We start from the raw sequence: 57,671 nt of genomic DNA on the forward strand, positions 1-57,671 counted from the left end.
GGTGAGGTAGCCGCCGCTGGTGTGGAGGATGCCTTTGGGTTTTCCGGTGGTGCCGGAGGTGTAGAGGATGAACAGGGGGTGTTCGGCGGGGAAGGGTTGCGCTTCGTGCGAAGGCGAAGCGGTGGAAACGGTTTCGTGCCACCACAGATCGCGGCCGTCGGTCCACGGGATCTCGGTGCCGACCCGGCGCACCACGAGCACGTGTTCCACCGACGACGGCACATCGCCCTTGGCGGCCAGCGCCTCGTCGACGGCCTCCTTCAGTGGGGCGGGCTTGCCACGCCGCCACTGCCCGTCGGTGGTGATGACCAACCGGGCTTCGGCGTCGTCGACGCGCTGACGCAACGCGCTCGGTGAGAATCCGGCGAACACCACCGAGTGGGTGAGGCCGAGGCGCGCGCACGCCAGCATCGCCACGATGGCCTCGGGGACCATCGGCATGTAGATCGCGACCCGGTCACCGGCGACGAGCCCCAGCTCGGTGAGGTAGTTCGCCGCCCGCGAGACTTCCTCGAGTAGTTCGCGGTAGGTGATGGCGCGTGCGTCGCCCGGTTCGCCTTCCCAGTGGATGGCTACCTGGTCGCCGTGGCCGTCGATGACGTGGCGGTCCACGCAGTTGTAGGCGACGTTGAGCTCGCCGTCGGCGAACCACCGTGCCACCGGGGCATCGGACCAGTCGAGTACCTGGCTGAAGGGTTTGTGCCAGTGCAGCCGGTTGGCCTGTTCGGTCCAGAAACCGTCGCGGTCGGTCTCGGCCCGCTCGTACAGTTCGGCGCCGGCGTTCGCGGCGGCGGCGAACTCCGCGCTCGGTGGATACGAATCCTGCGGTGCTGCCGGGGTTTCGGTCATGTCGTATCAGCCTCACATGCCTGGGTGCGGTCGGGTCGGTCGCCAGGGCGCCAGCCCTGCCGCCTCGACAGTAGTCAACCCGGGCCGCTCGCCGGGGCCATTGTGGCGGTGCGGTTTCGCGGACACCGCGGGTGGTCGCGGGCTATCGTTTTTAGATCAACCGTTCAGCTGGCGGACCCGAGAATTGTTCATTTGTTTCCCGCATTTCCCGGGAGATGGCCGTCAACGAATCGAACCGGGAGAGATCGTTGAGATTCCTCAGAGCGACCGCGCTGATCGCGGCGGGTCTGATGGCCACCGGCCTCAGTCTGACCGCGTGCTCCGCCGACAGCAGCGTCGATGCCGACATCGTCACCGTCAACGGCGCCGAACCACAGAATCCATTGGTGCCCACCAACACCAACGAGAATATGGGCGGCCGGGTTGTGGACCGTTTGTTCGCCGGGCTGAAGTATTACGACGCCACCGGTCAGGCTCATGACGAAATGGCGGAGAAGATCGAGACCACCGATCGCCGCTCCTACCGGATCACCATCAAACCCGACTGGAAATTCACCGACGGCACCACGGTGACCGCCAAATCATTTGTCGACGCCTGGAATTACGGTGCGCTCGGCACCAACGCGCAGTTGCAGAGCTACGCCTTCACTCCCATTGTCGGATTCGACGAGGTGAACGCCGAACAGCCGTCGGTGCAGACGATGTCGGGCCTGAAAGTCATCGACGATCGTACCTTCACCGTGGAACTGAAGTCGCCCTCGATCGATTTCGAGAGCGCCCTCGGTTATGCCCCGTTCTATCCGCTGCCCGAGTCGGCCTTCCAGGATATGAAGGCCTTCGGCACCAACCCGATCGGCAACGGGCCGTACGCGTTCGACTCGTGGGAACACAACGTCAAGATCGATCTGAAGCCCAACCCGGATTACCCCGGTGGCCGCCCGGCCAAGAACAAGGGTCTGCGGTTCGTGATGTACCAGTCCTACGAGACCGCCTACGCCGACCTGCAGGCCGGTAATCTCGACGCGCTCGACACCATTCCCGACAGCGCCCTCACCACCTTCCGCGACGACCTCGGCGACCGCGCGATCACCAAGCCGACCGCGCAGAACCAGCACATCGGCATCCAGAGCTCGGTACCGCATTTCGCCGGCGAGGAAGGCGTGCTGCGCCGCCGCGCCATTTCGATGGCGATCGACCGGCAGCAGATCAGCGACAAGATCTTCAACGGTCTGCGCAACCCGTCACGCGACTTCACCGCCTCCACCCTGCCCGGCTTCCGAGCCGATCTGCCGGGTGCGGAAGTGTTCGAGTTCGACCCGGCCGAGGCGAAGCGGGTGTGGGCCCAGGCCGATGCCATCGCGCCGTGGTCGGGTAGCTACGAGATCACCTACAACTCCGACGGCGGTCACCAGGCGTGGATCGAGGCCGTGGCCAACAGTGTGAAGAACACCCTCGGCATCGACGCGGCAGCCAAGCCGGTGCCGACGTTCAAGAATGTGCGTGACGCGGTGAACGCCAAGACCATCGGCACCGCGTTCCGGTACGGCTGGCAGGGCGACTATCCCACCATGATGCAGTTCCTGGGGTCGCAGTACTACAGCTATTCCGAGACCAACAATGTCGATTACAACAATCCGGAGGTCGACCGGCTCTTCGATGCCGCAATGGCCGCGCCTACCCAGGAGCGGTCCTATGAACTGATCGCGCAGGCGCAAACGATCATGATCAGGGAAATGGCCGATATCCCCGTGTTCGACTATGTCGCCGCGGCCGGGCGCTCCGATCGGGTCACCAAGGCCGAACTGGCCTGGAACGGCCTGTTCGACTTCGAGAACATCGAGAAATAGGGCACTCGGAGCTGGGCCGGGCCACGGCGGGTGGCTCGGCCCCGGTCGTTTTCGGAGGAACAATGGCTTGGTACATACTTCGGCGCCTGCTCCAGATGATCCCCGTTTTTCTGGGCGCGACGCTGCTCATCTACGGGATGGTCTTCCTGATTCCGGGCGATCCCATCAAGGCGCTGGCCGGGGAGAAGGCGCTGACGCCCGCCGCCGAGGCGGCACTGCGGGCCCGATACCACCTGGATCAGCCGTTCATCATGCAATACCTGCACTATCTAAAGGGGATAGTCACCCTCGATTTCGGCACTTCCTTCTCCGGTCGGCCGGTACGCGCCGAACTGGAGCGCGCATTCCCGATAACCATCAAATTGGCCTTTCTCGCGGTACTGATCGAAGGATTCTTCGGAATCCTGTTCGGGCTGCTCGCCGGATTGCGTAAAGGCAAGATATTCGATTCGACGATGTTGATCGCGAGTCTGGTGATCATCGCCGTGCCGGTGTTCGTCGTCGGTTATCTCGCGCAGTTTCTGCTTGGCGTGAAGTGGGGGATCGCGCCGGTGACCGTCAGCAGCCGAGCCGGCTTCGGTGAACTGCTCGTACCCGCCTTCGTCCTCGGTTCCCTGTCGTTCGCGTATGTGCTGCGGTTGACCCGGAACTCGGTGGCCGAGAACAGATCCGCCGACTTCGTCCGCACCGCCACCGCCAAGGGGCTGAGCCGTCGCCGGGTGGTGACCGTGCACATCCTGCGGAATTCCATGATCCCGGTGGTCACTTTTCTCGGCGCCGACTTCGGTGCGCTCATGGCCGGTGCCATCGTCACCGAGGGCATTTTCAACATCCCCGGTGTCGGCGGCACGCTCTACCAGGCGATCATCCGTGGCGAGGCGCCGACGGTGGTGTCGTTCGTGACGGTGCTCGTAGTGATCTTCCTGCTGATGAACCTGATCATCGACCTGCTCTATGCCGCGCTGGACCCGAGGATCCGCTATGCCTGACAACCAACAGCACTACGTGGCCCCCGCCGACGAGGTGGAGGTGCTCGACACCGACCGCGTGCTCGACGCGGGCACTCCCACCAGCATCTGGGGCGACGCCTGGCGCAGGCTGCGCCGCAATCCCATGTTCCTGGTCTCGGTGGTGCTGATCGCGCTGATCATGCTGGTGGTGGTGTGGCCGTCGCTGTTCACCGACCAGGACCCGCGCCACTGTCTCGGCGAGTTCGGCATGGACGGCCCGCGACCCGGTCACCCGTTCGGCTTCGACAAGCAGGGCTGCGACATCTACGCCCGCACGATCCACGGCGCCCGCGCTTCGGTCACCGTCGGCATCGGTTCGGCGGCACTGTTCTTACTGGTCGGCGGGACGCTCGGCGCACTCGCCGGCTTCTACGGCGGCCTGCTCGACACCATCGTCTCGCGCATCGCCGAGATCTTCTTCGCCATCCCGATGGTGCTGGCCGCGATCGTGCTGCTGCAACTGCTGCGGCCCGCCGGTGTGTGGACGGTGGTCGGAATCCTGGTGGCCTTCACCTGGCCGCAGGCCGCACGTATCGCCCGCGGTGCGGTGATCGAAGCCAAGAACAGCGAATACGTCACCGCGGCCGAGGCTCTGGGGGTCTCGCGGTTCGGCACGCTGGTGCGGCACGTGCTGCCGAACTCGGCGAGCCCGTTGATCGTGGTGGCGACCATCTGGCTCGGCGTTTTCATCGTCACCGAGGCCACGCTGTCGTACCTGGGCGTCGGCCTGCCACCCGACATCACGGCCTGGGGTGCCGACATCGCCCGGGCCAAAACCGAGATCCGCACCTCGCCGATCCTGTTCTACCCGGCGACCGCGCTGGCCATCACGGTGCTGAGCTTCATCATGCTCGGTGACGCGGTGCGCGACGCGCTGGACCCGAAGGAGCGCACCCGATGAAACCCCTGCTCGAGATCCGCGACCTCGACGTCGGCTTCATCGCCGACGGCAAGCCGGTGCCCGCCGTACGCGGGGTGAATCTCACCGTCTACCCCGGGCAGACCGTGGCCATCGTCGGCGAATCCGGTTCCGGCAAATCGACGACCGCGCACGCCATCATCGACCTGCTGCCCGGCACCGGCAAGGTGAGCGGCGGTTCCATCGTCTTCGACGGCACCGACCTGACGAAGGCGTCGGAGAAGGAGATCGTCGCCGTACGCGGCAACGGCATCGGCCTGGTGCCACAGGACCCGATGTCGAACCTGAACCCGGTGTGGAAGATCGGGTTCCAGATCCGGGAAACACTGGTGGCCAACGGGGTCGCCACCGGCGAGGCGGCCCGCAAACGATCGGTGGAGCTGCTGGCCGAGGCGGGCATGCCCGATGCCGAGCACCGTGTGAACCAGTACCCGCACGAGTTCTCCGGCGGGATGCGCCAGCGCGCGCTCATCGCGATCGGCCTGTCGTGCCGGCCGAAACTGCTGATCGCCGACGAACCCACTTCGGCACTCGATGTCACTGTGCAACGTCAGATCCTCGACCATCTGCAACAGCTCACCAGCGAACTGGGCACCGCGGTGCTGCTGATCACCCACGACCTCGGCCTCGCCGCCGAACGCGCCGAACACCTGGTGGTGATGTATCGCGGGCGGGTGGTGGAATCCGGGCCGGCGCAGCAGATCCTGCGCGATCCACAGCACGCGTACACCCAGAAGCTGGTGCGATCCGCGCCTTCGCTGGCGGCGCGGCGGATGTCGTCATCGCGTCAGCGGGTGGCCGTGCGGCCCCGGGCCGGTGCGCCGGCCGCCACCGATTCGCCCGACGCGCTGCTCGAGGTGCGAAATCTGAGCAAAGCCTTCAAGATCCGGGGCAAGCGGCCCTGGCAGTCCGCCGAATTCGTCGCTGTCGACGATGTGAGTTTCACCGTCGAAAGCGGCACCACCACCGCGATCGTCGGCGAGTCGGGCTCCGGCAAGTCGACCGTCGCGCAACTGGTGCTCGGTCTGCTCGCACCCACCGCGGGCACGGTGCGCTTCGACGGCCACGAGGTCGCGCGCATGGATCGCAAGGGCGCGTTCGCGTTCCGCCGCCGGGTGCAGCCGATCTTCCAGAACCCCTACGGCTCCCTCGACCCGATGTACTCGATCTTCCGAACCGTCGAGGAACCGCTGCGGGTGCACAAGATCGGCACCGCGGCCGAACGCGAAGCGGTGGTGCGCGACCTGCTCGACAAGGTGTCGCTGCCCGCCTCGGTGTTGCGGCGCTATCCCAACGAGCTGTCGGGCGGGCAGCGTCAGCGGGTGGCGATCGCGCGTGCGCTGGCGTTGTCGCCGGAACTGGTGGTCTGCGACGAAGCCGTCTCGGCGCTGGACGTGCTGGTGCAGGCCCAGATCCTCACCCTGCTCAACGACCTGCAAGCCGAGCTCGGGCTCACCTACCTGTTCATCACCCACGACCTGGCCGTCGTCCGCCAGATCGCGGACAATGTGCTGGTCATGCGCGCGGGCGAGGTGGTCGAGTCGGCCACCACGGACGAGGTGTTCGACGCACCGCGCGAGCAGTACACGCGGGCGTTGCTCGACGCGATTCCGGGGCGAGAACTACGCACCGGGTGAAGTAGGCGTGCACCGCGCCGAATAGTCCGCGAAAGCGCAGCTCACCGGCGTACGGTGGGTTCGTCCGAGGTGGTGCGGCGCAGATCGCAGGGGTAGGAGACGCCGATGGATCGAATCGATGCCGAGCGGCAGGCCGAGCTGGAAGCACGGCGTCGCCGGGCCCGTACACCGGCGGCCAAGCGGCTGGCCGAGACGCTCTGGCCCGACCGCGTGTGGCCGCGAGTGCGGGGATTGCACGTGGCCGTCGGTGACACGGTGTACGAACGGTAGCCTCGTATGTCGTGAGTGATCCGCTGCAGCCCCTGGTCGACCTGCCCGGCGTGCGCGAGGCCGCCGACAAGGCGCGCGACGCGCTCGCGGCGGTGCATCGGCACAAGTCCAACCGGCGCGGCTGGGCGACCACCGCCGCCGAAGCGGCCGTGCGCGCCGCACGTTCCTCGGCCGCGATCGAAGGCGCGAGCACCGACCTGCCGGCCGACGGTCAGGTCAGCGACCCGGTGCTGGCCGGCTCATTGCGGGTGGGCCAGGCGCTCGACGGCGACGCCCTGAACAACATGGTCGGCACCTGGGGCCGCGCCCCGCTGCAGGCACTGGCTCGCTTGCACCTGCTCGCCGCGGCCGACCTGGTCACCGACGAGCAGGAGCTCGGCAGGCCACGCGCGGTTCCCGGCGTCGCCGAACGCCTGGATCTGCTCGCGCAGGCGATCCACACCAGCAAGGCTCCCGCACCGGTGATCGCGGCGGTGGTGCACGGCGAACTGCTGTCGTTGCGACCCTTCGGCACCGCCGACGGCATTGTCGCGCGTGCGGCTTCGCGCCTGGTCGCGGTGGCCAGCGGCCTGGACCCGCACAGCCTGGGTGTTCCCGAAGTGTTCTGGCTGCGCCGCGGGCAGGCCTACCTCGATGCGGCCGCCGGGTTCGGGACCGGCACCGCCGAGGGCGTGGGTGGCTGGGTGCTGTTCTGCGCGGGCGCGCTGGAGGACGGGGCCCGTGAGGCCAACTCCATCGCCGACGCTGCGTCATAGGCGCACATCGAAACGGGCGGCGTTGCCGATTGCTCGACTTCGCCGCCCGCTAGCACGGAACACCCGGTTACCAAGCGTGCTGAGATGGGTTGTGTTCGGTGGCCTCGGCGATCATCCGAACCCCGCCGGTTCATCCCCGCAACCTGTGCGAGGCCTTCGCCGACGACTGCCCGGATTTCGCAGGCCCACAACTCTGCTGCCTTTCGCGGCGCGCTCCGCGTGGGTGCCTGGCGTCCGTGCTGGGAAGGGTGGGATGGGAGGCGAAACCTTCTCTTCCGGCTCCGTCTTGGCCTTCCGTTCTTCCCGTGACTCCATTCTTACACTGTGACCGTGCCCACATCAAGCGTTTCTCAGGCATTACCGAATAAGGCAGATTTCGGCGTGTCGGACGGCGTTTCGTGCTCGCGGGCCGCCATGCGCGCGCAGCTCAGCGACGTCTGCGCAGCAACCGATAGCTGATCGCGCCCGCGATGATCGCACTGAGTCCCACCGCCGCCGTGGCCGCCACGGTGGTGCCCGAGGGGGCCTGGAAGCGCGACCACAGCGACACCGGATTGGAGAAGATGAGCACGGGCCAGCCCCGCGTACCGGCCTCCCTGCGCAGTCCGCGGTCGGGGTTCACCGCGGTGGGGTGGCCGACCGCGCTCAGCATCGGCACGTCGGTCACCGAATCGGAGTAGGCGTAGCACTTCGACAGGTCGTAACCCTCTGCGGCGGCCAGCTTTTCGATCGCGGCGACCTTGCCCTCGCCATAGCAGTAGAACTCGATGTCGCCGGTGTACTTGCCGTCCTCGACGACCATCCGGGTCGCCTCGGTGTGCGAAGCGCCGAGCGCCGCGGCGATCGGTCCGACGATCTCCTCACCGGAGGCCGATACGATCACCACATCGTGGCCGCGGATCTTGTGGTCGGCGATCAGATCGGCGGCCTCGGCATAGATCAGCGGGTCGACGAGGTCGTGCAGAGTCTCGGCCACAATGGCTTTCACCTGCTCCACATCCCAGCCGGCGCACATGTTGGCGAGGTTTGCCCGCATTCTTTCCATCTGGTCGTGATCGGCCCCGGAAAGCAAGAACAAAAAGTGCGCGTAGCTGCTCTCGAGTACAGCTCTGCGGTTGAGCAGCCCCTGGGCGTAGAAGGGTTTGCTGAACACGAACGCGCTCGATTTCGCGATCACCGTTTTGTCGAGATCGAAGAACGCGGCGACGCGGCCGCCCGGCACCCCCGCTCGGCCCGCGTGGTCGAGTCTTGTGTCCGGAAGCGGAGTCTGGTCACGTTCGGCCGTCACGACAACAGGATATGCACCCCGCCCGCACACCGCCTATCTCCCCGCTCGAGCGGGGATTCCAGGTTTGCCCCGGGGACGCCGGAGACCACGAATCCCGCCGAATGCTACTTGCGCCCGTCGCGGGGGATGGGTGTAGTATTGCTGGCACCTGGACATGGTCCAGGCGCGTTCAGCCCGACCCCCCGGGGCTGAACCCGACGGCCCCAGCCTCCTCCCCCCCGGCTGGGGCCGTCCTCTATTTCCGGGACGGTTCAGTCCGAAAAGTTCTCCACAGCCCCGAGTTATCCACAATCGGCGCGCACGGGCTGTTCGCGATTCCCGCGCTCGGTGACGCTGAAGCCATGAACATCGCTCCCACGCGCAACCCCACCGGACCCCCGCGGGCGGCCACCGCGCCCGCCCTGGTGCTCGTCCGCGACGAGCGGTTGCGCGCGGAAGTGCGCCGGGTCGCCGCCGCCGCCGAACGCGTCACCGACGAACGGGTGATGCCGGTCGGCAGGCATGCGTGGTCCGGGGCCGGGATGGTCATCCTCGATACCGCCGCCGCCACCGCGGCCGGGGTCGCCGGCTGCCCACGGCGGGACGGGATCGTGCTGGTCACCGAGGGTGAGCCCACGGTGCCCGACTGGCAAGCCGCCACCGCCGTCGGTGCCGAACACGTGGTCGCCCTGCCGACCGGCGCCGTCACGCTGGTGGAAAAGTTCGCCGAGCACGCCGAATCCCGAACCGGAGAAGGGATCGTCATCGCGGTGGTCGGTGCCGGTGGCGGGGCGGGAGCGTCCACCCTCGCCGCCGCCACCGCACTGCGCGCGGCCGCTCGCCGGATACGCCGCGACACCGTGCTGATCGACGGCGCACCGCTGGACGGCGGCCTCGACCTGGTGCTGGGTATCGAGAACGTCGTCGGCCTGCGATGGCCCGACCTGGTCATCGAGGACGGGCGCGTGTCCGCCGCGGCGCTGCACAGTGCCCTGCCCGCCGCGTCACCCGGGCTCGCGGTGCTCTCCTGCGGACGAGCCCGAACTCGTCCCGACCACGGCTCCGGCCGGTCACCGACCGCACCCGCGCCGGCATCGGACCGCACCGCCCCCGCCCATCCCGCCACCGAGCTGGCTCCGGCAGCGGTCCGCGCCGTCATCGAATCCGGCAGGGCCGCAGGTGATCTCGTGGTCTGTGATGTGTCGAACGAACGCGGACCGGCCGCCGACGCGATACTCGACGCCGCCGATCTCGTCGTCCTCGTCGTCCCGGCCCGGCTGCGTTCCATCGCCGCGGCGGAAGTCGTCTCCGCGTACCTGGGCCATCGAAACCCGAACCGTGGCTTGGTCGTCCGTGGCCCCGCGCCTGGTGGGCTGCGTGGGGCGGAGGTGGCTGAAGTACTCGGACTGCCGCTCGTGGCCGCGGTGCGCGGACAGGCCGGCTTGGCGGCACGACTCGAGCGAGGCGGGCTGAGCATGCGCAGGCGGGGCCCACTGCGGGATGCGGCCGATGCGGTACTCGCGATGGTCGGGGCGGGGAAGCCGTGATCGCCACCGATCGCTGCCCGGCGACACGCGCCGATGCCGGGACGGAGGCAACATGACCACCTTCGTCACCGTCGACCTGCTGGAGAAGGTGCGCGAACGGCTCGCCGAGCACCCGGGCGCACCGGACGCGGCTCAGCTCGCCGCGGCGATCCGCGCCGAAGCCGGTGGTGTGCTCGCCGACAACGACCTGCTGCGGGCCCTGCGCCTGCTGCAAACCGAGATGACCGGTGCCGGGCTACTCGAACCGCTGTTGCACGACCCGCGTGTCGCCGACGTGCTGGTCACCGCACCGGACTCGGTGTGGATAGACCGTGGCGCCGGTCTGGAACGCACCGATGTCCGGTTCGCCGACGAGGCGGCCGTCCGCCGCCTCGCCCAACGGCTCGCTCTCGCCGCGGGCCGCAGACTCGACGACGCGCAACCCTGGGTCGACGGCAAGCTCACCGGAACCGAAGCAACCCTCGGCGACGCGTTCGGCGTCCGCCTGCACGCAGTTCTCGCCCCGGTCGCGCACGAGGGCACCTGCCTCTCGCTGCGCGTACTCCGCCCGGCGACTCAGGGTCTGGACGCCCTGGCGACCGCGGGCTCGATCCCGCCGCGGGCGCGCCGCCTACTGGCCGACATCGTCCGAGCCCGCCTCGCCTTCCTCGTCGTCGGCGGTACCGGTGCGGGCAAGACCACCCTGCTCTCGGCCCTGCTCGCCGCGGTCGACCCGGCTGAACGCATCATCTGTGTCGAGGACGCCGCCGAGCTAGCTCCCGTCCACCCGCACGTGGTGCGGTTGGTGGCTCGCACCGCCAATGTCGAAGGCGTCGGCGCGGTCACGGTGCGCGACCTCGTCCGGCAGGCCCTGCGCATGCGCCCCGACCGCATCGTCGTCGGAGAAGTCCGCGGCGCCGAGGTGGTAGACCTGCTCACCGCACTGAACACCGGCCACGACGGCGGTGCGGGCACGGTGCACGCCAACTCACCACAGGAAGTCCCCGCCCGACTGGAAGCCCTCGCTGCGCTGGGCGGCATGGACCGGGCCGCCCTGCACAGCCAACTGGCCGCCGCCGTGCAGGTGATCCTGCACGTCCATCGCCGCGCCGACGGCACCAGAGGTCTCCGGGAAATCGGCGTCCTCGAACGCGACACCAATGGCATCCACATCACCCCCGCCTGGCACTCCGACAACACACCCGCCCCCGGCGCAGCCGAACTGGAGCGCCTCCTCGCGGTGCGCCTCGGATGACCACTGATGGAAATGATGCGCGGTCCTGGGTGTTGGTGATCACGCGGGCGGTGACTGCTGGTGATGCCGAGTGCCGGCGACCGTATCGCAGCGTGTCAGCAGGTCCGGTGTGTCGTGACAACAACGCATTACGGCTGCTCAGGGTCAGCGGGCGAAGTCAGGGAACGTGTCGCGAAGCCGAGGAGGATGCTCGTGGGGAGTGGTTTGCTCTGTTGCGCTTTCGCCGTGCTGGTCCTGCCCGCAGCGGGCGGGCAGCGGCGGTTCGCGCGAATGTTCGGTGCGGTAGCGCGAAGTGCGCCGAGGCGGCTGCCTGTGTTGTGGTGTGCGGCGATTCTGTTGGGGTGCGCGGCATTCGGCGCCGGAGTGGGCACCGGTTGTGCCGCCCTCATACTCGGAGTCACGGTGGCGGTGCGAAATCGGCGTGGCAGCGGGGAACGCGAACGGCGCGAGGAATGCGCCCACCTGCTGGCCGGTCTCGAAGCCGTGGTGGGCGAGCTGCGAGTCGGCGCCCATCCGAGTGCGGCAGCCGAGGCGGCCGCGAGCGAGTCGCGGGGCGAAGCGGCACGAGTGCTGGCGATCAGCTCCGGTCGCAGCCGCTTCGGTGGTTCGGGGGCAGCGGGCTGGGTGCACCCGGAATCGGTCGTCGCCGAGGAACTTTCCCGGATCGCCGCCGCCTGGCGCGTGGCCGAGGAACACGGCCTGGCCCTGGCCGAACTACTGACCGCGGCCAGAATCGACCTGCTCGGCCGCATCCGATTCCGCGACCGCACCGAAGCCGCCCTCGCGGGCGCCCGTGCATCAGCCACCGTCCTCGCCGGACTCCCGCTCGTCGGTATCGGCCTGGGCCAGCTGATGGGCGCCGAGCCACTCGCAGTCCTGTTCGCCGCTCCCGCAGGCGAACTACTCCTACCTCTCGGTACGGGCTTGGCCTGCTGTGGATTGTTGTGGACAGATGTGATCACCCGTCAAGGCGCAGCTTGACGGCCGAAGCACGCGAACTCACCAACTCCGAGCTCTCCGCGATGTGCCCGGCGAAGACTCGCTGCACACGAGAAGTGCTGAGCGTCCACAGAAATGGCGCGCAGGGCAGCCGGGACCTCGGCCGTGATCGTGCTTGCCCGTCCTCGGCGGGCAGCCGTCGCACAGAGGTCTACGGCCTGCTCCAGAGTTCGATCGCGCCGGGTCGAGCGCGGATCTCGCCACCGCGATCGTGAGTGTGTGTGAGTAGTTGGAGCCCTGTGGAGGGGTGTGGATCTTTCGAACACTGAGCGAGAGGAGACGCTGTGCACGACATTGTCGGTGCGCCATCGCCGGCCGCACTGCTCGCGGTGGCGGTGGCAGTGGTGCTGTTGCCCGGCCGAGTCGCGGTGAGTCGGCGTATGCGGGTCTTCGGACCACCGCGGGTGGCGGCTCCCGCGCGGGCGACGGCGAAGGTCGATCCGCTCGGATCGGCCGCGGCCTTCGACCTGCTGGCCGCGTGCCTGCGAGCCGGACTGCCCATGGCCGGGGCTGCCCGAGCCAGCGCTCCTACCGCACCACCGGTGCTACAGTCCGCCCTGCTCAGAGCCGCTGACCTGCTGGCTCTGGGCGCCGACGCGGCAACCGCTTGGGAACGCGCCGCCGCGGACGCGGCTGGTTCCGCAGGTGCGGACGAGGTGGAATCGCTGGCGAGGATGGCGCGACGCTCGGCGCGTTCGGGTGCTTCGCTGGCCGCCGCGGTCGGTGAGCTGGCCACCCAGCGGCGGGAAGCGGTGGAGGACATCGCCGTCGCGCGTGCCGAACGCGCGGGGGTACTCATCGGTGGCCCACTGGGCCTGTGCTTTTTGCCGGCCTTCGTCTGCCTGGGCATCGTCCCGGTGGTGATCGGCCTCGCTGATCGGGTGCTCGGCAACGGCGGCCTGCTGTGACCGGCCTCGAGCGGGCCGGCGGATCTTCACCGCGCGGATCGGCCGCGTGGTGGGAAAAAGGAGGGGATCACGATGACGTTCGTTCGCACCGCATACCTGGAGGCCCGCACCCGGTGCACGCGCCTGCTGATCGACGACGACGGGATGAGCACCGCCGAATACTCCGCTGTATAGCTTTACATCCATGAGTTCGCAGGTAGCGCCGAGTAGGGCGCTGATAGTCACTCGGTTGTCTCGGATGACCGATGAGAGCACCAGCCCTGAGCGTCAGCTGGCTGAGTGCATGAAGCTATGTGCAGATCGAGGCTACGAGGTTGTCGGAGCCGCTGAAGACCTCGACGTGTCGGCAGGGAAAACCTCGCCCTTTGAGCGGCCAGAGCTCAAGCGGTGGCTAGCTCATGAGTTCTCACCCTCAACAGCACCAGGACCGGACAACCGGCACCCGTGCCCGTTCGACGTGATCGTGTTCTACCGCCTGGACCGCTTGGTACGAAGCGTTCCGCACTTGTGGTCGGTGATCGAGTGGGCCGAGACCCACGGTGTTGTCTTGGTGTCTGCCACAGAGAAGCACTTCGACCTGTCCGACAAGTTCGGCAGAGCGATCGTCTCGCTCATCGCCACGGTGGCTGAGCTCGAACTGGATGCGATCAGTGAACGCAACTCGAACGCGTTCCGGCACAACTTCTCTGCTGGCAAGTGGCGGGGTGGTGTGCCGCCATGGGGCTACCTCCCAGCCAAGAACGAGGAGGGCGAGTGGAGGCTGGCCCAAGACCCTGTGCAGGTGAAGCTGATCCGGGAGGTTGTTAACCGCGTGATGGCTGGTGTTCCGCTGCGTCAGATCGCTCACGACCTGACGGAACAGGGAGTGCTCACCCCAAAGGATCGGTTCGCCGAGTCCAGAGGGAGAGAGGTTAAGCACTTCCAGTGGCACTCAGGTCCGCTGAAACGGTCCCTGTCGTCTCAGACCTTGCTTGGTCACGCAATTACTCGTACACCCGAGACCGGACCGAACGGGCAGGTGAAGAAGGAACCCAACGGAAAGAAGGTCTACGGTCCCGAGACCATCGTGAGGGGCGACGATGGGACACCGGTCGTTCGCGCAGAGCCGATCCTGTCCCGTGGGGAGTTCGATCGCCTACAGGTCGAGTTGTCCGGCAGGGAGAACCGCAAGGAGCCGACGAAGCGATCCAGCGGCTTGCTTCTCCGAGTGATCTACTGCGGGGCGTGTGGACGCCCGGCCTACCGGCTCAAGGGCGGCAAAGGGCGTGCTACGCGGTACCGGTGTGCGTCAGCTCAGTACAAGGACCACTGCGGAAACCTGACCGTGACAAGCGAACCGATCGAGGACCTAGTGACGGCAGCGGTATTGAAGCTGCTCGGAGACTCTGAGCGCCAGGAACGCGAGTGGGACCCCGGGGAGGATCATGCTGCGGAGCTGACCGATGTAGACGAACAACTGGCAGACCTAGCAGAGGCTCTTGGCACTGGTTCGTTCAAGAGGGGAACGCCGGGACGCGTGAGGCTCGATCAACGCATTGCAGCACTGAGCACTCGACGTGAAGTGTTGGCAGCCATGCGATCCCGGCCCGGCGGGTGGACCCAGAAGGGTACGGGCGAGCTGTTCTCGGATTGGTGGGCGCGGCAGACGACGACCGAACAGAATGTCTACCTCCGCACAATGGGCGTACGTGTCCAGTTCCTCGAAGGCCCAGCAGAGGGCGCACACATGCAGGCACCTGGGAAACTGTTCATTGAACTTGGGAGCTTGTCGGACATGGTGGGCGGATTGAAGCCTGGGCCGACGGCAACGAGCGTGGCATCGGGCTTTGAGGTTATGGAACGCCTTGGAATCCAGGGTGTGGTCTTCTCGAGTGAGAAGCAGATGCCTACGCGTACAGATGATTCTGTGTGGTTCCAGCCTGAACCTGGCATGTGGTTGTTGATGTCCCCGAGGGCTGTAGCCGAAGCACATGAGGCACGTGAGTGGGACGAGCTTCGGCGTGAAGAGACAGCCGGAGACTATGACTGGGACGACGAGGACTGAGAGTGATACCCGAAGTGAATAAGCAAGTTTCGAGCGGTGCTGCCGCTCATCTGGACTTCTACCTGGATCGTGGCTGTGTTGTCGTGCCCTGCCTTCCAGGCAAGAAGCATGTAGTGAAGGGCGCTGGGGACTGGACCCCCGAGCGCTCAGTAGCCGACCGAGAGAGGCTGTCTCGTAACGCCGCTGTCCGGAACGGTACGGGCGGTCTCCTGGTGGTCGACATCGACGCAAAGCATGGTGGGTCGCTCGCTCTCATGGCGGAGCAGTTCCCCGGCAGCACCATGACCAGGACTATCCAGACCGTCTCACCCGGCCCCGATGGACTCGGGGCGCAGCTGATCTACTCACTGCCCGATGGGTTCAGGATTCGACAAAGCACCTTGGTCCGCAACGACCAAGGCGAACCGATGATCGAGGTCGCAGCCTTCGCGATGCTGCCGGGCTCTCGTGCCCGTGGCGCGGACAAGGTGCAGCGGTACTACGAGGTCGTCCGTAATATCTCGCCGCACCCAGCTACGCCAGAGTTGTTGGCGCTCGTTGAAGCGCGAACCGTTGTAGAGCATTCCGAGCCTGCACAAGTCAACGAGGATGCTGCCGACGCGCGTGCACGGTTCGATGTTCTCGTAGCTCGGGTCGCCGCGGCCGGGTCCGGTCAGCGAAATGAGGTCTTCACCCAGTGCGCCCTTCCGATCGTACGGTTGTGCGATGTACTCGATGAGGACCCAGAGGAAGTCCTGACGTCGGCGTACGAACAGTCAGGTGGAACTGACGACCGCTGGATTGCATCGGCAATACGATCCGCAGTCAATGGAGCGGCTGGGGGACCGCTCGGACGTCTGGAACTCGGAGGGTGGGCGGCAAGACGCTTGGCGAAGATCGAGACCTGGGCCAGATTCTCCCCGTGGGTCGGCCAGGCAGGTGCCTCTGATAGGCGGGTGCTCCTCGCTCTGGTCGCGGCCTGCGTTGAGCAAGGGAACACCGAAACGACTCTTGGCAAGCGGAGACTCGCTCTCATGGCTGGGATTTCCGAGGAAGCCGTAGAGGATTCGCTGAAGCGGCTGACCGCTCAAGGACGCTTGGAGACGTTCAAGACAGACACATGGCATACCCGTCGTCCTGTGCCTCCGCCAGACGACAACACACACACGTTCCCCCCATATGTAAGGGGAACTATCACTACTACTCCTGATATTGATGATCTAGTGAGGGGCCTGGAGCCCCTTCACATGGTTTGGAGTATTCCCAAGACCGCCAAGGGTCTTGGGGTGGATGGTCGTCATGGGCATCTGTATGACCTCGTGTGCGCTGGGCTGACAACAGCCAAGGCGCTAGGTGACTATGTCGGCTCTCGTCCAGACTCGCTCAACCGGCCGCTTGCCCGGCTGGTTGAGGTCGGCTTGTTGGTGAAGACCGGCCGGGAGTTCGCACCGGCTGACCACGCTAGGAAGCTTGCCGACAAGCTCGCCGTTGAGCTAGGGGGAGTCGAGGTCTGTGCCCGCCGTGAGAACAAGTACCTAGACGATGACCTCAAGTGGGTTGAGGTCCAACGGCGGCAACGTGAACCCACCCAACAGCCGATCGAGGCCCAAGAGTCGATCGTGGACTTGTTGGAGTCGTCATACGAACAGGAATTGTCGGACCAGGAGAAGGCCGAGATTCTGCAAGAGCTGGCGGAAGAGGCTGAGGAAGATCGCAGGCGCTGGGAGGACGAGCAAGAGCTGATGCGTCAGTTGGGAATCTGATGTAGGACCCCAGGGGGTTACCCCTCCCCCTCGGGGATTGGCACCTCTCTGTCATATGGTCCACACGCACACGCGGGGAGGGGGCCGGGGGCCCGTCGATTCGCTCTTGCGCGTTGGGGTGGCTCATTCGGGCCACAGAATCGCTGCGACCAAGACGACGATCGGAACCGTAAACGCAACAACCCATCCGGCGATGATCATTTGTCTCGGCTCTCTGCTGCGGTCAACCAATCCGCGATGTTCTCCAAGGTCCCGTGACAGACGACTCGGAACGGGTTCGAGAGCTGCCATCCATACGGCGGTTCTTCGGCCCTCCGGATGCCCATCGAACGATTGGCTGCACGCTCGTTCAGTGCGTCCAGCTGGGCTTGTACCGCCTTACTCATGATGCTCGCCGCTTCGGTTCCCACCGGGCGAGTGCTTCGAGCAACCTCTGGATCACCTCGGGCGGGGCGACCTCTATGGGGTCGAGCCGTGTCGGCTTCGGTATGCGTTGTGGGAGCACTGCGGGCCTCCTGGTGGCGCTCGTTGGCTTCCACCCCCGGCGGGGACTCTTAGTTCACCCGCCGGGAGCGTTGAGACGAACTTACGAACCAACGAACCAGTACCGATACCAACTTGGCAGAACTTGCCCGTATTGGCGGCTAACTGCACCATAGATGCTCGAAACCAGCGACACTGGGCATTGCACATGCCAAACAATGCCAAGCTATTAGACGGGGGTTCATGTCATGTTGAAACTGAGGTTCTTGGGCAATGGTGGTTCGGGCACGGGTGAGTGCCCAGCGTTGTACGCGACAGATCAAGACACCTACGCAGTACAAGGCTGGACAACCAGCCGGACCGACACGGTTGAGATCCCGCACTTGCTGTTGGGCTTCGCTGAGCCCGATACCTACGTTGGTGCTCAACTCGCTGACACCGGAAGGGGAACATTCACCCTCATGGGTCGGCCTGTCACCGACCCTGAGACCCTGGCTCAGGTGACAAAGCTTGCCGACAACGAGTCGGTGATCGAGGTTCCCAAGAACGCGCGGAGGTTCTACGGCAATGCTGCTGCGGCTCAATGATGAACCAGACCTCTGGGAGTCTCTGTTCGCGGAGTGCGAGCACGAGGCGTTCCACCTGGAGACCCTGGACGCATACTCTGTGGCATCCGAGTCTGAGCCATTGCGGAGGTTCCTCGCGGGTGAACCAGCAGACAACACATGGTTTGATCCGTGGCGTTCGCTAGTCAGGCATACCACCGGACGCGGAGTGGCGATTCGTCGTGTTCGCGTGCTCACCGAGCCAGTGAGTGACTACCACCGATGGATTCTGACGCTGAATCTCGAGAGCATCGAGGCTGGCGAAGACATTAGGTACTTGCCTCGACACAACGCAGGAGAGCCGCCCCTCACCGAGGACTTCTGGTTACTCGATGGTTCTCGCGTGGCTTTCCACGCCCGCGACACGGCTACTCGTGGTCGCGGTGTCGTGATCACCGAAGACCCTGGCCTGGTTGGGTACTGCGTGGAACAGCGAAACCGAGTGTGGAAGCTTGCAACACCTTTCAGCGAGTACGTGGAACACATCGCGTGACCTCACCTCGCCAAGCTCGCGAGGAACTGGGTAGACGCCTTCGTGAGATTCGTAGGGATGCTGAGCTGACCGGCCGCCGGTTGGCTCAGCTCTCCGGGTGGCATGAGTCCAAGGTCTCGAAAATCGAGAACGGCACCAGGCCGCCCAACGAGGCGGACCTCCGCGCCTACGCCGCGCATACCGGCACCGCGGATCAGTTGCCGGACCTGATCGCCACTCTGCGAGGCATCGAAGCCGCGTACATCGAGTGGAGACGACTGCTCGCTACAGGCACTCGACGCCGACAAGAACGATCTGTGACGCTCGCGGAAGAAACCCGGCTACAACGGGTGTACGAGCCTCAGATCATCCCCGGAATCTTCCAGACTCCTGAGTACGCCGAACAGATCCTCAGGCGTGCAGTTCGGTTCTACGGCATCCCCGACGATGTAGACGCCGGGGTGTCGAAACGTATCGAGCGTCAACAGTGGCTGTACCGGGGAGACCGTAGGTTTCACGTTCTGGTGACCGAGCAGGCTATCTACAACCCGGTTGGTGGTCCGGGGGTCCATCGCGGGCAGCTAGACCGCTTGTTGTCGGTCTCGGGGCTTCCTCGCGTGATCCTCGGAATCATCCCTGCAACGGCTCCAATGCCGATGCAATCAACCAACTTCGTGATGTTCGATTCCCGGTTGGTGCTGGTCGAGACCCCTACCGCTGAGTTGTCGATTACTCAGCCGAGGGAGATCGAGACCTACTCTCGGTTGTTCGCCGAACTGGCTGAGTCTTCGGTAACTGGGGACTCCGCACGTCACGTGATTCGTCGCGCGATCGACACGCGGTCTGGCTAACCACGAACTACCCTGCTCTAAGCGATCAGAATTCGCGGCCTACCTCCAAGGTGGGTAGGGCCAATTTCGTTCGCCAGAATCGAGCTGGGGCCCCCTTCTTGATGCCCCTGTGGCTAGGTTTCTGGTTGTGCGTCTGCCGCCAGATACCGGTAGACAGTCGCTCGGGAGCATCCCAACATCTTCGCGATGTCAGGAGCGGTGATCCCCTTGGCTCTGAGGTCCCGCGCCTTCGCTGCATCGACATCGCCCACCTTCCGGGGGCGACCACCCTTGCGTCCGTTGGCTGCTGCCACCGCAAGCCCTGCCCTGGTTCGCTCGATCATGGTGTCCCGCTCGAGCTGAGCGAATGCAGCCATCACGGTGAGCATCGCCTTTCCCATGGGTCCGTCGGTGTGGAGCCCCTCGGTGACGCTGCGGAATCCGATACCACGCTCAGTCAGTTTCTCGATGAGCTGGAGAACGTGAATCGTGTTGCGTCCCAAACGATCAAGCTTCCAGACCACAAGTACGTCACCGTCACGGAGATGGTCCAAGCACCGATCCAGTTCGGGGCGCTGAGACTTCACCCCGGACACGCCATGGTCGGTGAAGACCCGGTTGCATCCAGCAGCGCCAAGCGCATCGAGTTGAAGCTGGGGGTCTTGGTCGGCGGTGCTGACCCTGGCGTAGCCGATGAGTGCCATCTTGATCCTGTCTCAAAATCCCGTCCTGCTGACGGTTTTGAGACTAGAGGTTATGAGACGGGTTTTCAAGACAGTTGAGCAGTCGAGTTCCCCTGGACGGACGATCGCCATCAGAGACCCGGTCTCAGTCTCAACAAGGGATCGTTTATGAGATGACATCCGCGCATCTAGCGGAGACGGTTGGCGGACGCCCCGGCTGCCGGAGTGGAGCGATCAGAGGGACCGGCAATATAGGTATGATTTGCATCACGAACCTGTCGGTTGGTTTAACGAGGGTCGCTTGTGGGTTCTAACCCACATGCGCAGGAGAAATTCGGTAAACGGCCTGCTCAAAAGTGGCAGGCCACTTCGCCCTGGAGGGTGGATAATCCATGCCAGAACCCCTCTAATGTGCTACTATTGCGTCGATCGCCCCCGATGGGGCTCCTTTTGTGATGCCCACGGAGCTACGCTGAGTGCGTGCAATCAATCTCGGGATTCATCCTTGCTCTGCCTGTCTTCAGCGCGTGGTTGTACTACGACGGACCAGTCCGATTCGTTGCCGATGTGACGGCCTGCCTGGAAGCTGTCAACCAGTGAACGCTGTAATCGTTGTCGCGGTGTCGTCCGTCGCGGGAACCGTATCGCTCTCCGCTGCCGTCGTGGCTGTGAGTGCAATCGCGTTGAGGGACGTGCCGCCGAAGTTTCGCCCGGAAGTCATCCGCGCGGTGGCTGAGCTCTTTCGTCGACCAAGGAAGGGCACTGAATAGGTACCACCGTTGGTGCGCTGGCAGCCCTACGAATTTGACTTCATAGGGCTGAGTAGGCATCGCATTGCTCGCGCAACCGTCAGGGAGTTGGCTGCGGGATGTCGTTCTGCAACATCCAAAGGTCCTGAGCCTGCTGTCGCGTGATGATCGAACGTTTGGTAGCAAGCTCGATCACGGCGAGGAGGACGTCTGCGGCGCGGTCCTGCTTGCCCTTCTCGATTGCTGCGTCGTAGTCGCGTTGAACTTCGGGCATCAGATCTGCCGCCCTCACGTACCCGACATGGCCGTATTTGAGGTGCGTTCCCGGCACCGGGACGACCTTGCCGATAAGGTCCTCGCTTCGACTGTCGGTAAGCCTCACCTGCACGTTGACGCTCCCGAACCCTGTCACGTTGCCGCGTGAGTTCTCGCCGACATATGTCTTGTTGGCAATCCCCCCGTAGTAGAGGGTGACGGGGTCGCCCACCTCCAGATCGCGGCCGTCGTGGTCTCGGTTGACTGGCATTGCACTCTCCTCCCGTGTGCAGACCTCCGCTGCTCGCACGAGAGTAATCGAGCTTCCTTCGTTGCCACACAGGCAATTTGGATCCAGATGGACTCCGCTGTAGGCGCGTGCCGACAGCTGGCATGGTGCAGTTCGCTTTGCCCGCTCGACCGGTTCAGGCTCCCCGAGCGAAGTCAGACGACGACCACCCCCCAGGGGGTTACCCCCCGCCCCCTACCTCTGGATCGGTAGGTAATGCGGGTGCCAGGTTCTGTACGGGTTTAGAGATTCACACCCATGCGATCGTCAAGGGCAAAGTGACTGCCCTGGTCGAACCCATCACTCGGCAGACCAGCGCGGACCTGCCTCCGGGGAGCGTCGTTAGGTCCAGAGGTCGGAAGTAGTAGGCGTTCTCCTCCGACGCGAAGCCATCTGGAAGCCTGAACTCGCTGATGAGGTAGCTGTCCACCAGCGCGTCACCGAAGAACAGGGGATCGGGAGCGCTGTTCAGTGATGGCTGAGTGCTGTTCGTGAGGGAGACCTGCATGGTTGGGGAGGGCTTCCCTTCGTCCTCGGAATCGCGATGAAACAGCATGACAAGGAAGCGCAGGTGTGGCTTGCCCTGCTCAAGCGTGAGATTGCTGATTACTCCACCACGTACGACCAGCTTGCCGTCCACCGTCTCAGCGTGGTCCGACAAGAGCGCCCCGGTGATAACCATGGTCCCGCCTCTCGCTGGGTGAGGCGAGGCTAGGCGGGAACTGGGTTGTTGATGTGACTACCCAGCGCGTTTAGCCTCATCTGACCTTCGTGATCATAGCCCGCCTGCATCACGCGATGATGCTGCAGGATGTAAAACTCGACAATCGAGTACGCCATCGGCACCATTGCCGCGGCGGCCTTCGGTGCGGTGCTCTACGGGGTGGTGACCGGCGACAGCATTGTCAACGCGCTGACCCAGATCATCGACAAGGCGCTCAACACGAGCGTGTGAACCGCCGGTGGGCAGGCAGTTTCGCCGGGGATGAGGGCGCGGTGACGGTCGAGGCCGCCATCGCTCTCGCGGCCCTGGTCTGTGCGGTAGCGCTGTGTGTCGGCGCGCTACTGGCCGCGTCGACACAGGTGCGCTGTGTCGACGCGGCCCGCGAGACCGCGAGATTGGCTGCCCGTGGCGACACCGCGCACGCTGTCGCGGCGGGCAGAACTGTCGCACCGCCCGGCGCAATCGTCGAGTTCCGCGCCGACGGCGATCGGGTGGTCGCCACCGTCGCGGCGGGAACGCCACTGCTGCCGGGCCTGCGACTGCGGGCCGAAGCCGTCGCGGTCACCGAGCCGGGAGTCGCACCGTGACCCGGACCGCACGGTGCTTGCCCGAGACGCCCCCAACCGTCCTCATCGTGGGAGCCCGCCCCGTTGATGAGCGTCGATGCCACCGCGTGCGGACGGCGCACGTCGTCGGCGGTGGGGTGCCCGGCCGAGTAGGAAGGTGGCGCGGTGGTCAGCTTTCGGCCGTCGCGGCTGGGAGGCGGATGCCCGGCGGGCTTTTGCGGGCGGAGAAGGGCGGGGCGACGGCGTTTGCCTGCGTGGCGTTGGCGGGTCTGATCTGTCTGACTCTGCTGGTCGGCCAGGTGGGCGCGGTGGTGGTTGCCCGGCATCGGGCACAGGCGGCAGCCGACCTCGGTGCGCTGGCCGCGGCAGGCGCGCTGGCCGAAGGTGCCGAGGTGGGTTGTGCGCAGGCCGGGGAGGTCGCGCGGCGAATGGGCGCGCGGGTGTCGCGGTGTGTGGCCGAGCAGTGGGATGTGGTGGTCACGGTGGAGGCGAATGTGGCGCTCGGTGTGTTCGGCGTACGAACGGTCGGTGGCGCGGCCAGGGCTGGACCGGTCGATCCGGACGGTTGATCGACAAGTGTTCGCACTGGTCGCCGGTTGTTTCGGATGGGCACATTCCGCAATTACCTGTAACAGCTTTATCGTCTATTTCCCGCGCATTGTTTGGCAGGTGGTGAACAAAATGAAAATAAGGACTTCGAGTGCAGGCCGGGGAGCATGGGCAATGCGCCAGTTAACCTAAAAGTCGTCCTCTTTATTCGTGACACACATGCCCGACGGCTTATCTGTGCTGGTCAACGGAAAACCGGACAAATGACCAGTGAACCGTGGGCGAGGTGGCGGGCTGGTCTCACTCGCAAGACAATAGCGTCACGCTATGTCTCACACCGTCGTGCGGGCCCGTAATTCGCCGAGCACGGCGCCGAGCAGCCGTTCCGCGGCGTGCTTGTCGAGCGGATTGTTGCCGTTGCCACATTTGGGTGACTGCACGCACGACGGGCAGCCGTCCTGGCACGCGCAGGTGCGGATAACGCTGAGCGTGGCCGACAACCAGTCCGTGAGCCGGGCGAAACCGCGTTCGGCGAAACCCGCTCCGCCGGGCTGACCGTCGTAGACGAACACAGTCGGCGCGCCCGTATCGGGATGCTCGGCGATGGAGACACCGCCGATATCCCAGCGGTCGCAGCCCGCCACCAGGGGCAACATGCCGATCGCGGCGTGCTCGGCCGCGTGCAGCGCGCCGGGCAGCTCGTCTTCGGAGATCCTCGCGGCGGCGAGCAGGGCGGGCGTGACGGTATACAGGACAGCCTTGGTGTGCAGCGTGTGTGCGGGTAGGTCCAGTTCCACCTGGTCGAGCACCTCGCCGGTGACGAGCGTACGAAGGTAACCGACGACCTGATTGGTCACCGCCACCTGCGCGGATGCGGCCATCACCGCCCCGAAGAAGCGCTGCTCGGACATGGCGTCGACAGTGATCGAGGTGACCTGGCGAGCGCTGGTGGTGAAGCCGGGGTCCACCTCGTTGACGAAGGCCACACCGCCGTCGAGGTCGAGTTCGTCCACCAGGTAGGTCTCGCCCTGATGCAGGTAGACCGCGCCGTCGTGCAGGGTCGCGGGTGCTCGACCGGCGTCGGCGGTACCGAGTAGCCGTCCGGTCTCGGCGTCGACGATCGCGATCGGGGCACCCAGCCCGCCACGGACGTCGACATCGTCGTGCGGATGTGTCCGGGCGGTGACATGCCAGCGCGCCGGTGCCCCACGAATGCCGGGCCGTCGCCGGATCAGACCTTGTTCGGCCAGGTCGGCGAGCACTTCTCCGGCCTGCAGCTCGCTCACCTCGTCATCGGTGAGCGGGAGCTCGAGTGCGGCGCACAGCAGCTGTGGGCCGAGGATGTAGGGGTTGTGCGGGTCGGTGATGGTGGCCTCGATCGGCCGGTCGAGCAGTGCTTCGGGGTGGTGCACCAGGTAGGTGTCGAGTGGATCGTCGGTGGCCACCAGCACCACCAGCGAGCCCTGTAGTCGTCGGCCGGCGCGTCCGGCCTGCTGCCAGAAGGAGGCGACGGTGCCGGGGAAACCGGCGATGACCACGGCATCGAGGCCCGCGATATCGACCCCGAGTTCGAGCGCATTGGTGCTGGCCGCGCCGAGCAGCGTGCCCTGCGACAGTGACTGTTCCAGGTCGCGACGGTCCTCGGCGAGATACCCGGCGCGGTAAGCGGCAACTCGTTCCTGCAGTTCAGGTGCGGTTTCGGCGAGTACGCGGCGGGCATCGAGCGCGATCAGCTCGGCACCGCGGCGCGAGCGCACGAAGGTCAGCGTTCGGGCGCCCTCGGCGACCAGGCCGGCCATGATCTTGGCGGCCTCACCGGTCGCGGTGCGCCGTACGGGCGCACCGTTTTCGCCGGTCAGGGTCTTGTTCAGCGGTGGCTCCCAGAGTGCGACGGTGCGCGCGCCGCGCGGTGATGCGTCAGCGGTGACGGCGGTGACCGGCGCCCCGATCAGCCTGCTCGCCGACGCGGCCGGTTCGGCGCTGGTGGCCGAGCACAGGACGAATACCGGGTCGGCACCGTAGAAGCGCGCCAGCCGGCGCAATCTGCGCAGCACCAGCGCCACATGCGAGCCGAAGACGCCTCGGTAGGCATGGCACTCGTCGACCACCACGTACCGCAGGTTGCGCAGTACCCGCGCCCAGCGCTGGTGCGAGCGCAGGATCCCCACGTGCAGCATGTCGGGATTGGTGAAGATCCAGCGCGCGTTGGCCCGCACCCACTGCCTGACCTCGGCGGGAGTGTCACCGTCGTAGCTCGCCGGATGGGTTTCGCGCAAGGCGTTGTCGTGGATCAGCCCACCGACTGCGCGCAACTGGTCGGCGCCGAGTGCCTTGGTGGGTGACAGGTAGAGCGCGGTGGCGCGTGGGTCCTCGTGCAGCGCCGTGAGCACCGGTAGCTGGTATCCGAGTGACTTCCCGGACGCGGTGCCGGTGCTCACCACGACGTGCTCGCCGCCCGCTGCGAGTTCGGCTGTGCGGGTCTGGTGTTCCCACGGAAACTCGATCCCGTCTGCGCTCAGGGCTGTGACCAGCGCCGATGGCACCCATTCTGGCCACGCGGTGGTGCGGGCCCGCTGAGCGGGTAGCTCCGCGACATGGGTCAGCGGATCGCCGCCGGCCGCCGCGTCCAGCAGGACACGATTGAGCAACGATCGACCGTAGCTCTCGCTCGGAAGGAGCTCGCGGACCTCGGTCCGGTCGGTCGGATTCATCTCCTCATCCTCTCGCGCGGCGCCGAAACTGTGAAACGTGTGTGTACGCGAACCGCAACCTGCGATTTCGTAACCCAATAGCGACCTGGGTCACACCAGGTTTGCTGGAAGCTCGCCCGGTTATCGCGAAGCAAACAGACTGAAAGTACGGATTCACCCAATGGTCCCAGTACCAGCGCATTCGCAAGATCAAGAATTTTGCAAATTGTCGGTAACTCGACTGTTGAATTGCTCGAAGACATGGTTCACTGGGTCTCGGTCGCAAGCTTCTGTGTTCGAGGTACGGATCCAAAGTCCAACCATCAGCAGGATCGATGTTGCGAACGCGGTACTACAGGCTTTCCTTGCAGGGGGATCTACGGTACAGCGGTCGGAACGGGCCCGGTGGACGAACCCAGTTGTCCGCCGTTCCGGTATGAAAGAGAAGGAACAGAATGGCACAGGGAACTGTGAAGTGGTTCAACGCGGAGAAGGGCTTCGGCTTCATCGCACCCGAAGATGGCTCCGCCGACGTCTTCGTCCACTACTCGGAGATCCAGGGGTCGGGCTTCCGTACCCTCGAGGAAAACCAGAAGGTCGAGTTCGAGGTCGGCCAGGGCACCAAGGGCCCGCAGGCCACCGGCGTTCGCGCGCTCTCCTGAGTCGCGAAACACAACAGCGCTCGTCCCCCACCCCCGCACGCGGAGGTGGGGGACGAGCTGTTTCCGGGTACGATCGCCCGGAAGGACGTACTCGAGCCGGACTCGAGGACCCGCGGCGCCAGCCGCCGTAGGCACAGCCACCCCGGTGCGCAGGGTATAAACGTCACTGGTGGCGATGTTCAACCGTCGCGCCGTCTGCCGCAGCCGCGTACCGAGCGGACTTCCCGACGCGCGGATCTATGAAGGAAGGTGTTCGCCGGTGGCAACACGAGACCGCAGTTCAGCCGACCAGGGGCGTCCCCTGCGTCGTCTCGTGATCGTCGAGTCCCCGACGAAGGCCCGCAAGATCGCGCCGTATCTGGGCGCCAACTACACCGTCGAAGCATCGGTGGGCCACATCCGTGACCTCCCGCGCGGTGCCGCCGATGTTCCCGCCAAATACAAGGGGCAGCCCTGGGCGCGCCTCGGTGTCGACGTCGACCACGACTTCGAGCCGATCTATGTGGTGAACCCGGACAAGAAGGCCAAGGTCGCCGAGCTCAAGGGCCTGCTGGCCGACGCCGACGAGCTCTACCTCGCCACCGACCCCGACCGCGAGGGCGAGGCCATCGCCTGGCACCTGCTCGAGACACTCAAGCCGAAGGTCCCGGTGCGCCGGATGGTCTTCCACGAGATCACCGAGCCCGCGATCCTGGCCGCCGCGGCCGACACTCGCGAGCTCGACAGCGACCTGGTCGACGCGCAGGAAACCCGCCGCATCCTGGACCGCCTCTACGGCTACGAAGTCAGTCCGGTGCTGTGGAAGAAGGTCATGCCGCGGCTGTCGGCCGGTCGCGTGCAGTCGGTCGCCACCCGGGTGATCGTGCAGCGCGAGCGTGAGCGCATCGCGTTCCGCTCCGCCGAGTACTGGGACATCGCGGCCAAGCTCGACGCCGGTGTCGACGAGAAGTCCGACTCCACCAATCCGCGCACCTTCGGTGCCCGGCTGGTGCAGGTCGAGGGCGCTCGCGTCGCGTCGGGCCGGGATTTCGGTTCCGACGGTCAGCTCAAGTCGGCCTCCGGTGTGGTGGTCCTCGACGAGGCGTACGCACGCCGGCTGGCCGACTCGCTCGACGGTGTCGACCTGGTGGTCAGCTCAGCCGAGGCAAAGCCCTACTCGCGCAAGCCGTATCCGCCGTTCATGACCTCGACGTTGCAGCAGGAAGCGGGCCGCAAGCTGCGGTTCACCTCCGAGCGCACGATGCGGGTGGCGCAGCGGTTGTACGAGAACGGCTACATCACCTACATGCGTACCGACTCCACGACGCTGTCGGAGTCGGCGATCGCCGCGGCCCGCTCGCAGGCCACCCAGCTCTACGGCTCGGAGTACGTCTCGCCGACGCCGCGTCAGTACACCCGCAAGGTCAAGAACGCGCAGGAAGCGCACGAGGCGATCCGCCCGTCCGGTGACACCTTCATGACACCGGGTCAGCTCGCTGCCAAGGTCGACCAGGACGAGTTCCGGCTCTACGAACTGATCTGGCAGCGCACCGTCGCCTCGCAGATGGCCGACGCGCGCGGCACCACGCTCACGCTGCGCATCACCGGCACCGCCCGCTCCGGTGAGGAATGCGTGTTCTCCTCCTCGGGTCGCACCATCACCTTCGCCGGTTTCCTGAAGGCCTATGTCGAAAGCGTCGACGAAGAGGCGGGCGGCCAGTCCGACGACGCCGAGTCGCGCCTGCCCGCCCTCGAGGAAGGGCAGGGCGTCACCGCGGTCGAGCTCAACCCCGACGGGCACAGCACCAACCCGCCGGCCCGCTACACCGAAGCCTCGCTGATCAAGACCCTCGAGGAACTCGGCATCGGCAGGCCGTCGACGTACTCCTCGATCATCAAGACGATTCTCGATCGCGGGTACGTGTACAAACGTGGCAGCGCGCTGGTGCCGTCGTGGGTCGCGTTCGCGGTGGTCGGTCTGCTCGAGGCGTACTTCGGCCGGCTCGTCGACTTCGACTTCACCGCCGCGATGGAAGACGATCTCGACGCGATCGCCGGTGGTCGTGAGCAGCGCGGAAACTGGTTGTCCAGCTTCTACTTCGGCGGCGATCACGGCGCCGAGGGTTCGGTGGCGCGCTCGGGTGGCCTCAAGAAGATGGTCTCCGTGCAGCTCGACGACATCGACGCGCGCGAAGTGAACTCGATCAAGATGTTCGTCGACGACGAGGGCCGCGACGTCGTGGTCCGGGTCGGCCGCTTCGGGCCGTACCTGGAGCGGATGGTCACCAATCCTGATGACCCCGAAGGTGATCCGACTTCGCAACGGGCGAATCTGCCCGACGATCTGCCGCCCGACGAGTTGACGCCGGAGGTGGCCGAGAAGCTGTTCTCGACACCGCAGGAGGGTCGTTCACTCGGCGTCGACCCGGTGTCGGGGCACGAAATCGTCGCCAAGGAAGGGCGTTTCGGCCCGTACGTCACCGAGGTGCTGCCCGCACCGCCCGCAGCCGACAAGGCCGCGGCGCCGGCGAAGAAGACCAAGAAGGCCGCCGAGGTCAAGCCGCGCACCGGTTCGCTGTTCAAGTCGATGGACCTGGCCACGATCACCCTCGACGACGCGCTGATGCTGCTGTCGTTGCCGCGGGTGGTCGGCACCGACCCCGCTTCGGGTGAGGAGATCACCGCGCAGAACGGGCGCTACGGTCCCTACCTGAAGAAGGGCACCGACTCGCGTTCACTGGCGACCGAGGACCAGTTGTTCACCGTCACGCTGGAGGAGGCGCTGAAGCTCTACGCCGAACCCAAGCGGCGCGGACGGCAGGCGGCGAGCGCGGCACCGCTGCGCGAACTGGGTAAGGATTCGGCCACCGACAAGCCGATGGTGATCAAGGACGGCCGCTTCGGCCCCTATGTCACCGACGGCGAGACCAATGCCAGCCTGCGCAAGGGCGACGAGGTCGAGTCGATCACCGACGAACGTGCCTCCGAACTGCTCGCCGATCGCCGTGCGCGTGGTCCGGTGAAGAAGGCCGCCAAGAAGACAGTGAAGAAGGCGGCCAAGAAGGCGCCGGCGAAGAAGGCTGCGGCGAAGTCGACGGCGACCAAGACCGCCACCAAGACGGCTACCAAGACCGCTACCAAGACTGCGGCCAAGAAGACCGCGGCGAAGAAGACGGCCGCCAAGAAGGCCCCGGCGAAGAAGGCGGCAAAACCCGCTGTCACGGAAGAAGACTGAGACTCGGCGCTGATCCATCGGACCTATGGCAGGGTCCCTGCGTTCGAGCGAGCGGAATGCGACGCGCTGGGTTGCGGTATCGGTAAGTGACAGCCGAAGCGCAGCTGGAGCGGAATGCGACGCGCTGGGCCGCTGTAGTGGTGCGTGACAGTCGAAGCGCAGCAGGAGCGCGTGCACGCGCGGCCCTCGACCGTCTGGCGGCAGTGTCGTAGGGCGCGACTAGGGTGTGTTCCGTGGCAGGTGTCTTCGATCGACTGGTCGGCCAGGACGTGGTCGAGACCGAGCTGACCGCTGCCGCCACGGCGGCGCGAGCCGGTGTCGTCACCGGGGCGATGACGCATTCGTGGTTGTTCACCGGCCCGCCCGGTTCGGGGCGGTCGGTGGCGGCGCTGTGTTTCGCCGCGGCGCTGCAGTGCACCGATCCCGATGTCGTCGGCTGCGGCAGCTGTCACGCCTGCACCACCACGATGGCAGGCACGCACGGTGACGTGCGCCGGATCATCCCCGAAGGTCTGAGCATCAGCACCAAGGAGATGCGCGCCATCGTGCAGATCGCCTCACGGCGGCCGAGTACCGGCCGCTGGCAGATCGTGGTGGTCGAGGACGCCGACCGGCTCACCGAGGGCGCGGCGAACGCCCTGCTCAAGGTGGTCGAGGAGCCGCCGGACCGCACCGTGTTCCTGCTGTGCGCGCCGTCGGTCGACCCCGAAGACATCTCGGTCACCCTGCGCTCGCGGTGCAGGCATGTGCACCTGGTGACACCGACCGTCCCCGCTATCGCGCAGGTGTTGCGCGAGCGCGACCACCTCGACGCGAAGACCGCCGAGTGGGCGGCGTCGGTGAGTGGCGGTCACGTGGGCCGGGCCCGTCGCCTGGCCACCGACGACGACGCCCGCACACGCCGCCGCCGCGCCTTGGCCCTGGTCGGTGCCACCGAACGGCCGGGCGCGGCCTATGCCGCCGCCGACGAACTGGTGAAGTCGGCCGACGACGAAGCCAAACAGATGAGTTCCGAACGCGACGACCGCGAACGCGACGAACTCGCCACCGCCCTCGGCGCGGGCGGCACCGGCAAGGGCGCCGGCTCGGCCACCCGCGGTTCGGCGGGTGTGCTCAAGGATCTCGAACGCCGCCAGAAGTCCCGCGCCACCCGCACCGGCCGCGACGCTCTCGACCGCGCCCTCATCGACGTCGCGGGCCTGTACCGCGACGCCCTGGCCCTGCGTTTCGCCGGCCGCGCCGCCACCATCACCCTCACCCACCCCGACATGGCCGACGAGATCCGCGACCTCGCCACCGACGTCACCCCCGAAGGCCTGCTCCGCAGCATCGACGCCGTCCTGGCCTGCCGCGAAGCCCTGGACCTCAACGTCAAACCCCGCTTCGCGGTAGCCGCCATGGTCGCCACCCTCATCAACGCCCGCTCCTGACCACGCGTTTTCGCGTTCCGCCCTTCCCGAGATAGACTCGCACCGCCGAAAGGTACGCCGCCTTAGCTCAGTCGGTAGAGCGCTTCACTCGTAATGAAAAGGTCGCGAGTTCGATTCTCGCAGGCGGCTCCACTCGGAAAGCGGTCCTAACCAGCCGCTTTCCGATCTTTCGCTTGCTCTGAGACGGTGCAGAACCGTTCTTGTCACGCTCTTCGCCACAAGAGTCTCTCGAGTGCCCGCCGCTCACACCGCCACATCGTCATAGCGACTCCGCCCCTGAGCGAAGTGAGCGCGCCTAGTCGCTGGGGGTGTGGAGGTGTCCGCCGAGGAGGGTCCATACTGTTTCGCGTTCTTCGGCGAGGTCGATGGGGGTGCCTGCGAGGGTGGTGAGCAGGGGTTGTAGGGGCCAGGTGGCGAGGTGGGCGTAGCGGGCGGAGTAGATGCCCACGTCGGTGAGGCCGTAGGTGTCGGTGTGGTCGAAGAGGGCGTAGGTGATGAGCTGGTAGAGGTCGGTGCCGGTGAGGGAGTCGGCGCGCAGGCCGGTGCGTTGGTGCTTCGGGCCGAGGTGGGTTTTCAGGTCGATCAGGGTGCCCGCGCTGATCAGGTCGGCGTCGGCGTTGCACAGGACCGAGGCGTCGAAGGTGGGGCCGGGGTAGCTGGGGGGATGTAGGTGGGGGAGTAGGTGTTCTTCGGCGAGGACGCGTAGTTCCCAGAGTTGGCGGATGGCGTCGGCGGGGGTGAGGGCCAGTAGGTGGTCGGGGGTGAAGCGGCCGGTTCTGAGCAGGTTGTCCAGGGCTGATTCGCGGAGCAGGCCGCGGCGGTAGACATCGGTGCACATGGCCAGGGCCCAGCAGGCGCGGCTGAGCTGGTCGGTGTCGGCGGGGGTCACGGCGACCTGGGCGGTTTCGATCACCGATTCGATGACGGCGCATTCGCGGGGGTGTCCGAAGAAGCCGAGTAGCGGCAGCAGCGGGGCGTGGTCGGGGACCAGCAGGAATCGGACGGTGAAATCGAAGGCGGCGCCCAGGGTGGCGGGGTTGGCGCCGCCGGTGTCGACCGAGAGTGGTCCGGCGCCGCGCCGGTACTCGGCTTGCACGCTTCGCGTGTTCGGATACCGCTGGTGCAGGTACTCGCGCAGGGGAGAGGTCTTGTCGCGCAGTGCGGCGGACAGGTTGGTGTAGACGTACACAAGCCTCCGATCCGGGCCGGTGGTGCGTGCTGTCGATAGTGCCATGGGCAGCGGCTCGTGTTGCATAAATTTCTTTGCACAGATTTGTGTGCAAAGAGTAATGTGCATATATGGCAGACGAGGTACCACCCAGGGAGATCACCGATCCCGCCGCTCTCCGGGCGCTGGCCCATCCCCTGCGTCAGCGGATCCTGCGCGCGCTCGCCGAGTCCGGGCCGGCGACCGCCACGGCGCTGGGCGCGCAGCTGGGGCACAACACCGGGGCGACCAGCTACCACCTGCGCCGGCTCGCCGAACACAGCTTCATCGAAGAGGCACCGGAGCTGGCCAAGGGCAAGGAACGGTGGTGGCGTTCGCCGCGCAAGGATCTGCGCTACCGGATGGATCGGGAGCAGTCACCGGAAATGCGCGAGCTGATGGAAGGGCTTGTCGCCCAGCACATCACCGAAGACGTCGAGCTGTTCCAGCGTTTCCGGGCCGAGCGTGCCGAGCTGGGGGAGTGGGCCGACATGATGCCCTTCTCCCGCGGTGATATCTACGCGACGCCCACCGAACTCGAAGAATTCTTCGAGGAGTACATGACGCTGCTGAAGCGTTTTCAGCAGTCCCACCAGCAGGACCGGCCCGGTGCCCGGCGGGTGCTCACGCGCTTCCTCGCCTTCCCCGCGCCTGGCCCGAGCGCCGGAGAATAGGACCGAGTCGTGTTCCGACGAATCATTCTGCTGACCATCATGATCGCCGCTGTCACGGGTGCTCCCGTGGCGTCCGCACAGCACACCACCACTGTGGACATCACCTTCACCCGCACGGACGGCACGACCACGAACGGCACGGTCCACGCCCCGGTCGACGCGACCGGAAGGCCCGGTGTGGTGCTGGTCCACGGATCGGGTGACGGCACCGGCGAGCACTACGACCTGGTCGCGGCGGCTTTCGCGCGCGCGGGCATCGTCGCGTTGCGTTATGACAAACGCACCGAGGGATATACGCCGGCGCACCGCGACTACTCACTCCTGGCCGACGACGCACTGGCAGGACTCGCGGCGCTCCGTGATCGGGCCGAAGTCGACCCGGCGCGAGTCGGTTTGTGGGGTCTGTCCGAGGGCGGATGGGTGGCGCCGCTGGCCGCCTCGCGATCCGCCGACGCGAGTTTCCTGATCACGGTCGGCGCGAACTCGGTGGCGCCCGCCGTGCAGCAAACCTGGGCGAACGAGACCCGGTTCGGCACCGCGGGCGTACGCGGCTCGATGGTCGACGTGCTGGCCCGCAACGGTATCCGGCAACTGGTGGCCGCCGGTCAGTTCGCGCAGGCCGACTACGACCCGATTCCGGTGCTGGAGCGAATCACACAGCCGGTTCTCGCGATCTGGGGCGATCAGGACCGTCTCACCCCGCCCGGTGACAGCCTGCGTGACTTCCAGGCCACCTTCGACCGGGTCGGCAAGACCGATTACACGCTGCGCATCCTGCCGAATGCCCAGCACGGCGGACAGCCCACCACCGACGGCTTCGACAAGCTTCCCGGCTTGGTGCCGGAATATGGCGAGCTCATGGGCGAATGGGTGAACGGCCTGCCCGCCTCGGCCACGCCACCGTCGGCGGATCAGCCGCCAGCGCAGGGCCATTCGGCACAGCCGCCGGCTCCCGCGCGCTGGTGGGAATCGACCGCGGTGCAGCTGTCCCTGTTGTTCGGCGTGCTGCTGACGATGGCCGGCTACGCGGTGACGGGCATGGTGAAATCCTGGCGGCTCGTGGATCGAGGCCCGGCGCGTGTGCTGCTGGGCACGACGACGGTCGGCATCGTGGGCACCGTCATCATGCTCGGCTATGTCTTGACCACCCGTGCGACCTCGTTCGGGCCCCTGCTGTTCGGCCGGACGCTGCCGTGGCTGGCGTTGCAGCTGATCGCTGTCGCCGCGGTGCTCGCCCTGGGTGTCGTGCTCGCTCGCGCCCGCCACACCTTGTCGGGCGCGTCCGCGGGCGCGCGGGCGCGCTGGGTGCTGTTGGTCTGTGGCGGCACAGGTTTCCTCCTGTGGGCGCTCTATTGGGGGCTGCTGCTCCCGTGACGGCAGAGGCCCTCGACCGGATTCCGGTCGAGGGCCTCGCTCGCGGTTACTCCTGAGTCGATCGCCGTTGACCGAGCTCAGGAGAACTGGCTCGGGTCAGCGTGCTGCGGCGTTGCGGCGGGTGGCCCGAGAGTTCAGGGAAGTGCGCATGATCCGGTGCACGACGGTGTCGAAGGCTTCGGTGTCTTCGATATTGCTGAGGTGCCCGTGCGGCAGCACCCGGAAACTGGCCAGGTGACTCCCGCGACGCAGGATGTCGACCATCGGGCGCGCCATGCGCGGCGGGAGCAGCCGGTCCTGGGCGCTGGCGATCACCGTGGTGGGCACGGTGAGGTTGGCGGTGCCTTCGGTCAGGTCCATGTCGGCCATCGCCGCGGCGTGCCTGGCCCGAGCCAGCGGACGGCACGACCGGATGATGCCGATCGCGAAGTCGATCTCCTCGGCGGTGGCTTCGGGGGTGAGGATGCGGTAGCGGAACACCTGCTCGGTGAGCCAGCCACCGGGGATCGGGACCGGCGTGAACAGCACCGACTCACTGACCGGCTGCGGCATCCGCACCGGTGCGCCGAGGAAGGTGACCGGGTAGGTGGCCAGCGTGAGCTGCTTGTTGAGCAGCGGCAGGAGATCGGTTTCGGCCCGGATGTCGGAATTGGCGGTGTTGGCCAGCAGTACGGCCGCGGCCCGCTCGGTGACCTGCTCGGGGTGATGCTTGGCCCAGGCCTGAATGGTGAGTCCACCCATGCTGTGACCGGCCAGTACGGCCTGCTCGCCGGGACGCAACGTGGCGTCCAGGACGGTGGCGAGGTCGTCGGCGAGGGTGTGCTCGCTGGGTGCGGTGGTGCCGAGGGTGGATTCACCGTGGCCGCGCTGGTCGTAGGCCACCACGCGGTATTCGCCGGCGAAGGCGCTGATCTGCGGGTTCCAGTATTCGATGCTGCAGGCCCAACCGTGGATGAGGACCAGGGTGGGCGCGGTATCGGGGCCGTAGACGTGGACTCGGAGCTCGGCGCCGTCGGCGGTGGTCACCGGGATCACCTGGTGCGCGGCTTCCGGGGCGTTCAGCTTCGCTGTCGCGAAACTGCGGGTACGCAGTCCGGCACGGAACTGGGCGGTCAGGGCGCCGGTCTCGAGGTGAGAGACCATGGATCGCGCTGCCGCGAGCGTCATCATCGACTTCGCAAGCATGTCGGCACTCCTTTGTGTCGTAGGCCACCGTACAGTGCGAGCTCGCGTGCTAGCTAGTGTTAGCGGGTCACAGTGTCCCATTTGTTGTCGACTGGGTCACGCGACGCGCTCATACTGTGAAATCGCCTGAAGTCGCCGGAAAATTACAGATCCGCGCACCTGGTGTGCTGGCGGTGACCACCGCCCGCCGCTACCGTGGGGGGGTGGATAACGCGCATGTCACGACCGGCTTTCCCGGCGCAGGACCGCAGCGGGAACCCGCGCCGCAGACCGCGCAGCCCACCTGGCAGCGGTTGACGCCACCACTGCTGACCGCGGGCCTGGGCGTCGGCGTGCTGGCCCTGCTGCGCTTTCGCGACCCCCACGTAGCAGGCTCCTACGGTCTCTGCCCGGTCGACGCGCTGTTCGGTGTGTACTGCCCCGGTTGTGGCGGTATGCGCGCCGTGCACAACCTCACCGACGGCCGGATCCTCGATTCGCTGCACAGCAACGTGCTGGCCCTGCCGCTGATCATCGCGTTCGTGGCGTTCGTCGTCGACTGGTTCCTGCGTGCCCGCCGCGGGCAGAACCCGCGGCTGCCGGGACTGGGCCGTGCCACGGTGTGGACTTTCTTCGGCTTGCTCGCCGTCTACACCGTCGTGCGCAACACCCCGTGGGGAACCTGGCTCACACCCGTCTGAAGGTGGTGCGCGCGCCGAGCAGCGGGCACTCTGGAGTCATGCGCGATTCACTGAAGGATCGAGTCCGGCAGAAATTGTTGCGCCAGCTGGCCGAGGACGGGCCCGATCCCGAACAGGACGACGCCCGCCACATCTCGGTGGCCGACGACCTCGAGGCGCTCGAAATGGTGCCGACCGACGACCCGCTCGTCGAGGAACTGGCTCAGCGTTATCTGGTGTTCTGATGACCCTGCCCGCCCAGCGGCGGTAGTTGCGGTAGCTCCGCGGTGCCCAGCCAGAGCGCGAACAGCCCGCGCAGTGGCGCCACGCTGTAGTGACCCGCGAGGTCGACGAATTCTTCGGTGGTGACCGAGGAGTGCCGGTAGCGCGCCGTCCATTCCCGCAGGAGTTCGAAGAACAGGCGGTCGCGCAGCTCCAGGCGCAGCGCGTGCAGAGTCAGCGCGCCCCGCTTGTAGACGCGGTCGTCGAACATGTCCTCGGGACCGGGATCGCCGACGATGATGTCCTGCGGCTGGCGGGCCAGATTCGCGCGGGCGGCACGGGCCAGCTGGTCGGCGCTGGGGCCGCCCGCGGCTTCGGACCAGATCCATTCGGCGTAGCAGGCGAAACCCTCGTGCAGCCAGATGTCGCGCCAGTGCTTCAGGGTGAGGCTGTTGCCGAACCACTGGTGGGCCAGCTCGTGGGCCACGAGCCGTTCCGCGCCGCGCCTGCCGTCGCAGTGGTTGGCGCCGAAGATGGAGATGCCCTGCGCTTCGATCGGGATGTCGAGGTCGTCGTCGGTGACCACCACGCTGTAGTGCTCGAACGGGTAGGGCCCGAACCGTTCGGCGAACAGCGCCATCATCTCGGGTTGCCGGGCGAAATCGTGGTCGAAGTTCGCGCGCAACCGCGCCGGAACGACGGCATGCATCGGCACCGGTTCGCCGGGCGAGCCGACGCGGTACTTGCGGTAGTGGCCGATCTGGACCGTCGCCAGATAGGTCGCCATCGGCTCGGGCGCCTCGTACACCCAGGTGGTCTGGCTGGCCTTGGCCTGTTTGCGAACGAGGGTGCCGTTGGCCATGGCGTAGTACGGGCTGTCGGTGGTGATCGAGATCCGGTACGACGCTTTGGCACTGGGGTGGTCGTCGCACGGGAACCAGGAGGCCGCGCCGTTGGGCTGGCTGGCGACCAGCGAACCCTCGGTGAGTTCCTCCCAGCCGACCTCACCCCACTGCCCGCGCACGGGTTTCGGTGTGCCCGAGTACTGGACGGTTATCTCGAGGACCCCGCCCGCCGGGATCTTCTGCTGCGGGGTGATTGCCAGCTTGCCGTGCTGATGGACGAATTTCGCTGCCTTCGACCCGTTGACGAGTACCTTCGACACCGCCAGTGACTGGGACAGATCCAGCGTCACCCAGAGGCGCACCTCGGTGGTCACGGCGATGACCACAGCCCGCCCGGTGAGCCGGTTGCTGGCCGGTTTGTAACTGAGCTCGAGCTCGTAGCGCGACACCCGGTAGCCCCGGTTGCCGTTCTGCGGCAGATAGTCGTCGATCGGGTCCTCGTAGAACTTGCTCCGCATCAGGCGGGACCGGCCCAGGGCGAGATGGGGTTGCCCCACCAACGCGTCGACGGCGGGACCACGTCGCCGCGCATCACCAGCGAGGCGGGTCCGATGGTGGCGCCGGCCCCGATGTGGGCGGCGGGCAGGGCGACACAGTGCGGTCCGAGGGTGGCGCCCGCGTCCAGGGTCACCGTGTCCATCGCCATGATGCGGTCGTGGAACAGGTGGGTCTGCACCACACAACCGCGTTCCACGGTCGCACCGTCACCGAGTGTCACCAGGTCCGCCTCCGGTAGCCAATAGGACTCGCACCATACCCCGCGACCGATCTTGGCACCGAGGCCGCGCAGCCACAGATTCATCACCGGAGTACCCGTTGCCGCGCGGGCGAACCAGGGTGCCGCGACAGTCTCCACGAAGGCGTCCGATACCTCGTTGCGCCACACGAACGAGCTCCACAGCGGGTGCTCGATCGCGCGAATCCGCCCCACCAGCAACCATTTCGCGGCGATCGCGCACGCCCCCGCGACCGCGCCCGCCACCATCAGCACCAGCCCGGACACCAGCGCGGCGACCAGGTAGCCGGCGTGGTCGGCGATCAGCGCGAGGACGAACAGCACGCCCAGCCCGATCGCGAAGGTCACCATCACCGGCACCAACCGGCAGGTCTCGACGAAGGCGCGCGCCAGCTTCAACCGCAGCGGCGGATCGAACGTGCGTGAGGTGTCGCTGGATTCGGCCGCGCGACGCAACCGCACCGGTGGACTACCCAGCCACGACGACCCCGCCTTGGCCTTGCTCGGCGCGGCCGAGAGCACCGCGACCAGACCGTTCTTGGGTACTCGGCGTCCCGGCGCGGTCATGCCGGAGTTGCCGAGGAAGGCGCGTTTGCCGACCTTCGACTCGCCGATGCGCAGCCAACCGCCGCCGAGTTCGTAACTGCCGATCATGGTGTCGTCGGCCAGGAACGCGCCGTCGGCGACCACGGTGAACTTGGGTAGCAGCAGCACCGTCGACGCCTCGACGTTCTTGCCGATCTTGGCACCGAGCAGGCGCAACCAGACCGGGGTGAGCAGGCTGGCGTAGAGCGGGAACAAGAATGTGCGGGCCGAATCGAGCAGTCGTTCGGTGGCCCACACCTGCCAGCCGGTGCGGCTGCGCACCGGGTGATAGCCCTCGCGCAGGCCGATGCCGAGCAGGCGCACCGCGAGCACGGTGGCGGCGGCGTAGACGGCCAAGCTCAGCAGAGTGGCCACCGGCAGGATGGCGAAACCGCGCAGGGCGGCCGCGCCGATGGTGGTCTGCTCGCGGATGCACCAGGCGATGAAGGTGCCGCCCACGGCCAGGCCGAACACCGGCATCGCGGCCAGCACCATCGATGACAGACCGAACACCAGCAGCCAGTGCCTGGCGCGTTCGGGGGCGTGGTCGGGCCAGCGCCGCGGTGCCTTACCGGTTTTCGCGGCCGGTGAGCCCGCCCATTCCTGTTCGCCCTTGACCTTGCCCGACACCGCCGAGCCGGGCGCGACCTCGGCTCGTTTACCGATCTTGGTGCCGGGCAGCAGGATCGAACGGGCGCCGATCACCGCACCGTCACCGATGGTGATGCCGCCGATGTGCACGCGGTCGCCGTCGACCCAGTACCCCGACAGATCGACCTCGGGTTCCACACTGGCGCCGTCGCCGAGCTCGAGCATGCCGGTGACCGGCGGCAGGCTGTGCAGGTCGACGCCCTTGCCGATCTTCGCGCCGAGCGCGCGGGCGAAGGGCACCATCAGCGGTGCGCCGGAGAGGTTCTCGGCGCCGCTGGCCTCCGAGAGCCGCACCGCGGCCCACAATCGCAGGTGCACTCCGGAGCCGCGGGCGTAGGTGCCGGGGCGGACACCGGCGAGCAGGACGCGCGCGCCGGCCACACACAGCGTCATCCGGCCCAGTGGCGAGATGAACAGTACGAAGGCCAGTGCGATCCACCACCACGACAGCCGCGGCAGCCAGGGCAGTGAACCCGACCAGCCCGCGATGGCCGACACCATCGCCAACCAGGTGACCCATTGCAGGCCGGTGAGCGTGGTGAGCGGCACGGTGGCCAGCACCTGGGTGAGCTGTGCGCGCCGCGGGGTCGGCTCGACGACCCGGGTGTCCACGGCCGCGACCGGGGCGCTGCCGTCGAGCAACTCGACCAGCGAGCCCAGGCGCGGATGGTCGTAGAGATCGGCGACGGTCACGTGCGGATACCGTTCGCGCAGCGCGCCCACCAGTTGCGCCGCCGCCAGCGACCCGCCGCCCACATCGAAGAAATCGGTGTCGAGACCGGTGACCTCGGCGCCGAGGATGGCATCCCACAGTCCGGCCACCCAGGCGGCGGTGCCGCGCAGGCCGTGCTCGGCCGTGTCGTCGGAGCTGGGCAACGGCCAGGGCAGGGCGTCGCGGTCGACCTTGCCCGACGTGCGGGTCGGCAGATCGGCGACCACCGCGAGGCGGGGCACCAGTGGCGCCGGAAGTTGTTCGGCCAGTATCGCTCTGGCCTTCTTCGCATCGAAGTCGGGTCCGGCGCCGGTGAGGTAGCCGACGAGTATCTTGTTGCCGGCCTTGGTGGTCCGGATCGCGGCCGCCGCCCCGCTGACACCGGGCAGATGTTGCAGCGCGTTGTCGATCTCGCCGAGTTCGATCCGGCGGCCACCGATCTTGATCTGGTCGTCGGCACGGCCGAGGAAGATCAGTCCCTCGGGATCGTTGCGCACCAGATCGCCACTGCGATAAGCGCGTTCCCAGCCGAGCGAGGGCAGCGGCGCGTACTTCTCCGCGTCCTTGGCCGGGTCCAAGTAGCGGGCCAGGCCGACGCCACCGATCACGAGCTCCCCGGTCTCGCCCACCGGAACCGGGTTGCCCTGCGGGTCGACGACGGTGAGATCCCAGCCGTCCAGCGGCAGGCCGATGCGGATCGGCATCGTGCCGTCGAGCAGCGCGGCGCAGGCCACCACGGTCGCTTCGGTGGGGCCGTAGGTGTTCCACACCTCGCGTTCGGCGCCACCGGCGAGCCGTTCGGCCAGCTCCGGGGGCACCGCTTCGCCACCGAAGATCAACAGCCGCACCGAGTCCAGGGCCTCGGCGGGCCAGGTCGCGGCCAGTGTCGGCACGGTGGACACGATGCTGATCTCGCGGCGCATCAACCACGGGCCCAGGTCGGCGCCGGTGCGCACCAGGTCACGCGGGGCGGGCACCAGGCAGGCGCCGTGCCGCCAGGCCAGCCACATCTCCTCGCAGGAAGCGTCGAATGCCACCGACAGCCCGGCCAGCACCCGGTCGCCGGGGCCGATCGGGGCGCCGGGCAGGAACAGCCGGGCCTCGGCGTCGACGAAGGCGGCGGCGTTGCGGTGCGTCACCGCAACACCTTTCGGCGTGCCGGTGGAACCGGAGGTGAAGATTATCCAGGCGTCGTCGTCCGGGCTGGGCAGGGTGTCCCAGTCGGAGATGTGGCCGGTGGCGGTGGTGGCCGACTCGATGCCCGCGGCGGTGGCCATCGCGCTCACCCTGGCCTCCCCGAAGACCAGGCGGGCGCGTTCCTCGGGGTCGTCGGCGTCGACGGGCACGTACGCGGCGCCGCAGTAGAGCACCGCCAGAATCGTCACGTACAGCGCCGCGCTGCCCGAGGGCATCCGCACGCCCACCCGGTCGCCCGGTCGCACCCCCGCGTCGGTGAGTTCGGTCATCCTGGCCTCGATCGCGGTGATCAGCTCCAGGTAGGTGAGCACCACCGTGCCGTCGTCGATGGCCGGTGCGTCGGGGTGGGCGAGGGCGGTGCTGGTCAGGATGTCGACCAGGGTGCGCGGCGCGGCGGCCAGATCGGCGCGCAGCAGCGGATCGCGCGGCCGGTCGGCCGGGACCTCAGTGTGTGGCTCGAGCATCGCGCTCAGTCCACCTCTCATCGGTTGACCCCCATCGGTGTCTGTTGTTTCACGGTCGGGTTACCGGAGGGCAAACGGGATGGTCACCAGATGCCAACGGTACTCGGGAGTTGGTGGGGCCGACGGCATCCGCGCGCGCGGGCGTCGGCGCTCGTCACGGGAGCTCGCCGAGGGCGGTGAGCGTGAGCCGGTGCAGGGTGGCGCGTTCGCCTGCGTCGAGGCGGTCCAGTACGCGGGCGGTGGCCTCCGCGATCAGCTTGTCGGTGCGCTTGCACTGTTTGCGTCCGGCCTCGGTGATCCGCAGCCGGTACTTGCGGCGGTCCTTGCCGTCGCGGGTGCGTTCGACCAGGCCCGCGCTTTCCAGCGCGTCGATCAGGCGGACCACTTCACTGCGGTCGATGCCGAGCGCGTCGCCCACTTTCTTCTGCGTCAGGTCGGCGTTCTCGGCGATGAAGGTGAGCACCCAGTGATCGCGCAACGGCAGGTCGATCTCGGCGTGCAGGGCCTTGGTGAGCCGCCCGAGCGCGTACACCGGATAGCGCGGAAGGCCGCGCACGGAGTTCGGGTTCGTGGACATGGCGGCCACTCTAACAAATAGTAGAGAAGCTCAATCATTTGGTGGTGCCATCATGGTGTCGGCAGATGGTCAGGGACGCCACGCGATGAGGGCAATTCAGGGGCAATCGCGAAACGGGTGGTTGACACGCGCCCGGGTCGTCTGCCAACCTCGGTGCAGGTCACGAGTGCCAGCGTTCAGCCCCGGCTTGCTGGTCGGCAACCCTCCTCCGCGGTGGGGTGCTCCGGGTGACGACCAGGCCGGCGTCCGTTGGGGACGCGGCAAGCGCGGACTCACCCCTTTGCGGAACGAGTCCCAGAGCCGACGGGATTTCGTCATGACTGCAGTACTCGACCCCACCTGCGCCCTCGCCACCGTGTCCGGTGCCGACCTGCGCGTCCCGCTGGTGCAAGGCGGCACCAGTGGCTACGTCAACTTCGACCACGCGGCGAGCGCGCCCGCTTTGAAGCAGGTCACCGACCGGATCTCGGCCCTGCTGCCGTACTACGCCAGCGTGCATCGCGGCGCGGGGTACGCCTCCCGGATCAGCACCGAATGCTACGAAGCATCGCGCGGCGCGGTGTCGCGGTTCCTCGACGCCGACGACGACCAGGTGGTGGTGTTCACCCGCAACACCACCGATTCGCTGAACCTGCTGGCCGGCTGCGTGCCGGGGGAGACGGTGGTGCTCGATATCGAGCACCACGCCAACTTCCTGCCCTGGACCGCACACGGCAGGCGGGTGGTGCGGGCCGCCGACACTGTCGAAGAGACCGTTCAGCGTCTGGTCGCCGAGTTGTGCAGCAAGCCGGCCGCGCTGCTCGCGGTGACCGGAGCTTCCAACGTCACCGGCGAGGTACTGCCGTTGGAGCGCCTGGCCACCATCGCCCACCTGTGCGGTGCGCGGCTGCTCGTCGACGCCGCCCAGCTGGCCCCGCACCGGCGGATCTCGTTGCGCGAGACCGGTATCGACTACCTCGCCTTCTCCGGGCACAAGCTGTACGCGCCGTTCGGTTCGGGCGTGCTCGTCGGCCGCCGCGACTGGCTCGACGACGGTGCGCCCTACCTGGCCGGTGGTGGCGCGGTACGCGAAGTCGGTGTGGCACAGGTGGAATGGGCCGTCGCGCCGCAACGCCACGAAGCCGGTTCGCCGAATGTGCTCGGCGCGGCCGCCATCGCCGCCGCCTGCGACGCCCTCGGCGCCATCGATCCCGCCGACCTCGTCGCGCACGAGAGTTTTCTGGCCGACCGGCTGCGTAACGGGTTGAGCGCCATCCCCGGTGTCGAACTGGTCCGCATCTGGTCCGACAGCCCCGACTGCGTGGGCATCGTCGCGTTCACCGTCGCCGGTTACGCCCCCGGCCAGGTCGCCGCCTACCTCTCCGCCGAACACGCCATCGGCCTGCGCGACGGCCGCTTCTGCGCACACCCCCTGCTGGCGAGCCTCGGCCTGGACGCCGCCCTCCGCGCCAGCATCGGCCTCGGCACCACCCTCGCCGACACGGACCGCCTGCTCACCGCCGTCTCCACCCTCGTCACCCACGGTCCCACCTGGACCTACACCCGCACCGACGGCCACTGGAATCCCACTCCCGAAACCCGCCCCTTAACCCCCGATTCCCCCGCGGGCGCAGCCCCCTGCCTACTCGGCTGAGCTCCGCTGATCGCTACTCGTCGTAATGTCCGCCAACGGCGGTGACGACGATCTCGGAATCGGTGACGTAATAGATCATCCGATGTTCTCTGTTGATCCGGCGAGACCAGTTCCCGGAGAGGTGGTGTTTCAGTGGCTCGGGCTTGCCGATGCCCCCGAATGGGTCGGCAAGCGCGGCGGCGATGACCTTGTTGGCCGCCTTCAGTACTGTCCGATCTCTGGTGAGCCACGATGTGTACGTCTCCCAGCCGTACGGGCTGAAGGTGAGTTTCCGTTCAGGCACCGGGATCGATCAGCTCGTGGGCCTCGAAGTTGCCTTCGCGGGCATCTCGGGCGGACTCGAGCAGTCTGACGCCTCCGTGGGTGGCGAGAACATACAGCGTTTCCTGAATCGAGTTCCAGTCCGACTCCGAGACCAAGACGGCATTTTCCCCTGACTTGGTAACGACGGTGACGGTGTCGTGGTCGTCGTTGACCTGCTGCACCAGCTTGAAAAGGTTCTGGCGCACGGAGGAAATCGGTAGTGCAATCATCGGAACCCCGTCCAGTAGTTGTACGAAATATTGTACGACTACGGGTGGTGTCCAGTGGATCAACTCAGGTGTCGAGGGCGGTGGGGCGGTGGTATCTGCCGTTGTAGTAGAGCAACGGCGCCGCCGAGGGGGATTCCTCGGTTTCGTCGTGGACCCGGGTGACCAGGCCGACGGCGAGGGTGTGGTCGCCCAGGTCGATCAGTTGGTGGACGGTGGTGCGCAGCCAGATGGGCGTGCCGTGCAGGACGGGTTCGCCGGTGTCGAGGGTGGTCCACAGGGAGCGGTCGGTGAAGCGGTCGGCGGCGGTGCGGGAGAAGCGATGGGCGAGGTGGTGCTGGTGTTCGCCCAGGAAATGGATCACCACCGAATCGGCGGCCCGCAACGCTTCGATGCTCGACGAGGTGTGCGCGATGTTGAACGACACCAGCGGTGGCGCCAATGACAGTGACGCGAACGAGGTGGCGGTGAACCCCACCGGCCCGGTCTCGGCACCGATCGTCACCACCGTCACGCCGGACGGATAGTGCCGCATCGACGCCCGGTACTGCTCAGCCGTGATCCCGCTCAGATCGTCGGGAACCACCAACTCGTCCGGAGAACGTCGCACATCACCCACCGCCCCAACCTACGCCCGCACCGCGCGGTGGGCCCACCGGTGCCCGCGAGGTTGTCCGGTCGCTGGGTGTGGCCGGGATCAGTCGACCTCGAGCGGCAACCCGGCGGTGATGCGGACGAGTTCACGGAAGTTGGTGCGGAACACGGTGTTCGGGTGACCGCCCGCCGCCCAGATCTCGGCGGGCCGCGACAGTGCGGTGTCCACCCAGGTGGGCAGGTTGGTGGGGTGGCCGAGCGGGGCGGTGCCGTCGAGCGACTGGCCGGTGACGCGTTCGGCGAGGGCCGGTGCGGCCGGGGCGAGGTGGCCTTCGAGGCGGTGACCGGTGCGTTCCAGGTGGACCCGGTGGTGCCCGGCGACCAGGAGCAGGATGGGGTCGTTGTCGAGCAGGAACACCTGGGCGGTGATGATCGCGGTGGGGTCGGCGCCCAGGGTGCGTGCCGCTTCGGCCGCGGTCGGTGCGGGCGTCTCGGGGCACACGATGACGCCGTGGTGACCGCGGGCGATCAGTGTGTCCGCGACCCGGCACGCGACTGCCGGAAGAGTCGACCTGCCCATGTCAACCAGGGTAGGGCCCCGAGCCGAGATGCGCCGGGGGAGTTACACATTCGAGTTGCCCCGGATTTGCGGCCGGGATGGTCGCGGACGCGGGCGGCGGGGACGTGGATGGAGGCGCGATAATCGGGTGATGAGTGAATGGAAAGCCTTTACCGTCGAGATCGCCGACCACGTTGCCCGGGTCACCCTGATCGGGCCGGGGAAGGGCAATGCGATGGGACCGGATTTCTGGCGTGAGCTGCCCGAGGTCTTCGGTGAACTCGATGCCGATCCGCAGGTGCGGGCGGTGGTGCTCACCGGATCCGGTAAGCACTTCTCGTTCGGGCTGGATCTGGCGTCGATGGCGGGCACGCTGGCCCCGGTGCTGGCCGATGGGGCCAAGGCGGCGCCGCGTACCGAGTTCCTGAAGGAGATCCGGCGGATGCAGGCCGCGGTCACCGCGGTGGCCGAGTGCACCAAGCCGGTGATCGCGGCGGTGTCGGGGTGGTGCGTCGGTGGCGGACTAGATCTCATCGCGGCCGCCGATATCCGTTTGGCCGCCGCCGATGCCAAGTTCAGCTTGCGCGAGGCGAAGGTGGCGATCGTGGCCGATATCGGTTCGCTGCAGCGACTGCCCGCCATCATCGGTGAAGGTCACCTGCGCGAACTGGCCTACACCGCCAAGGACATCGATGCCGCGCGCGCCGAGCGGATCGGCCTGGTGAACGAGGTGTTCGCCGATCAGGACGCGGTGGTGGCGGCCGCGCACGCGATGGCCGGGCAGATCGCGGTCAACCCGCCGTTGGTGGTGCAGGGCATCAAGGATGTGCTCGAGCAGCGCACCAGCCCCGCGGTGACCGAGGGGCTGCGCTATGTGTCGGCCTGGAACGCGGCGTTCCTGCCCTCGACCGATCTGACCGAGGCCATCCAGGCGGTGTTCGAGAAGCGCGAGCCGCAGTTCAAGGGCGAGTAAAGGAAGTTCAAACGGTTGCCCCAGCGACCGTGCTGTCTACATACTTGTATCAAACAACTAATTGCATGATGCAAGTAAAGGAAGATAGTGAGCGAGCACGAACCGTCGATCGATGCGATCGCCACCCAACTCGTCCGCCTGCACCGCCTGCGCGACCGTTCGCTGGCCCAGATGAAGGACGACTCGGGCATCGAACCGGCCGGCTTCGTCGTACTGTTCCGGCTGGTCTGTGACGGCGCGATGCGCTCGGGCGCGCTCGCCGAGGCCGTGCACTCGGACGCGTCGACGGTGAGCAGGCAGGTCGCCCAGCTCGTCGACCGGGGACTGGTGGCCCGCACCGCCGACCCCGACGACGGGCGCGCGACCCTGCTGGTGGCGACCGACCACGGCCGCGAAGTGGCCACCCGCATCCGCGCGCGCAGGCAGGACAGCATCGCGATGATCACCGAGAAGTGGTCGTCGCAGGAGCGGTCGACCTTCGCCACGCTGCTGTCCCGTTTCGTGCACGACTACGACCAGGCCCGCCCGATCCTCATCGCCAGGCCCTCGCCCCTGAGCGCAACCCCGACGGAGAACGATTCGTGAGTACGACCACGGCGGCCTCGGTGGAATCGCCCGCCGGTTTCACTCACCGCCAGATCCTGACCATCCTGTCCGGGCTGATGCTCGGCATGCTGCTGGCCTCGCTCGATCAGACGATCGTGTCCACCTCGATCCGCACTATCGCCGATGACCTGCAAGGGTATTCGATGCAGGCCTGGGCGACCACGGCCTACCTGATCACCGCCACGATCAGCACCCCGCTCTACGGCAAGCTCTCGGACATGTTCGGCCGCAAGCCGTTCCTGCTCACCGCGATCGGGCTGTTCATCATCGGCTCACTGCTGTGCACGCTGGCACAGTCGATGTACCAGCTGGCCGCATTCCGCGCGTTCCAGGGGCTCGGCGCGGGCGGGCTGATGTCGCTGGCGCTGGCCGTCATGGGAGACATCCTCGGCCCCCGGGAACGAGCCCGCTACCAGGGCTACTTCCTCGCGGTGTTCGGTGTTTCCAGTGTGCTGGGCCCGGTGCTCGGCGGACTGCTCGCCGGACAGGACACCATTCTGGGCATCACCGGCTGGCGCTGGGTGTTCCTGGTGAACGTGCCGCTGGGCCTGCTGGCCCTGGTGGTGGTGACGCGGGTGCTGCAGTTGCCGCGCAAACCGCACGCCACCCATCGCATCGACTTCGCGGGCGCGCTGGTACTGGCGGTCGGCCTGGTTCCGCTGCTGATCGTGGCCGAGCAGGGCCGCGTCTGGGGGTGGAGCAGTACGGGCTCGCTGATCTGTTACGCGGTCGGTGCCCTCGGCCTGATGGCTTTTGTCGCGATCGAGAAATACATGGGCGACGCGGCGCTGATCCCGCTGCGGATCTTCGACAACATGACCTTCGCGCTGGGCGTGATCATCTCCTTCGTCGTCGGTGCGGCCATGTTCGGCGGGCTGCTGTTGCTGCCGCAATACCTGCAGGTCGTGCGTGGTGCCAGCCCGACGGAGGCCGGACTGCAGATGCTGCCGATGGTGCTCGGGCTGATGGCCGGGTCGATCCTGTCGGGTCAGCTGATCTCCAGAACCGGTCGCTACCGGGTGTTTCCGGTGGTCGGCGCCGCCATGCTCACCCTCGGCCTGTTCCTGCTGCACCTGCTCGACGCGCACAGTCCGCTGTGGCTGGCGATGGTCTTCATGGCGATCACCGGGTTCGGTCTGGGCAATCTCATGCAGCCGCTCACCCTGGCACTGCAGAACGCGTTGCCACCCAAGGACATGGGGGTCTCGACCGCGTCGGCGACGTTCTTCCGCCAGATCGGCGGCACCCTCGGTGCCGCGGTGTTCCTGTCGATCCTGTTCTCGCTGCTCACCCCCGACATCACCGAGCGGATGCAGCAGGCCGCCGGCGACCCGGGTTACCAGCAGGCGGTGATCGAGGGCGCGCGCAGCACCAACCCGGCCGATGCCGCCCTGGCGAAGGGCCTGCTCGCAGGCGACACTTCGGCCGCGGGCCAGGTGCTCGAGGACAGTTCGATCATCCAGCAACTCGACCCGCGCCTGGCCGAGCCGTTCCAGGTGGGCTTCGCCGACTCCATGTCCACGGTGTTCCTGGTGGCCACCTGCGTGGCCCTGCTCGCCTTGCTGCTGGTGCTGTTCTGGAAGGAAGTGCCGCTGCGGATGCACAGCGGCATCCAGGCCGCCGATGACGAGAAGGCCGCCGAAAAGCTCTGACCGCCTCGCGAAACGAGAACGGGAAGTCCGGAACAGCCTCGGACTTCCCGTTCTTCGTCGCTATCGGCTCAGTGGCCGGATTCCTTCAGACGGTCGAAGGACTCGTCGATGATCTTCACGGCCTCGGCGCGGTCGAGCCACTCCGAACCCTGCACGAACTTGCCGGGCTCGAGATCCTTGTAGCGCTCGAAGAAGTGCTTGATCGCGGCCAGCTCGAACTCCGGGACGTCGGTGATGTCCTGGATGTAATCCCAGCGCGGGTCGCCCGCGGGCACACACAGCACCTTGTCGTCGCCGCCGGCCTCGTCGGTCATCCGGTACACCGCGACCGGGCGGGCCTCGACGATCACACCGGGGAACACCGATTCGGTCAGCAGCACCAGCGCGTCCAGCGGGTCACCGTCCTCACCGAGGGTGTTCTCGATGAAGCCGTAGTCGGCCGGGTATCCCATGGAGGTGTACAGGTACCGGTCGAGCTTGACTCGGCCGCTCTCGTGATCGACCTCGTACTTGTTCCGAGAACCCTTGGGAATCTCGATGGTGACGTCGAACTCCACGCCATCTCCTTGTTCGTTCGAGTGCTTGTGTGCCGAATCGCCAGATCGTTCTGGGGAACCGTTGCGCAACGAGGATAGTGTGGTGTGCTGGAACACCGGTGCGGCAGGCGGCTCAGCGCGCAGTGCAGGCGTCGGGCGGGGTTGAGGAGAAACGACAGTCGTGATCGGTCCGAACGAACACAATCCGGCAGCACCGCCGCGCACCGGCCGCAGGTCCGGATGGATCTGGCTGTCCGCGGTGGTCATCGCGATGCTGGTCATCGCCGGTGGATTCGCCGCGATCGCCCGCCCGTGGACCCCGGAATTCCGGCACGGCGGACTCACCGTCGCGGCGCCGCCCTCGGCCGCCGCGCCCACCCCCGCGCTCGTGGCGGCCGGGTCGAACGCGCCCGCGCCGACCGTGGCCGGGGTGGCGGCCGCCCTCGCGCCGGTCATCGGAAACCCTGATCTCGGCGCGTTCGCCGGACAGGTCACCGACCCGGCGAGCGGGACCGTGCTGTGGACCCAGGACCCGGCCAAAGCGATGATCCCGTCTTCGACGGCCAAGATCATGCTGGTCGCGGCCGCGCTGCTCACCCTGCCCGACGAACAGCGGGTCGCCACCCGGGTGGTCGCGGGCGCACCCGGCGAACTGGTGGTCATCGGCGGCGGCGACCCGACGCTCACCACCCGCGCCGACGGCGGCTACTACACCGACGGTGCGCGGATCGCCGACCTCGCCGCGCAGGTGCGGGCCGCGGGCACCCAGGTGCACGCGATCGTCGTCGACACCTCCGCCTACCGGGGCCCCGCGATGGCCGCGGGCTGGGACCCGATCGACATCCCGGGCGGATCCATCACCCCGATCGAACCGGTCATGCTCGACGGCGGACGCTTCGACCCCGCGGCCGACTACTCGCCGCGCACCTCCACCCCGGCGCTGGACGTGGGCCGGGCGCTGGCCGCCGAACTCGGCGTCGACCCGGCCGCGGTGCGGGTGGGCGAAGCCGCGCACAACGGCCCCGAGATCGCGAAGGTCGAAAGCGCGCCGTTGCGGATCCGGTTGCACGACATGATGATCCACTCCGACAACGTGCTCGCCGAAACCATCGGACGCGAACTGGCCCTGGCCACCGGCCACGAGGCGTCCTTCGCCGGTGCCACCGCCGCGACCGCCGCCGCGCTCACCGCCGCCGGATTCGACGTCGCCGGACTGCACCTGGCCGACAACAGCGGCCTCTCCGTTGACGACCGGGTGCCGCCACGCCTGCTCGACGCCATCATCGCGATCGCGGCCACCCCCACCGGCGACGCCGTCACGGTGCCCGCCGGCACCCGGGCCAGGCCCGAAACCGACCCCCGGGCAGCCGCTCTCGCGCCCATGCTGGACACCCTGCCCGTCGCCGGCGGCACCGGCACCCTGGCACCGCGCTTCGTCACCCAGAACCGGGCGGGCGCCGGCTGGGTGCGCGCCAAGACCGGAACTCTGAGCGTGGCCAGCGCGTTGGTGGGGTATGTGCTCGACCGTGACGGCCGGGTACTGACCTTCGCGCTCATGTCGAACGACCGACTGCCGGAGGTCAGCAGGCCCGCGCTCGACGCGGTGGCCGGTGCCCTGCGCAACTGTGGATGCTCCTGAGAGCGGGTGGCGATGACCGAGGACAAGACCGAAGGCAACAAACCCGGCTTCAACGCGCCGGTGGACTGGCGCCTGGCCGTCCGCACCGGGGCAGCACTCGCACCGTCGGGCCCGCGCGCGTCGCGCGAGACCGCCGAGCAGGTGGTCGCCGAACTGGCCTCGGCCTCGGTGCTGGCCGAATTGCCGGTCCGTGAGGTCAGCGGACTGCTCGACGACCGGCCGGTGCCCCAGGCACTGATCGTCGACCGGCCCGGCTGGATCTCCGCGGCCGCCGACTCCATGTCGGTACTCACCGGCACCGAGAACGCCGGCAAGGGCAAACTCGTCGGGAAACCGGCCGGTGTGCAGGTGGGCACCATGCTGGCCTTCCTGTCCACCGCGATCCTCGGCCAATACGACCCGTTCACCGGTGAAGACGGCACCCTGCTGCTGGTGGCGCCCAACATTCTCGGCGTCGAACGGGCACTCGGGGTCGACCCCAGCGACTTCCGGCTGTGGGTGTGCCTGCACGAGGTGACCCACCGGGTGCAGTTCTCCTCCGCACCGTGGCTGGCCGAATACATGCGCACCAACGTCGACATCCTCAGCGAGGTCGGCGAGGAACCACTGAGCGAAATGCTCACCCGGCTGCTCGGCGAGGTGCGTTCCCGACGCAACGGCGACACCGCCGACGACCCCAACAGCCGCGGCATCGTCGGCCTGCTGCGAGCGGCCCAGGCACCACCACAACGCGAAGCCCTCGACCGGCTGCTCATGCTCGGCACCCTCCTCGAAGGTCACGCCGACCACGTGATGGATGCCGTCGGTCCCGCGGTGGTGCCCACGGTGACCGACATCCGATCCGCCTTCGACCGGCGCAGGCAGAAGCCGTCCAACCCGATCCAACGGGTGCTGCGGGCACTGCTCGGGGTCGACGCGAAGGTGGCGCAGTACGTGCGCGGGAAGAAGTTCGTCGACGCGGTGGTCGACCGGGTGGGGATCGCGGAGTTCAACACGGTGTGGACGAACGCGGACACGTTGCCGCTGCTGGACGAGATCGACGAGCCGCAGCGGTGGATCAGCCGGGTGTTGTAGAGCCGCTGGTGGGGCGGGCGCCGTTGGTGTGGGTGACGGCGCCACGGATGTTTGGGGTGTGGTGTCGGGGGTGCTCGTTAGGCTGCGGGTATGGGAATCGCGGTGGGGATGTCCGGGTCGGGGGGGTTGCCCGAGACTGCGGCGGTGCTGGTGGTGCGGCGGGCGGTGCGGGAGTGGGTGGCTGCGCGAGGGGGGCGGGCGCCGGTTGTCGTTGGGTTGTCGGGGGGCGCTGATTCGTTGGCGTTGGTGGCCGGTGCGGTGGCTGAGGCGGGGCCGGTGACGGCTGTGGTGGTGGATCATCGGTTGCAGGACGGGTCCGATGCGGTGGCTCGGCGGGCGGTCGCGCAGGCGCTCGGGCTCGGGTGTGTGGACGGGCTGGTCCTGCCGGTGGAGGTCGGGCGTGCGGGTGGGGTGGAGGCGGCCGCGCGGGTGGCTCGGTACGCGGCGCTGGAATCGGTGCGCGACGGGCGGCCGGTTCTGCTCGGGCACACGCTCGACGACCAGGCCGAAACCGTGCTGCTGGGTTTGGCGCGCGGGTCGGGCGGACGCTCGATCCAGGGCATGACGGCGTGGAAGACGCCCTGGGGGCGGCCGCTGCTGGGGGTGCGACGGGCGCAGACCGTGCGGATGTGCGCCGACCTGGGCCTGACGGTGTGGGACGACCCGCACAACTCCGACCCGGGCTACACCAGGGTGCGGGTGCGCAACGAGGTGCTGCCGCTGCTGGAGGACGTGCTCGGCGGTGGTGTGGCCGAGGCGCTGGCCCGCACCGCCGGTCAACTACGAGAGGACGGTGCGGTCCTCGATATGTACGCAGCCGAACTACTGCGTGCGGCCCGCTCCGAGCGACCTGAGGCCCAGCAGTCCGCTGCCGCGCCCAGTGGCACAGGCGACACCTGCCCCTCGACCCTGTCGATCGAGATCCTGGCCACTGCGCCGCCGGCTCTGCGCCGCCGGGCCGTGCGCGCCTGGCTCACCGAACAAGGCATCAGCGGCCTCATGAACGCCCATTTACAGGCGATCGACGAACTGGTGCGAAATTGGCGTGGACAGGGTGGGGTCGCGGTGGCCGGTGGCGGGCGGGCCCACCGGTTGGTCGTGGCGCGTGAGCATGGCACGCTGACGGTGCGCGCCCAGTCGCGCCTCGATGCCACATAATGGATCGGTCGAGCCGGGACCGACACCACGAAGGGACACCACTTCCGTGTACGGAGACGACATCGCCTCGGTGCTGATCACCGAAGATGAGATCAAGGCAAAGATCGACGAGCTCGCCGAACTCATCGCCAAGCGGTATCCGCCGGATTCTCCCGAAGGCGACCTCCTGCTGATCTGTGTCCTCAAGGGCGCGATCTTCTTCATGACCGACTTCGCCAGGGCGCTGCCCATTCCCACCCAGCTCGAATTCATGGCTGTGTCGTCCTACGGCTCGTCCACCTCGTCCTCGGGTGTCGTGCGGATCATGAAGGACCTGGACAAGGACATCGCCGGCCGCAACGTCCTGATCGTCGAGGACATCATCGATTCCGGGCTGACCCTGTCGTGGCTCAAGCGCAACCTGTCCACCCGCAACCCGGCCTCGCTGGAAGTGGTGACCCTGCTGCGCAAGCCCGACGCGCTACGCACTCCGGTCGAAGTGGCACATGTGGGTTTCGACATCCCCAACGAGTTCGTCGTCGGCTATGGCCTCGACTACGCCGAGCGCTACCGCGACCTGCCCTACATCGGCACTCTGGACCCGGCTGTCTACTCGTAACCGGTCAGCGCGTCTGCGCTGAGCAGCCGTTCCCGGCGCGTGGTCGGGTTCGGGTGAATCGGTTGAAATTCCCTCCGCCACACGCCACGTCATCGTCGGTCCAGCCGCGCGCGAAATGATAACTTGCGCCTCGAGAGCTGATCACCCGAATTCGACGACCATGCGACGGGGGCGAATCCGCACATGCACGATGACCTCACAGCGGTGGCATGGGAGTCCGTCGACGACGACGGCGTGACCGACGCCGAGGTGATGAATCCCGATTGCCGAGCCGCCGACGAATACCCCATCGGCGGCCCGGCCGCGGCGTTGGCCGCCCGGGTACGCGCGGGCACGATCACCCCGACCGCAGTGGTGGCCGAGGCCCTGGCCCGGATCTCCTCGGAGAACCGCAAGATCAACGCCTTCACCGTGGTGCGCGCCGAGCAGGCACGCGCCGAAGCCCTCGAACTCACCGAACGACCCGATCTGGACGAGTTGCCGCTGGCCGGGGTGCCGGTGGCGATCAAGCACAACATCGCGGTGGCGGGGGAGCCGACGCGGGCGGGTTCGGCCGCCACGAGCACCGCGGCCGCGAGCACCGATCATCCGGTGGTGTCGCGGTTGCGGGCCGCGGGCGCGATCGTCGTCGGGCTCACGGCCATGCCGGAACTCGGGTTGTGGGCCAGCACCGACGACGGTGCGCGGGTGACCCGCAATCCGCGCGACGTGGGCCGCACCGCGGGCGGGTCGTCCGGGGGCGCGGCCGCCGCGGTGGCGGCCGGGCTGGTCCCGATCGCGCACGGCAACGACGGCCTCGGCTCGATCCGGGTGCCCGCCGCGGTGTGCGGGGTGTTCGGGATCAAGCCGGGCAGACAGGTGGTGCCCGCCGAGATCGGCGCGGATTCGTGGGCCGGGACGGCCGAGAACGGGGTGCTCGCGACGACGGTGTCCGATGCCGCGCTGGCGTTGTCGGTGCTGGCCGATCGCTGCGATCTGGCCGAGCTACGCCCACCGCATCGACTACGTATCGGACTGGCCGTGGCTCCGCCGTCGCGACTGGTCCGGGTGGATCGGCACTGGACGGCGGCAGCGCGCACCGCGGGTGCGCGCGCGGCGGCGGCCGGGCATCAGGTGGAACCGGTCGAACTGCCCTACGGCGACGCGGCCCTGGCGATGTTGCTGCGCTGGCCGACCGCGGGTCTGGCCGACGCCGAACGGCTGGCCCATCCCGAATTACTGCAACCGCGCACCCGTAAGCATCTGGCGCTGGGTGCGGCGATCCGCCGGCTGCGGCTGATCCGGCCCGATCAGGTCGACCGGGTCGAGGCCAGACTGCTGGACTTCTTCGAAGAATTCGACGTGGTGATCACCCCGACGCTGGCCGCCACCCCGCCCAAGGCGCGGCAGTGGAGCGGACGCGGCTGGGCCGCCAACGTGGCCTCTTCGGTGCGCTACGCACCGTTCACCGGGGTGTGGAATCTGGTCGGCTGGCCGGCCGCGTCACTACCGATGGGCACCCATCCCGAAGCACACACCCCGCTCGCCGCGCAGCTGGCCGGACCGCCGGGCAGCGAGGTCACCTTGCTCGGCCTCGCCGCCCAACTGGAAGGGTCGAGCTAGACCGCGATCGGCTGCGGCGGGACCACCGGCTCGGAGAATCCGCCGTCGACGGCGCGGCCGGCGAACTCCAGGATGGTCGGCCGGGTGTCGTCGGCTCGCCAGGCCACTGCCAGCTCGCACGGCGACAGACCGGCGACCGGGCGCGCGGTCAGACCGGGCCACCGGTACATCGGCACGTTGTTCTCCGCGAGCAGGCACACACCCAGACCGAGGCTCACGGCCTCGAGCTTGTCTTCGGGGGTGGCCGCCTCGGCACCGATTTTGGCCGCGCGGCCGCCACGGGCCTCGTTGCCGAGCCAGAAGTCGCGCACCGCACCGGCTTCGGTGGGCAGCGCCACGAACGGCTCGTCGAGCAGGTCGGCGAACTCGATCGTCTCCTGCTCGGCCAGCGGATGGTTTTCCGGCAGCAGCACCCAGCGCGGTTCGGTGCGCAGCACCTGCCAGCGGTATCGGTTGGGGTCGGGCAGCGGCAGCCACACCAGGGCCAGGTCGGCCTGGCGGCCCGCCAGTCCGCTGGAGGGGTCGTTCCAGGATGCCGCGTGCAGTGCCAGCCGATGTCCGCTGGCGCTTTCGAGGTCGTTGAGCAGTCCCCGGCCGAGCGCGGATTGGATGCCGACGCGCAGCACCTCACCGGCTTCCTGGAGGGACACGTTGGTCACCTCCCAGAGCTCGAGGATCTTGCGGGCGCCTTCGAGCAGTTCCTTACCGGCAACGGTCAGCGCGACACTGCGCTGGTTGCGGTCGAACAGGACCACGTCGAGCTGGCGTTCGAGCTGGCGGATCTGGCGTGACAACGTCGGCTGAGCGATATGAAGCCGCTGAGCGGCGTTCGTGAAATGCAGTTCCTCAGCGACGGCGACGAAATACCGCAGATCGCGCAAATGCGGGTCCATAGCACCTTGCTATCAGAATCGGTCGGGAAAATCCAGCCAAAACGGGCAAGGAAGTTCGCGTAGATGGATCAAAACAGTCACCAGGTTGGTAACGCACAGCATATGGCCTGACATGGTGGGCCGCAGCATCGAGTCGCCCCTGATTCGCCGACGGTGGTTCGGGTAGCACAGCCGAGTGGCTGACCAGCGGAAATGCGGCCGGATTCACATCCCGTCGACCCTGGGAGTCGCCAGGGTCGATAGCCGTAACCGGCCGCTGACCACGCATCCCGTCAAAACCGGTGACCTTCATCACAACTGGGTTTCGGCGGCGGAAAACCGGGGCGCATCGACGCCTACTTTCCGCCCTTGAGCCGCCACACCTTCGGCAGGTCGATCCGGCGGATCCCGCGCGCCCCGGCCATCCGCATGGCAGCGACCGCCACCACCAGTTTGTTCATGTCGTACGGGTACCAGAACAGCTCTTTGGTCATCGTCGGCAGCTTCGGCTTGGTGACAGCCTGCGCCCGGCAATACTTGCGCACACCAGCCGCACCGCCCCACCGCGCGCCGACCCCGGACTGTCCCCAGCCACCCATCGGCATGGCGAAGTTGAACAGATTGGCGAACACGTCGTTGATGTTCACCGCGCCCGCGTCGAGCCGGTGAGCCACCCGTTCGCCGCGCGCCTTGTCACCGGTCCACACCGAGGCCGACAGCCCGTAGATCGAATCGTTGGCCAGCCGGATCGCCTCGTCCTCGTCGGCCACCTTCATCACCGGCAGTGTCGGCCCGAAGGTCTCCTCGGCCACACACGACATCGAGTGATCCACATCGACGAGCACGGTCGGCTCGAAGAAGGTGCCCACACCGGTACGTTTGCCGCCGGTGGTCACCCGCGCACCGGCCGCCACCGCCTCCTCGACGTGACGTTCGACGATGCGCGCCTGATTCTCGTTGGCCAACGCCCCCACGTCGTGGCGGGACTCGCGCCCGTCGGCGCCCTGGCGCAGCGCGGCGACCGCAGCGGTGAGCTTGTCGACGAACTCGTCGTAGACCGGTGCCTCGACATAGACCCGTTCCACCGAGATGCACACCTGGCCCGCGTTGAACATGCCGCCGAAGGCGATGCCGTGCGCGGCGCGGTCCAGGTCGGCATCGGCCAGCACGATCGCCGGGTCCTTACCGCCGAGCTCGAGGCTGTAGGGCACCATGCGCTCGGCGCAGGCGGCCGCGATCTTGCGGCCGGTCGCCGTGGAACCGGTGAA

The 57,671-nt window shown here is 67.3% G+C and carries 52 protein-coding genes, 1 tRNA gene and 1 riboswitch (1 of these 54 running past the window's edge); of the genes, 35 read left to right on the top strand and 18 right to left on the bottom strand.

Features of this window, described 5'->3' with window-relative positions; translation table 11 throughout:
• On the bottom strand, positions 1-849 hold an 849-nt coding region (locus ACFO5K_RS02605), incomplete at its 3' end, for an AMP-binding protein (protein WP_378555506.1).
• Between the two features lie 290 nt (positions 850-1,139).
• On the opposite strand from ACFO5K_RS02605, the gene ACFO5K_RS02610 reads away from it, so the two are divergent.
• The 6 genes from ACFO5K_RS02610 (at position 1,140) to ACFO5K_RS02635 (ending at position 7,287) form a co-directional block, all read left to right on the top strand.
• Positions 1,140-2,696 carry a peptide ABC transporter substrate-binding protein gene (locus ACFO5K_RS02610; protein WP_378555560.1) on the top strand — a complete coding sequence of 519 codons (1,557 nt, stop codon included), beginning with the start codon at positions 1,140-1,142 and terminating at the stop codon, positions 2,694-2,696.
• A 62-nt stretch (positions 2,697-2,758) separates the two neighbouring features.
• The gene (locus tag ACFO5K_RS02615) at positions 2,759-3,685 is read left to right on the top strand and encodes an ABC transporter permease (protein ID WP_378555507.1); all 927 of its coding nucleotides are present in this window, start codon (positions 2,759-2,761) and stop codon (positions 3,683-3,685) included.
• Positions 3,678-4,607 carry an ABC transporter permease gene (locus ACFO5K_RS02620; protein WP_378555508.1) on the top strand — a complete coding sequence of 310 codons (930 nt, stop codon included), beginning with the start codon at positions 3,678-3,680 and terminating at the stop codon, positions 4,605-4,607. The genes ACFO5K_RS02615 and ACFO5K_RS02620 overlap by 8 nt, the downstream gene beginning before the upstream one ends.
• Positions 4,604-6,262: an ABC transporter ATP-binding protein gene (locus ACFO5K_RS02625; RefSeq protein WP_378555509.1), complete on the top strand. Its 1,659-nt coding sequence runs from the start codon at positions 4,604-4,606 to the stop codon at positions 6,260-6,262. The genes ACFO5K_RS02620 and ACFO5K_RS02625 overlap by 4 nt, the downstream gene beginning before the upstream one ends.
• Before the next feature lie 105 nt (positions 6,263-6,367).
• Entirely contained in the window at positions 6,368-6,532 is a 165-nt protein-coding gene (locus ACFO5K_RS02630; RefSeq protein WP_378555510.1) for a hypothetical protein, read from the top strand.
• Between the two features lie 11 nt (positions 6,533-6,543).
• Positions 6,544-7,287 (top strand): oxidoreductase, encoded by a 744-nt coding sequence (locus tag ACFO5K_RS02635; protein WP_378555511.1) that lies wholly within the window; start codon positions 6,544-6,546, stop codon positions 7,285-7,287.
• Positions 7,288-7,714: 427 nt separating this feature from the next.
• On the opposite strand, the gene ACFO5K_RS02640 is transcribed toward ACFO5K_RS02635, so the two are convergent.
• Positions 7,715-8,509, bottom strand: a complete 795-nt coding sequence (locus tag ACFO5K_RS02640; protein WP_378555561.1) for an HAD-IB family hydrolase — start codon at positions 8,507-8,509, stop codon at positions 7,715-7,717.
• Positions 8,510-8,916: 407 nt separating this feature from the next.
• Here ACFO5K_RS02640 and ssd point away from each other — a divergent pair, with 407 nt between their 5' ends.
• The 9 genes from ssd (at position 8,917) to ACFO5K_RS02685 (ending at position 19,439) form a co-directional block, all read left to right on the top strand.
• Positions 8,917-10,101, top strand: coding sequence for a septum site-determining protein Ssd (gene ssd, locus ACFO5K_RS02645; RefSeq protein WP_378555512.1), 1,185 nt, complete (start codon positions 8,917-8,919; stop codon positions 10,099-10,101).
• A 52-nt stretch (positions 10,102-10,153) separates the two neighbouring features.
• Entirely contained in the window at positions 10,154-11,335 is a 1,182-nt protein-coding gene (locus ACFO5K_RS02650; RefSeq protein ID WP_378555513.1) for a TadA family conjugal transfer-associated ATPase, read from the top strand.
• A gap of 402 nt (positions 11,336-11,737) precedes the next feature.
• On the top strand, positions 11,738-12,316 hold the full coding sequence (locus ACFO5K_RS02655) for a type II secretion system F family protein (RefSeq protein WP_378555514.1): 579 nt from the start codon (positions 11,738-11,740) through the stop codon (positions 12,314-12,316).
• 302 nt (positions 12,317-12,618) lie between these two features.
• Complete coding sequence (locus tag ACFO5K_RS02660) at positions 12,619-13,242, top strand: type II secretion system F family protein (RefSeq protein WP_378555515.1); 624 nt, start codon at positions 12,619-12,621, stop codon at positions 13,240-13,242.
• 184 nt (positions 13,243-13,426) lie between these two features.
• Positions 13,427-15,286, top strand: coding sequence for a recombinase family protein (locus ACFO5K_RS02665; RefSeq protein WP_378555516.1), 1,860 nt, complete (start codon positions 13,427-13,429; stop codon positions 15,284-15,286).
• Between the two features lie 14 nt (positions 15,287-15,300).
• A complete protein-coding gene (locus ACFO5K_RS02670; protein WP_378555517.1) occupies positions 15,301-17,028 on the top strand; it encodes a bifunctional DNA primase/polymerase in 1,728 nt (575 codons plus the stop codon).
• A gap of 731 nt (positions 17,029-17,759) precedes the next feature.
• On the top strand, positions 17,760-18,098 hold the full coding sequence (locus ACFO5K_RS02675; RefSeq protein ID WP_378555518.1) for a hypothetical protein: 339 nt from the start codon (positions 17,760-17,762) through the stop codon (positions 18,096-18,098).
• Positions 18,079-18,609: a DUF6879 family protein gene (locus ACFO5K_RS02680; RefSeq protein WP_378555519.1), complete on the top strand. Its 531-nt coding sequence runs from the start codon at positions 18,079-18,081 to the stop codon at positions 18,607-18,609. The genes ACFO5K_RS02675 and ACFO5K_RS02680 overlap by 20 nt, the downstream gene beginning before the upstream one ends.
• A complete protein-coding gene (locus ACFO5K_RS02685; RefSeq protein WP_378555520.1) occupies positions 18,606-19,439 on the top strand; it encodes a helix-turn-helix domain-containing protein in 834 nt (277 codons plus the stop codon). The genes ACFO5K_RS02680 and ACFO5K_RS02685 overlap by 4 nt, the downstream gene beginning before the upstream one ends.
• A 113-nt stretch (positions 19,440-19,552) precedes the next feature.
• On the opposite strand, the gene ACFO5K_RS02690 is transcribed toward ACFO5K_RS02685, so the two are convergent.
• From ACFO5K_RS02690 to ACFO5K_RS02700, 3 genes are all read right to left on the bottom strand, one after another.
• The gene (locus ACFO5K_RS02690) at positions 19,553-20,122 is read right to left on the bottom strand and encodes a recombinase family protein (protein ID WP_378555521.1); all 570 of its coding nucleotides are present in this window, start codon (positions 20,120-20,122) and stop codon (positions 19,553-19,555) included.
• Between the two features lie 828 nt (positions 20,123-20,950).
• Positions 20,951-21,376 carry a hypothetical protein gene (locus tag ACFO5K_RS02695; RefSeq protein ID WP_378555522.1) on the bottom strand — a complete coding sequence of 142 codons (426 nt, stop codon included), beginning with the start codon at positions 21,374-21,376 and terminating at the stop codon, positions 20,951-20,953.
• A 268-nt stretch (positions 21,377-21,644) separates the two neighbouring features.
• Entirely contained in the window at positions 21,645-22,034 is a 390-nt protein-coding gene (locus ACFO5K_RS02700) for a hypothetical protein (RefSeq protein ID WP_378555523.1), read from the bottom strand.
• 186 nt (positions 22,035-22,220) lie between these two features.
• On the opposite strand from ACFO5K_RS02700, the gene ACFO5K_RS02705 reads away from it, so the two are divergent.
• The 3 genes from ACFO5K_RS02705 (at position 22,221) to ACFO5K_RS02715 (ending at position 23,253) form a co-directional block, all read left to right on the top strand.
• Entirely contained in the window at positions 22,221-22,349 is a 129-nt protein-coding gene (locus ACFO5K_RS02705) for a DUF4244 domain-containing protein (RefSeq protein ID WP_378555562.1), read from the top strand.
• A 41-nt stretch (positions 22,350-22,390) separates the two neighbouring features.
• Positions 22,391-22,705: a TadE family type IV pilus minor pilin gene (locus ACFO5K_RS02710; protein ID WP_378555524.1), complete on the top strand. Its 315-nt coding sequence runs from the start codon at positions 22,391-22,393 to the stop codon at positions 22,703-22,705.
• A 179-nt stretch (positions 22,706-22,884) separates the two neighbouring features.
• On the top strand, positions 22,885-23,253 hold the full coding sequence (locus tag ACFO5K_RS02715) for an Rv3654c family TadE-like protein (protein ID WP_378555525.1): 369 nt from the start codon (positions 22,885-22,887) through the stop codon (positions 23,251-23,253).
• Positions 23,254-23,565: 312 nt separating this feature from the next.
• On the opposite strand, the gene ACFO5K_RS02720 is transcribed toward ACFO5K_RS02715, so the two are convergent.
• Positions 23,566-25,944, bottom strand: a complete 2,379-nt coding sequence (locus ACFO5K_RS02720) for a DEAD/DEAH box helicase (RefSeq protein WP_378555526.1) — start codon at positions 25,942-25,944, stop codon at positions 23,566-23,568.
• A 434-nt stretch (positions 25,945-26,378) separates the two neighbouring features.
• Here ACFO5K_RS02720 and ACFO5K_RS02725 point away from each other — a divergent pair, with 434 nt between their 5' ends.
• The 4 genes from ACFO5K_RS02725 (at position 26,379) to ACFO5K_RS02740 (ending at position 31,361) form a co-directional block, all read left to right on the top strand.
• Entirely contained in the window at positions 26,379-26,585 is a 207-nt protein-coding gene (locus tag ACFO5K_RS02725) for a cold-shock protein (RefSeq protein ID WP_011206895.1), read from the top strand.
• Positions 26,586-26,844: 259 nt separating this feature from the next.
• Positions 26,845-29,799, top strand: coding sequence for a type I DNA topoisomerase (gene topA, locus ACFO5K_RS02730; protein WP_378555527.1), 2,955 nt, complete (start codon positions 26,845-26,847; stop codon positions 29,797-29,799).
• A 233-nt stretch (positions 29,800-30,032) separates the two neighbouring features.
• Entirely contained in the window at positions 30,033-31,229 is a 1,197-nt protein-coding gene (locus tag ACFO5K_RS02735) for a DNA polymerase III subunit delta' (RefSeq protein WP_378555528.1), read from the top strand.
• A 56-nt stretch (positions 31,230-31,285) separates the two neighbouring features.
• Positions 31,286-31,361 (top strand) — tRNA-Thr (locus ACFO5K_RS02740).
• Between the two features lie 163 nt (positions 31,362-31,524).
• On the opposite strand, the gene ACFO5K_RS02745 is transcribed toward ACFO5K_RS02740, so the two are convergent.
• The gene (locus ACFO5K_RS02745) at positions 31,525-32,463 is read right to left on the bottom strand and encodes a hypothetical protein (RefSeq protein ID WP_378555529.1); all 939 of its coding nucleotides are present in this window, start codon (positions 32,461-32,463) and stop codon (positions 31,525-31,527) included.
• 65 nt (positions 32,464-32,528) lie between these two features.
• Between ACFO5K_RS02745 and ACFO5K_RS02750 the strand changes: the two genes are divergently transcribed.
• Positions 32,529-33,110 carry a helix-turn-helix domain-containing protein gene (locus ACFO5K_RS02750; RefSeq protein ID WP_378555530.1) on the top strand — a complete coding sequence of 194 codons (582 nt, stop codon included), beginning with the start codon at positions 32,529-32,531 and terminating at the stop codon, positions 33,108-33,110.
• A 9-nt stretch (positions 33,111-33,119) separates the two neighbouring features.
• Positions 33,120-34,484 carry an alpha/beta hydrolase family protein gene (locus ACFO5K_RS02755; protein ID WP_378555531.1) on the top strand — a complete coding sequence of 455 codons (1,365 nt, stop codon included), beginning with the start codon at positions 33,120-33,122 and terminating at the stop codon, positions 34,482-34,484.
• A 96-nt stretch (positions 34,485-34,580) separates the two neighbouring features.
• On the opposite strand, the gene ACFO5K_RS02760 is transcribed toward ACFO5K_RS02755, so the two are convergent.
• Entirely contained in the window at positions 34,581-35,669 is a 1,089-nt protein-coding gene (locus ACFO5K_RS02760) for an alpha/beta fold hydrolase (RefSeq protein ID WP_378555532.1), read from the bottom strand.
• A 203-nt stretch (positions 35,670-35,872) separates the two neighbouring features.
• Between ACFO5K_RS02760 and ACFO5K_RS02765 the strand changes: the two genes are divergently transcribed.
• Complete coding sequence (locus ACFO5K_RS02765) at positions 35,873-36,349, top strand: DUF2752 domain-containing protein (RefSeq protein ID WP_378555533.1); 477 nt, start codon at positions 35,873-35,875, stop codon at positions 36,347-36,349.
• Between the two features lie 38 nt (positions 36,350-36,387).
• A complete protein-coding gene (locus ACFO5K_RS02770; RefSeq protein WP_378555534.1) occupies positions 36,388-36,573 on the top strand; it encodes a hypothetical protein in 186 nt (61 codons plus the stop codon).
• Here the strand turns inward: ACFO5K_RS02770 and ACFO5K_RS02775 are convergent.
• The 3 genes from ACFO5K_RS02775 to ACFO5K_RS02785 all read right to left on the bottom strand — a co-directional run bounded on the left by ACFO5K_RS02775 (position 36,558) and on the right by ACFO5K_RS02785 (position 42,377).
• Positions 36,558-37,913: a M1 family metallopeptidase gene (locus ACFO5K_RS02775; RefSeq protein ID WP_378555535.1), complete on the bottom strand. Its 1,356-nt coding sequence runs from the start codon at positions 37,911-37,913 to the stop codon at positions 36,558-36,560. The two genes, ACFO5K_RS02770 and ACFO5K_RS02775, sit on opposite strands and share 16 nt — an antisense overlap.
• On the bottom strand, positions 37,913-41,800 hold the full coding sequence (locus ACFO5K_RS02780; protein ID WP_378555536.1) for a Pls/PosA family non-ribosomal peptide synthetase: 3,888 nt from the start codon (positions 41,798-41,800) through the stop codon (positions 37,913-37,915). Before ACFO5K_RS02780 ends, ACFO5K_RS02775 begins: the two co-directional genes overlap by 1 nt.
• 154 nt (positions 41,801-41,954) lie before the next feature.
• Positions 41,955-42,377, bottom strand: coding sequence for a MarR family winged helix-turn-helix transcriptional regulator (locus ACFO5K_RS02785; RefSeq protein WP_378555537.1), 423 nt, complete (start codon positions 42,375-42,377; stop codon positions 41,955-41,957).
• 158 nt (positions 42,378-42,535) lie between these two features.
• A riboswitch (SAM riboswitch) is annotated at positions 42,536-42,650 on the top strand.
• Positions 42,651-42,693: 43 nt separating this feature from the next.
• On the opposite strand from ACFO5K_RS02785, the gene ACFO5K_RS02790 reads away from it, so the two are divergent.
• Entirely contained in the window at positions 42,694-44,010 is a 1,317-nt protein-coding gene (locus ACFO5K_RS02790) for an aminotransferase class V-fold PLP-dependent enzyme (protein WP_378555538.1), read from the top strand.
• Positions 44,011-44,023: 13 nt separating this feature from the next.
• Here ACFO5K_RS02790 and ACFO5K_RS02795 read toward each other — a convergent pair whose 3' ends face one another.
• The 4 genes from ACFO5K_RS02795 to ACFO5K_RS02810 form a co-directional block, all read right to left on the bottom strand.
• Positions 44,024-44,293, bottom strand: a complete 270-nt coding sequence (locus tag ACFO5K_RS02795; protein ID WP_378555539.1) for a Txe/YoeB family addiction module toxin — start codon at positions 44,291-44,293, stop codon at positions 44,024-44,026.
• Positions 44,286-44,543, bottom strand: a complete 258-nt coding sequence (locus ACFO5K_RS02800) for a type II toxin-antitoxin system Phd/YefM family antitoxin (protein WP_378555540.1) — start codon at positions 44,541-44,543, stop codon at positions 44,286-44,288. The genes ACFO5K_RS02795 and ACFO5K_RS02800 overlap by 8 nt, the downstream gene beginning before the upstream one ends.
• 64 nt (positions 44,544-44,607) lie before the next feature.
• A complete protein-coding gene (locus tag ACFO5K_RS02805) occupies positions 44,608-45,075 on the bottom strand; it encodes a flavin reductase family protein (RefSeq protein ID WP_378555563.1) in 468 nt (155 codons plus the stop codon).
• Between the two features lie 162 nt (positions 45,076-45,237).
• A complete protein-coding gene (locus ACFO5K_RS02810) occupies positions 45,238-45,714 on the bottom strand; it encodes a YbaK/EbsC family protein (protein ID WP_378555541.1) in 477 nt (158 codons plus the stop codon).
• Positions 45,715-45,844: 130 nt separating this feature from the next.
• Here ACFO5K_RS02810 and ACFO5K_RS02815 point away from each other — a divergent pair, with 130 nt between their 5' ends.
• The 3 genes from ACFO5K_RS02815 (at position 45,845) to ACFO5K_RS02825 (ending at position 48,924) form a co-directional block, all read left to right on the top strand.
• Positions 45,845-46,666, top strand: coding sequence for a crotonase/enoyl-CoA hydratase family protein (locus ACFO5K_RS02815; RefSeq protein WP_378555542.1), 822 nt, complete (start codon positions 45,845-45,847; stop codon positions 46,664-46,666).
• 87 nt (positions 46,667-46,753) lie between these two features.
• On the top strand, positions 46,754-47,251 hold the full coding sequence (locus ACFO5K_RS02820) for a MarR family winged helix-turn-helix transcriptional regulator (protein WP_378555543.1): 498 nt from the start codon (positions 46,754-46,756) through the stop codon (positions 47,249-47,251).
• Complete coding sequence (locus ACFO5K_RS02825) at positions 47,248-48,924, top strand: MDR family MFS transporter (protein ID WP_378555544.1); 1,677 nt, start codon at positions 47,248-47,250, stop codon at positions 48,922-48,924. The genes ACFO5K_RS02820 and ACFO5K_RS02825 overlap by 4 nt, the downstream gene beginning before the upstream one ends.
• 68 nt (positions 48,925-48,992) lie before the next feature.
• On the opposite strand, the gene ACFO5K_RS02830 is transcribed toward ACFO5K_RS02825, so the two are convergent.
• A complete protein-coding gene (locus ACFO5K_RS02830) occupies positions 48,993-49,481 on the bottom strand; it encodes an inorganic diphosphatase (protein WP_378555545.1) in 489 nt (162 codons plus the stop codon).
• A 250-nt stretch (positions 49,482-49,731) separates the two neighbouring features.
• On the opposite strand from ACFO5K_RS02830, the gene ACFO5K_RS02835 reads away from it, so the two are divergent.
• The 5 genes from ACFO5K_RS02835 to ACFO5K_RS02855 all read left to right on the top strand — a co-directional run bounded on the left by ACFO5K_RS02835 (position 49,732) and on the right by ACFO5K_RS02855 (position 55,531).
• Complete coding sequence (locus ACFO5K_RS02835) at positions 49,732-51,099, top strand: D-alanyl-D-alanine carboxypeptidase/D-alanyl-D-alanine-endopeptidase (protein WP_378555564.1); 1,368 nt, start codon at positions 49,732-49,734, stop codon at positions 51,097-51,099.
• A 12-nt stretch (positions 51,100-51,111) separates the two neighbouring features.
• On the top strand, positions 51,112-52,173 hold the full coding sequence (locus ACFO5K_RS02840) for a zinc-dependent metalloprotease (protein WP_378555546.1): 1,062 nt from the start codon (positions 51,112-51,114) through the stop codon (positions 52,171-52,173).
• Positions 52,174-52,263: 90 nt separating this feature from the next.
• Complete coding sequence (gene tilS, locus ACFO5K_RS02845) at positions 52,264-53,331, top strand: tRNA lysidine(34) synthetase TilS (RefSeq protein ID WP_378555547.1); 1,068 nt, start codon at positions 52,264-52,266, stop codon at positions 53,329-53,331.
• 46 nt (positions 53,332-53,377) lie between these two features.
• Positions 53,378-53,929, top strand: coding sequence for a hypoxanthine phosphoribosyltransferase (hpt, locus tag ACFO5K_RS02850; protein ID WP_378555548.1), 552 nt, complete (start codon positions 53,378-53,380; stop codon positions 53,927-53,929).
• A gap of 252 nt (positions 53,930-54,181) precedes the next feature.
• Positions 54,182-55,531 carry an amidase gene (locus ACFO5K_RS02855; protein ID WP_378555565.1) on the top strand — a complete coding sequence of 450 codons (1,350 nt, stop codon included), beginning with the start codon at positions 54,182-54,184 and terminating at the stop codon, positions 55,529-55,531.
• On the opposite strand, the gene ACFO5K_RS02860 is transcribed toward ACFO5K_RS02855, so the two are convergent.
• Both ACFO5K_RS02860 and ACFO5K_RS02865 read right to left on the bottom strand, forming a co-directional pair.
• Positions 55,528-56,424: a LysR family transcriptional regulator gene (locus ACFO5K_RS02860; RefSeq protein WP_378555549.1), complete on the bottom strand. Its 897-nt coding sequence runs from the start codon at positions 56,422-56,424 to the stop codon at positions 55,528-55,530. The genes ACFO5K_RS02855 and ACFO5K_RS02860 overlap by 4 nt on opposite strands.
• Positions 56,425-56,759: 335 nt before the next feature.
• Positions 56,760-57,671: the 3' portion of an aldehyde dehydrogenase family protein gene (locus tag ACFO5K_RS02865; RefSeq protein ID WP_378555550.1), read on the bottom strand. It continues 639 nt past the right edge of the window; the window shows 912 of its 1,551 coding nt (coding positions 640-1,551); its start codon lies beyond the right edge, outside the window; the stop codon is at positions 56,760-56,762.

Origin of the sequence: Nocardia halotolerans (assembly GCF_042650145.1) — a bacterium.
Lineage (GTDB): Bacteria > Actinomycetota > Actinomycetes > Mycobacteriales > Mycobacteriaceae > Nocardia > Nocardia halotolerans.

Coding starts and splice junctions, on each gene's coding strand:
- ACFO5K_RS02610 (WP_378555560.1), top strand. CDS start 1,140: ATGGCCACCGGCCTCAGTCTGACCGCGTGCTCCGCCGACAGCAGCGTC.
- ACFO5K_RS02615 (WP_378555507.1), top strand. CDS start 2,759: ATGGCTTGGTACATACTTCGGCGCCTGCTCCAGATGATCCCCGTTTTT.
- ACFO5K_RS02620 (WP_378555508.1), top strand. CDS start 3,678: ATGCCTGACAACCAACAGCACTACGTGGCCCCCGCCGACGAGGTGGAG.
- ACFO5K_RS02625 (WP_378555509.1), top strand. CDS start 4,604: ATGAAACCCCTGCTCGAGATCCGCGACCTCGACGTCGGCTTCATCGCC.
- ACFO5K_RS02630 (WP_378555510.1), top strand. CDS start 6,368: ATGGATCGAATCGATGCCGAGCGGCAGGCCGAGCTGGAAGCACGGCGT.
- ssd (WP_378555512.1), top strand. CDS start 8,917: ATGAACATCGCTCCCACGCGCAACCCCACCGGACCCCCGCGGGCGGCC.
- ACFO5K_RS02650 (WP_378555513.1), top strand. CDS start 10,154: ATGACCACCTTCGTCACCGTCGACCTGCTGGAGAAGGTGCGCGAACGG.
- ACFO5K_RS02665 (WP_378555516.1), top strand. CDS start 13,427: ATGAGTTCGCAGGTAGCGCCGAGTAGGGCGCTGATAGTCACTCGGTTG.
- ACFO5K_RS02675 (WP_378555518.1), top strand. CDS start 17,760: ATGTTGAAACTGAGGTTCTTGGGCAATGGTGGTTCGGGCACGGGTGAG.
- ACFO5K_RS02680 (WP_378555519.1), top strand. CDS start 18,079: ATGCTGCTGCGGCTCAATGATGAACCAGACCTCTGGGAGTCTCTGTTC.
- ACFO5K_RS02690 (WP_378555521.1), bottom strand. CDS start 20,122: ATGGCACTCATCGGCTACGCCAGGGTCAGCACCGCCGACCAAGACCCC.
- ACFO5K_RS02695 (WP_378555522.1), bottom strand. CDS start 21,376: ATGCCAGTCAACCGAGACCACGACGGCCGCGATCTGGAGGTGGGCGAC.
- ACFO5K_RS02715 (WP_378555525.1), top strand. CDS start 22,885: ATGCCCGGCGGGCTTTTGCGGGCGGAGAAGGGCGGGGCGACGGCGTTT.
- ACFO5K_RS02720 (WP_378555526.1), bottom strand. CDS start 25,944: ATGAATCCGACCGACCGGACCGAGGTCCGCGAGCTCCTTCCGAGCGAG.
- ACFO5K_RS02725 (WP_011206895.1), top strand. CDS start 26,379: ATGGCACAGGGAACTGTGAAGTGGTTCAACGCGGAGAAGGGCTTCGGC.
- ACFO5K_RS02745 (WP_378555529.1), bottom strand. CDS start 32,463: ATGGCACTATCGACAGCACGCACCACCGGCCCGGATCGGAGGCTTGTG.
- ACFO5K_RS02750 (WP_378555530.1), top strand. CDS start 32,529: ATGGCAGACGAGGTACCACCCAGGGAGATCACCGATCCCGCCGCTCTC.
- ACFO5K_RS02760 (WP_378555532.1), bottom strand. CDS start 35,669: ATGCTTGCGAAGTCGATGATGACGCTCGCGGCAGCGCGATCCATGGTC.
- ACFO5K_RS02770 (WP_378555534.1), top strand. CDS start 36,388: ATGCGCGATTCACTGAAGGATCGAGTCCGGCAGAAATTGTTGCGCCAG.
- ACFO5K_RS02775 (WP_378555535.1), bottom strand. CDS start 37,913: ATGCGGAGCAAGTTCTACGAGGACCCGATCGACGACTATCTGCCGCAG.
- ACFO5K_RS02780 (WP_378555536.1), bottom strand. CDS start 41,800: ATGCTCGAGCCACACACTGAGGTCCCGGCCGACCGGCCGCGCGATCCG.
- ACFO5K_RS02785 (WP_378555537.1), bottom strand. CDS start 42,377: ATGTCCACGAACCCGAACTCCGTGCGCGGCCTTCCGCGCTATCCGGTG.
- ACFO5K_RS02790 (WP_378555538.1), top strand. CDS start 42,694: ATGACTGCAGTACTCGACCCCACCTGCGCCCTCGCCACCGTGTCCGGT.
- ACFO5K_RS02800 (WP_378555540.1), bottom strand. CDS start 44,543: ATGATTGCACTACCGATTTCCTCCGTGCGCCAGAACCTTTTCAAGCTG.
- ACFO5K_RS02805 (WP_378555563.1), bottom strand. CDS start 45,075: ATGCGGCACTATCCGTCCGGCGTGACGGTGGTGACGATCGGTGCCGAG.
- ACFO5K_RS02810 (WP_378555541.1), bottom strand. CDS start 45,714: ATGGGCAGGTCGACTCTTCCGGCAGTCGCGTGCCGGGTCGCGGACACA.
- ACFO5K_RS02815 (WP_378555542.1), top strand. CDS start 45,845: ATGAGTGAATGGAAAGCCTTTACCGTCGAGATCGCCGACCACGTTGCC.
- ACFO5K_RS02835 (WP_378555564.1), top strand. CDS start 49,732: ATGCTGGTCATCGCCGGTGGATTCGCCGCGATCGCCCGCCCGTGGACC.
- ACFO5K_RS02840 (WP_378555546.1), top strand. CDS start 51,112: ATGACCGAGGACAAGACCGAAGGCAACAAACCCGGCTTCAACGCGCCG.
- tilS (WP_378555547.1), top strand. CDS start 52,264: ATGGGAATCGCGGTGGGGATGTCCGGGTCGGGGGGGTTGCCCGAGACT.
- ACFO5K_RS02855 (WP_378555565.1), top strand. CDS start 54,182: ATGAATCCCGATTGCCGAGCCGCCGACGAATACCCCATCGGCGGCCCG.
- ACFO5K_RS02860 (WP_378555549.1), bottom strand. CDS start 56,424: ATGGACCCGCATTTGCGCGATCTGCGGTATTTCGTCGCCGTCGCTGAG.